44 protein-coding genes are annotated in these 50,755 nt (G+C 37.2%); 42 read left to right on the top strand and 2 right to left on the bottom strand.

Annotation, left to right across the window (positions count from 1 at the left end):
• Positions 1-240: 240 nt before the first annotated feature.
• From RWP19_RS08190 to ade, 26 genes are all read left to right on the top strand, one after another.
• A complete protein-coding gene (locus RWP19_RS08190; protein WP_314357263.1) occupies positions 241-1,641 on the top strand; it encodes an anion permease in 1,401 nt (466 codons plus the stop codon).
• Between the two features lie 233 nt (positions 1,642-1,874).
• Positions 1,875-3,221 (top strand): M18 family aminopeptidase, encoded by a 1,347-nt coding sequence (locus RWP19_RS08185; RefSeq protein ID WP_314357262.1) that lies wholly within the window; start codon positions 1,875-1,877, stop codon positions 3,219-3,221.
• Between the two features lie 283 nt (positions 3,222-3,504).
• The gene (locus tag RWP19_RS08180) at positions 3,505-6,951 is read left to right on the top strand and encodes a pyruvate carboxylase (RefSeq protein WP_314357261.1); all 3,447 of its coding nucleotides are present in this window, start codon (positions 3,505-3,507) and stop codon (positions 6,949-6,951) included.
• Positions 6,952-7,150: 199 nt separating this feature from the next.
• Positions 7,151-7,627, top strand: coding sequence for a transcriptional regulator NrdR (gene nrdR / locus RWP19_RS08175; RefSeq protein ID WP_295208396.1), 477 nt, complete (start codon positions 7,151-7,153; stop codon positions 7,625-7,627).
• 25 nt (positions 7,628-7,652) lie between these two features.
• A complete protein-coding gene (locus tag RWP19_RS08170) occupies positions 7,653-8,579 on the top strand; it encodes a membrane dipeptidase (RefSeq protein ID WP_314357260.1) in 927 nt (308 codons plus the stop codon).
• Positions 8,579-9,148, top strand: a complete 570-nt coding sequence (gene gmhA / locus RWP19_RS08165; protein ID WP_314357259.1) for a D-sedoheptulose 7-phosphate isomerase — start codon at positions 8,579-8,581, stop codon at positions 9,146-9,148. Before RWP19_RS08170 ends, gmhA begins: the two co-directional genes overlap by 1 nt.
• Before the next feature lie 95 nt (positions 9,149-9,243).
• Positions 9,244-10,722 carry a D-glycero-beta-D-manno-heptose-7-phosphate kinase gene (rfaE1, locus tag RWP19_RS08160; protein WP_314357258.1) on the top strand — a complete coding sequence of 493 codons (1,479 nt, stop codon included), beginning with the start codon at positions 9,244-9,246 and terminating at the stop codon, positions 10,720-10,722.
• Positions 10,719-11,684, top strand: coding sequence for an ADP-glyceromanno-heptose 6-epimerase (rfaD, locus tag RWP19_RS08155; RefSeq protein WP_314357257.1), 966 nt, complete (start codon positions 10,719-10,721; stop codon positions 11,682-11,684). The genes rfaE1 and rfaD overlap by 4 nt, the downstream gene beginning before the upstream one ends.
• A complete protein-coding gene (locus RWP19_RS08150) occupies positions 11,684-12,178 on the top strand; it encodes an HAD family hydrolase (RefSeq protein WP_314357256.1) in 495 nt (164 codons plus the stop codon). Before rfaD ends, RWP19_RS08150 begins: the two co-directional genes overlap by 1 nt.
• Before the next feature lie 92 nt (positions 12,179-12,270).
• On the top strand, positions 12,271-13,290 hold the full coding sequence (locus RWP19_RS08145; protein ID WP_314357255.1) for a glycosyltransferase family 9 protein: 1,020 nt from the start codon (positions 12,271-12,273) through the stop codon (positions 13,288-13,290).
• Positions 13,290-14,330, top strand: coding sequence for a glycosyltransferase family 9 protein (locus RWP19_RS08140; RefSeq protein WP_314357254.1), 1,041 nt, complete (start codon positions 13,290-13,292; stop codon positions 14,328-14,330). The genes RWP19_RS08145 and RWP19_RS08140 overlap by 1 nt, the downstream gene beginning before the upstream one ends.
• Positions 14,331-14,334: 4 nt before the next feature.
• On the top strand, positions 14,335-15,318 hold the full coding sequence (locus RWP19_RS08135) for a 3'-5' exonuclease (protein WP_314357253.1): 984 nt from the start codon (positions 14,335-14,337) through the stop codon (positions 15,316-15,318).
• A 69-nt stretch (positions 15,319-15,387) separates the two neighbouring features.
• The gene (locus RWP19_RS08130; protein ID WP_314357252.1) at positions 15,388-16,779 is read left to right on the top strand and encodes an aminopeptidase; all 1,392 of its coding nucleotides are present in this window, start codon (positions 15,388-15,390) and stop codon (positions 16,777-16,779) included.
• Between the two features lie 50 nt (positions 16,780-16,829).
• Positions 16,830-17,207 carry a hypothetical protein gene (locus RWP19_RS08125; protein WP_314357251.1) on the top strand — a complete coding sequence of 126 codons (378 nt, stop codon included), beginning with the start codon at positions 16,830-16,832 and terminating at the stop codon, positions 17,205-17,207.
• 130 nt (positions 17,208-17,337) lie between these two features.
• Complete coding sequence (locus RWP19_RS08120) at positions 17,338-18,315, top strand: ABC transporter substrate-binding protein (protein ID WP_314357250.1); 978 nt, start codon at positions 17,338-17,340, stop codon at positions 18,313-18,315.
• A gap of 24 nt (positions 18,316-18,339) precedes the next feature.
• Entirely contained in the window at positions 18,340-19,317 is a 978-nt protein-coding gene (locus RWP19_RS08115; protein WP_314357248.1) for an ABC transporter substrate-binding protein, read from the top strand.
• 14 nt (positions 19,318-19,331) lie between these two features.
• Positions 19,332-20,204, top strand: a complete 873-nt coding sequence (locus RWP19_RS08110; RefSeq protein WP_314357247.1) for an ABC transporter permease subunit — start codon at positions 19,332-19,334, stop codon at positions 20,202-20,204.
• A gap of 10 nt (positions 20,205-20,214) precedes the next feature.
• On the top strand, positions 20,215-21,012 hold the full coding sequence (locus RWP19_RS08105; protein WP_295990560.1) for an ABC transporter ATP-binding protein: 798 nt from the start codon (positions 20,215-20,217) through the stop codon (positions 21,010-21,012).
• A 165-nt stretch (positions 21,013-21,177) separates the two neighbouring features.
• A complete protein-coding gene (gene rpsO, locus RWP19_RS08100) occupies positions 21,178-21,444 on the top strand; it encodes a 30S ribosomal protein S15 (protein WP_005386879.1) in 267 nt (88 codons plus the stop codon).
• Positions 21,445-21,569: 125 nt separating this feature from the next.
• The gene (locus RWP19_RS08095) at positions 21,570-23,639 is read left to right on the top strand and encodes a polyribonucleotide nucleotidyltransferase (protein WP_314357246.1); all 2,070 of its coding nucleotides are present in this window, start codon (positions 21,570-21,572) and stop codon (positions 23,637-23,639) included.
• Positions 23,640-23,649: 10 nt separating this feature from the next.
• Positions 23,650-24,099 (top strand): dUTP diphosphatase, encoded by a 450-nt coding sequence (dut, locus tag RWP19_RS08090; RefSeq protein WP_314357245.1) that lies wholly within the window; start codon positions 23,650-23,652, stop codon positions 24,097-24,099.
• 480 nt (positions 24,100-24,579) lie between these two features.
• A complete protein-coding gene (locus tag RWP19_RS08085) occupies positions 24,580-26,193 on the top strand; it encodes a DUF2828 family protein (RefSeq protein ID WP_314357244.1) in 1,614 nt (537 codons plus the stop codon).
• A gap of 142 nt (positions 26,194-26,335) precedes the next feature.
• Entirely contained in the window at positions 26,336-26,869 is a 534-nt protein-coding gene (locus tag RWP19_RS08080; protein WP_314357243.1) for an NUDIX hydrolase, read from the top strand.
• Positions 26,870-26,890: 21 nt separating this feature from the next.
• Positions 26,891-28,063, top strand: a complete 1,173-nt coding sequence (locus RWP19_RS08075; protein ID WP_314357242.1) for a phosphopentomutase — start codon at positions 26,891-26,893, stop codon at positions 28,061-28,063.
• A gap of 241 nt (positions 28,064-28,304) precedes the next feature.
• The gene (locus RWP19_RS08070; protein ID WP_314357241.1) at positions 28,305-29,618 is read left to right on the top strand and encodes an NCS2 family permease; all 1,314 of its coding nucleotides are present in this window, start codon (positions 28,305-28,307) and stop codon (positions 29,616-29,618) included.
• Between the two features lie 12 nt (positions 29,619-29,630).
• Positions 29,631-31,304 (top strand): adenine deaminase, encoded by a 1,674-nt coding sequence (gene ade / locus RWP19_RS08065; RefSeq protein WP_314357240.1) that lies wholly within the window; start codon positions 29,631-29,633, stop codon positions 31,302-31,304.
• A gap of 124 nt (positions 31,305-31,428) precedes the next feature.
• Here ade and RWP19_RS08060 read toward each other — a convergent pair whose 3' ends face one another.
• A complete protein-coding gene (locus RWP19_RS08060; protein ID WP_314357239.1) occupies positions 31,429-33,633 on the bottom strand; it encodes an RNA ligase in 2,205 nt (734 codons plus the stop codon).
• A 144-nt stretch (positions 33,634-33,777) separates the two neighbouring features.
• Positions 33,778-34,038, bottom strand: coding sequence for a 30S ribosomal protein S20 (rpsT, locus tag RWP19_RS08055; protein WP_009351773.1), 261 nt, complete (start codon positions 34,036-34,038; stop codon positions 33,778-33,780).
• A 273-nt stretch (positions 34,039-34,311) separates the two neighbouring features.
• On the opposite strand from rpsT, the gene polA reads away from it, so the two are divergent.
• The 16 genes from polA to RWP19_RS07975 all read left to right on the top strand — a co-directional run bounded on the left by polA (position 34,312) and on the right by RWP19_RS07975 (position 50,675).
• On the top strand, positions 34,312-36,933 hold the full coding sequence (gene polA, locus RWP19_RS08050) for a DNA polymerase I (protein ID WP_314357238.1): 2,622 nt from the start codon (positions 34,312-34,314) through the stop codon (positions 36,931-36,933).
• A 34-nt stretch (positions 36,934-36,967) separates the two neighbouring features.
• Positions 36,968-37,582: a dephospho-CoA kinase gene (gene coaE / locus RWP19_RS08045; RefSeq protein WP_314357237.1), complete on the top strand. Its 615-nt coding sequence runs from the start codon at positions 36,968-36,970 to the stop codon at positions 37,580-37,582.
• A 156-nt stretch (positions 37,583-37,738) separates the two neighbouring features.
• A complete protein-coding gene (locus tag RWP19_RS08040; protein WP_105094289.1) occupies positions 37,739-38,293 on the top strand; it encodes a lytic transglycosylase domain-containing protein in 555 nt (184 codons plus the stop codon).
• On the top strand, positions 38,277-38,972 hold the full coding sequence (locus tag RWP19_RS08035) for a hypothetical protein (RefSeq protein ID WP_314357236.1): 696 nt from the start codon (positions 38,277-38,279) through the stop codon (positions 38,970-38,972). Before RWP19_RS08040 ends, RWP19_RS08035 begins: the two co-directional genes overlap by 17 nt.
• A gap of 264 nt (positions 38,973-39,236) precedes the next feature.
• Positions 39,237-39,695 (top strand): ribosome maturation factor RimP, encoded by a 459-nt coding sequence (gene rimP, locus RWP19_RS08030; protein WP_257846587.1) that lies wholly within the window; start codon positions 39,237-39,239, stop codon positions 39,693-39,695.
• Between the two features lie 17 nt (positions 39,696-39,712).
• Positions 39,713-40,789 (top strand): transcription termination factor NusA, encoded by a 1,077-nt coding sequence (gene nusA, locus RWP19_RS08025; RefSeq protein WP_314357235.1) that lies wholly within the window; start codon positions 39,713-39,715, stop codon positions 40,787-40,789.
• A 2-nt stretch (positions 40,790-40,791) separates the two neighbouring features.
• Entirely contained in the window at positions 40,792-41,061 is a 270-nt protein-coding gene (gene rnpM / locus RWP19_RS08020; protein ID WP_105085510.1) for an RNase P modulator RnpM, read from the top strand.
• A gap of 12 nt (positions 41,062-41,073) precedes the next feature.
• Positions 41,074-41,382, top strand: coding sequence for a ribosomal L7Ae/L30e/S12e/Gadd45 family protein (locus RWP19_RS08015; protein WP_314357234.1), 309 nt, complete (start codon positions 41,074-41,076; stop codon positions 41,380-41,382).
• Between the two features lie 12 nt (positions 41,383-41,394).
• Positions 41,395-43,845 (top strand): translation initiation factor IF-2, encoded by a 2,451-nt coding sequence (gene infB / locus RWP19_RS08010; RefSeq protein WP_314357233.1) that lies wholly within the window; start codon positions 41,395-41,397, stop codon positions 43,843-43,845.
• Positions 43,846-43,854: 9 nt separating this feature from the next.
• Positions 43,855-44,211 (top strand): 30S ribosome-binding factor RbfA, encoded by a 357-nt coding sequence (gene rbfA / locus RWP19_RS08005; RefSeq protein ID WP_314357232.1) that lies wholly within the window; start codon positions 43,855-43,857, stop codon positions 44,209-44,211.
• Between the two features lie 17 nt (positions 44,212-44,228).
• Positions 44,229-45,173, top strand: a complete 945-nt coding sequence (locus RWP19_RS08000) for a bifunctional oligoribonuclease/PAP phosphatase NrnA (protein WP_314357230.1) — start codon at positions 44,229-44,231, stop codon at positions 45,171-45,173.
• Positions 45,173-46,114, top strand: coding sequence for a tRNA pseudouridine(55) synthase TruB (gene truB / locus RWP19_RS07995; protein ID WP_314357229.1), 942 nt, complete (start codon positions 45,173-45,175; stop codon positions 46,112-46,114). Before RWP19_RS08000 ends, truB begins: the two co-directional genes overlap by 1 nt.
• Before the next feature lie 2 nt (positions 46,115-46,116).
• A complete protein-coding gene (ribF, locus tag RWP19_RS07990) occupies positions 46,117-47,049 on the top strand; it encodes a riboflavin biosynthesis protein RibF (protein WP_314357228.1) in 933 nt (310 codons plus the stop codon).
• 13 nt (positions 47,050-47,062) lie between these two features.
• Complete coding sequence (locus RWP19_RS07985; protein WP_314357227.1) at positions 47,063-47,827, top strand: shikimate kinase; 765 nt, start codon at positions 47,063-47,065, stop codon at positions 47,825-47,827.
• The gene (locus RWP19_RS07980) at positions 47,827-49,980 is read left to right on the top strand and encodes an ATP-dependent RecD-like DNA helicase (RefSeq protein WP_314357226.1); all 2,154 of its coding nucleotides are present in this window, start codon (positions 47,827-47,829) and stop codon (positions 49,978-49,980) included. The genes RWP19_RS07985 and RWP19_RS07980 overlap by 1 nt, the downstream gene beginning before the upstream one ends.
• A complete protein-coding gene (locus RWP19_RS07975; RefSeq protein ID WP_314357224.1) occupies positions 49,980-50,675 on the top strand; it encodes a phosphoribosyltransferase family protein in 696 nt (231 codons plus the stop codon). Before RWP19_RS07980 ends, RWP19_RS07975 begins: the two co-directional genes overlap by 1 nt.
• Positions 50,676-50,755: the final 80 nt, after the last annotated feature.

Raw genomic sequence — 50,755 nt, 5'->3', positions numbered from 1 at the left:
GACCCTTATAGGGTCAGAGCAAACCACCCGTTCTACGGGTGGTTATGATTTTCTTTTGTATTGTAATATATTATATTTATCATAAAATGATATAAATATATTTCAAATTTTACATACTACTGATTATACTGAAGACACCGTATGAAAGAGGGTATATAGTGCGTTTTATAGTCACTCTACGATGCCTTGGTATTTCAGCAGTTATATATTTTAGTTTTTTCCTATGTAGGAGGTATGTGTATGAAAAAACTGTTAAATTGGATTATTCCGGCAGTCTTTGGTATAGTTCTATGGTTTATTCCAACGCCAGAGGGATTAACACCTCAATCTTGGCATTTATTTGCTATTTTTGTTGCTACTATCGTAGGCTTTATTACTCAGCCATTGCCGATTGGTGGCGTATCCATCGTTGTTATTACTGTGGCTGCATTAACAGGTACATTAAAGATTGGTGAAGCTATCTCTGGATTTGCTAACTCTGCTATTTGGTTGATTGTAGGTGCATTCTTATTTTCTCGTGGATTTATAAAAACTGGTTTAGGGAAACGTATTGCGTATAATTTGATTTCTGCTTTTGGTAGTAGTTCCTTACGTTTGGCTTATGCATTAGCTTTATCTGACTTAATCTTGGCACCAGCAACTCCATCTAATACAGCCCGTGTAGGTGGTGTTATCATGCCGATTACTACAAGTTTGGCAAAAGCTTTCGGTTCCGAACCGCAAGATGGTCCTCGTAAAATTGGTTCCTTCTTGATGCAATCCATTTATCAAGTTAATACTATTACATCTGCTATGTTCCAAACATCCATGGCTGGTAACACATTGGTTGCAGCATTGGCGCTTCAATCTTTTGGTATTGGTATCACATGGGGTGATTGGGCTATGGCTGCCATCGTGCCAGGTATTATTGCATTGATCATTATGCCGTACTTTATTTACAAAGTATATCCACCTGAAATTAAAGATGCTCGTGAAGCGCAACAAATGATTAAAGAAGAGTTAAAAGAACTTGGTAAAATGTCCTTCCAAGAATGGGTTATGCTAGGCGTATTTGTTTTAGCTTTAGTGTTATGGGCTACTTCTCAGTTCACAAAAATAGATGCTACAACTGTCGCATTTTTAGGCATTTCCATTTTGCTTGCTACAAGTGTTCTTGTTTGGGATGATGTTAAAAGTGAAAAAGGTGCTTGGGATACATTAGTTTGGATGGGGACTTTAATGGGCTTTGCGGGTTTCTTATCCAAATTAGGTTTTATCAAATGGGCTACAGTACTTGTAGGCGGTTATATTCCAGAAGGATCTTGGATTATTGCCTTTGTTATAGCTGTACTTATTAATACATATTCCCACTATGTATTTGCTTCTTTGACTGCACATATTTCTGCAATGTTCGTAGCATTCTCTGCAATTGCTATCTCTGCAGGTGCACCACCAATGTTGACTTTGTTGATGATTGCATTCACATCTAACTTGTGTATGTCTTTAACTCACTATGCAGCAGGTCCTTCTCCAGTAATCTTCAATACTGGTTATGTTCCTCAAAATACATGGTGGAAACTTGGTTTCTTTGCATCCGTAATTAACTTGATTATCTTTATGGGACTTGGTTCTGTATGGATGAAAGCTATCGGTATGTGGTAAGGACTGATAAGTATAAGTTAATATACTTGTAATATACTAAGAACTATATATTTTATAGGTTCTTAATATGTAGTTACAATATATACTGAAAACCGTCCCGTTCGGGGCGGTTTTTTTATGATAAAATAAGAGTAGTTAATAAATTATTAATGTATATGTTGTAACATTATACATAAATAAACTATTTATAGTGAGTATAAGAATAGCATCATTATTTTACATAGGAGGAATCTATGAAATTTGATAATGAACAGTTATTAAAATATATCGGTGCTTGTACGTCTCCGTATCATACTGTAGACACAAGTTTACAAATGTTATTGGACTCTGGATTTACCGAATTGAATTTAGATGATGAGTGGCAATTAGACTCTGGTTCTTATGTAGTTAATGTGTTTGGTACTACACTGTTTGCCTTTCATATAGGAAAGAAGCCAGAACACACATTACGTATTGCTTCAGCGCATACGGACTTTCCTGCAATTCGCGTTAAACCAAATCCTATTACATCAGTAAAAGGTTATACCAAGTTAAATGTGGAAATGTACGGTGGCCTCATTGAAAATACATGGCTTGATCGTCCTTTAGGGGCTGCGGGTACTGTGGTATTAAAAGGTGATAATGCTTTTGACGTTGATTCTGTATTGGTTGATACAAAACGTCCTATCGCCATCGTTCCAAACTTAGCTATACATATGAATCGTTCCGTTAATGATGGTGTTAAATTAAATCGACAAAAGGAATTGCTTCCTATATTGATGATGGATCGTAAGGATAAGGAGAATTCTAGTAAAACTTTACGTGATAGCAACAATCCAAGCCTATTTCCTGAGTCTGATATTCAATACGATGAGTGGACTACGTTCTTGGCTGATGAAGTCAACTGTGATCCATCTGAAATTTTGTCTTATGAAATAACATTATACCCAACAGAACAAGGCTGTGTGCTTGGTACAGAAGGCGATTTTATTAGTGCTCCTCGTCTAGATAATTTAACATCTTGCTTTGGTGTACTATCTGGAATTATTCAGTCTCGTAAGGTTAACGCTAATGGTGTACGCTGTGCTATTCTATTTGATAATGAAGAGGTAGGTAGTCGTACAAAACAAGGTGGGGCAGGTATGCTTTTACCGAACCTTATTAAACGAGTATATGATGCATTAGGATATTCTAATCAAGAGATGGAAAGTTTTATATCAAAAGGATTTATGATTTCCTCTGATGTAGCACATGGTTTACATCCAAACTATCCTGAAAAAAACGATATTACTAATATTCCTACACTTAATAAAGGGGTAGCCTTAAAAATAGCATGTAGTCAGTCTTATGCTGGCGATGCACGGGCCATTGCAATAGTTAAGGGTTTGTGTGATGAAGCTGAGGCAAATTATCAAATTTATGTAAATCGTTCTGATATACCGGGGGGATCAACGGTTGGGTCTATTTCATCTGCTATGTTACCGATGAGAACAATGGATGTTGGTTTACCATTATTAGCAATGCATTCTGCACGCGAGTTAATGGGGGCAAAGGATCAAGAACAACTTAATCGGTTAATGAATTATTTTCTAGGTGAATAAATATATAATATAGAATTAGTTCGATGTGCATCGATAAAAGACATATGAGTTTTTATCATGCACCGCAATTAATGTATTTTATAATTTCGTAATTAACATAATCCTTTAAATATGTGGAAAATATTGTATAATAGTAATATGTAATTATGAATATAATGCTTATCATAAAAATTGATGAGTTTTCCGAATATATTGTTTTGACTATAGGTATAGGAAATATTCATATATTAATAAAATTGAAAGCTGATAGTTCACATTAGTGGAAGCTAGTAGGAGGCAATACATGAGAAAAATTAAATCCGTATTGGTTGCCAACCGTGGTGAAATTGCAATCCGCGTGTTCCGTGCATGTAATGAAATGGGTATTAAAACTGTAGCCATTTACTCCAAAGAGGATACATTATCTTTGCACCGTAACCAAGCTGACGAAGCCTATCTCGTAGGGGAAGGTAAAAAACCAGTTGAAGCATATCTTGATATTGAAGATATTATTCGTATTGCAAAAGAACATGATATTGATGCTATCCATCCAGGTTATGGCTTCTTATCTGAAAATGAAGACTTCGCTCGTCGCTGTGGTGAAGAGGGAATCATCTTTATCGGACCTCATGTTGAACATTTAAATATGTTCGGTGATAAGGTTAATGCTCGTACACAAGCTAAATTGGCAGATATCCCTATGATTCCTGGCTCTGATGGGGCATTAAGAGACTTTGAACAATTAGAAGAATTTGCAAATACGCATGGGTATCCATTGATGATTAAAGCCGTAAATGGCGGTGGTGGCCGTGGTATGCGTGAAGTTCATCGTAAAGAAGATCTTCGTGATGCTTATGATCGTGCTAAATCTGAAGCTAAAGCTGCCTTTGGTGATGATGATGTATATGTAGAAAAACTCATTGTTGAACCTAAACATATTGAAGTACAAATTCTTGGTGATGAACATGGTAATGTAGTTCATTTACATGAACGTGACTGCTCTGTACAACGTCGTCACCAAAAAGTAGTTGAAATGGCACCAGCTTTTGCGTTGCCTTTAGAAACTCGTAAAGCAGTATGTGATGCAGCCGTTAAAATTATGAAAAATGTAGGCTATGTTAATGCTGGTACTGTAGAGTTTTTGGTAACTTCTGATGGCTCTTTCTATTTCATCGAAGTTAACCCTCGTATCCAAGTAGAACATACTGTAACAGAAATGATTACAGATATTGATATCGTTCATTCTCAAATTCGTATTGCTGAAGGTTATGACTTACATAGCCCAGAAGTTGGTATTCCTACACAAGATGAAGTTCCTTGTAAAGGTACTGCTATTCAATGTCGTATCACTACTGAAGATCCTAAAAATAACTTCATGCCTGATACAGGTAAAATCTTGGCGTATCGTAGCTCTGGTGGCTTTGGTATCCGTTTAGACTCTGGTAATGCTTTCACAGGTGCTGTAGTAACACCTTACTATGATTCTTTACTCGTAAAAGCGACTGCATTCGGTCCTAACAATGAAGAAACCATTCGTAAAATGCTTCGTTGTTTAAAAGAATTCCGTATTCGTGGCGTTAAAACAAATATTCATTTCTTGATTAACGTTCTTGAAAATCCTGAATTCCAAAGCGGAAATTACACTGTTAACTTCATTGAAGACCATCCAGAATTATTTGAATTGAAACCTGATCGTGATCGTGGTACTAAATTATTACGCTATATTGCTGACGTAACAATCAATGGTTACTCCGGTGCAGGTCCTCAAGAAGTGCCTGACTTTGAACCAATTCAAATGCCATCTAATTTAGATGTACCTCCTGCAGCTGGTACAAAACAAAAATTTGATGAATTAGGTCCAGAAGGATTTAGTAAATGGTTATCTGACCAAAAACATGTATTCTTTACTGATACAACGTGGCGTGATGCTCATCAATCCTTATTTGCTACACGTTTGCGTACAATTGATATGGCACGCGTAGCTGGTCATGCTGCAAAAGGTATTCCTAACTTATTCTCCTTAGAATGTTGGGGCGGTGCAACATTTGACGTATCCTATCGTTTCTTACATGAAGATCCATGGGAACGCTTACGTATGTTCCGTCGCGAAGTGCCAAATACATTACTTCAAATGCTTATTCGTGGTGCTAATGCTGTAGGCTACACATCTTATCCAGATAATGTAGTTCGTCAATTTATTCAACGCGCTGCTGCTAATGGTATTGATGTATTCCGTGTATTTGATAGCTTAAACAGCCTTGATAATATGCATGTAGCTATTGATGAAGTTCGAGCACAAAACAAAATTGCTGAAGTAGCATTATGTTATACAGGTGATATTCTTGATAGTAGCCGCCCTAAATACAATTTGGACTACTATGTAAATATGGCTAAAGAGCTTGAAAAAGCGGGTGCTAATATCATTGCTATTAAAGATATGGCTGGTCTTTTAAAACCTCAAGCAGCTTATAATCTTGTATCTGCATTAAAAGATGCTGTTACAGTGCCAATTCATTTGCATACACATGAAGGATCTGGTAATGCTATCTATTCCTATGGTCGTGCTGTAGATGCTGGTGTAGACGTTATTGACTTAGCATACTCTGCATTTGCTAATGGTACTTCTCAACCTAGTATGAACTCTATGTACTATGCATTGAGTGGACATGACCGTCAACCTGAAATGAACATTGACTATATGGAAGAAATGTCTCATTACTTTGGTAGCATTCGTCCATACTATAAAGGTGTAGATAAAGCTGAAGCATATCCTAACACTGAAGTATATCAACATGAAATGCCAGGTGGCCAATACTCTAACTTGCAACAACAAGCTAAGATGGTAGGCCTTGGTGATCGTTGGAATGATATCAAAAAAGTATATCATGAAGTAAATATGATGTTTGGCGATATCATTAAAGTAACACCTTCTTCTAAAGTTGTAGGCGACATGACATTGTACATGGTACAAAACAACTTGACTGAAAAAGATATTTACGAAAAAGGCGATGTATTAGACTTCCCTCAATCTGTAGTAGAATTCTTTGAAGGTCGTCTTGGTACTCCATACCAAGGTTTCCCTGAAGAGTTACAAAAAATCATCTTAAAAGGTGCAAAACCAATTACAGTTCGTCCTGGTGCAGTATTACCTCCAACAGATTTTGAACATGTTCGTCATGAGTTAAATGAAATGGGTGCTAATACAACTGATGAAGATATTAGCGCATACTGCTTATACCCTAAGGTATACCAAGATTACAATAAATTTGTAAAAGACTTTGGTAATGTATCTGTACTTGATACTCCTACATTCTTCTTCGGCATGAAACGCGGTGAAGAAATTCAAGTAACTATCGAAAAAGGTAAAACATTGATTATCAAAATGAATGGTGTATCTGATCCTGATGAAGACGGTAACCGCATCGTATTGTTCGAGTTCAATGGTCAACCTCGTAGTATTAAGGTTCATGATAAACATGCTAAGACTACAGGTGTTGTTCGTCGTAAAGCAGATGAATCTAATCCTGGTGAAATCGGTGCTACATTATCTGGATCTGTTGTTAAAATCCTCGTTAAAAATGGTCAATCTGTTGCTAAAGGCGAACCTTTGATTGTTACAGAAGCGATGAAGATGGAAACAACAATTACAGCTCCTTTCGATGGTATCGTAGAAGAAATTTTAGTTCGTGAAGGTAGTCGCATCGAATCTGGCGACTGCTTACTTCGCGTTCAAGATGCTCCTAAACGTTAGTTATAATAGTTGGTAAAATTAAAAATATTATTTCTAAAGTTTTTCATAAAATAAAATACTTTAGAATAATGGAAGAATCCCTAGGAAATCCTAGGGATTCTTTGTATTTTAAAGGGTTTCATGGTACTATATATAGTATAGAAAATGGGCGTATTATGCACTATTTTAGAGTTATTATTAGAAGAAGGAGTAGTAACAGATGAGATGTCCTTATTGCCAACACACAGACACGAAGGTAACAGACTCTAGAACGACTGATGAAGGTAATAGTATTCGCCGTCGCCGCGAATGTATCAATTGTGGCCGTCGCTTTACTACCTATGAAATTATAGAAGAAGTACCTCTTATGGTATTAAAGAAAAACGGGCGTCGTGAATTATTTGATCGAGGTAAATTATTAAATGGTTTATTGCGCTCTTGTGATAAGCGAACCGTACCAATGTCCGTAATGGAACAAGTAGTTAATGATGTAGAGCGAGATATTCGAAATGAAATTAATCAAGAGGTAACTACTGATCGTATTGGTGAACTTGTATTGCAACAGTTAAAAGATATAGATCAAGTTGCATATGTTCGTTTTGCAAGCGTATATCGTAAGTTTGATAATATTGATAGCTTTATGGAAGAACTAAAAGCATTAAAGAAATTGGATGCTAAAAAAACGAAACGTAATTAATTGCTAATACTATTTGTGAGGCCTTATGATAGATTTACACTGCGATACGATAATGAAATTGATAGATCATCCTAGTAGTGGAGATTTGTATCGCAATATTTGGAAAATCGATATAGAAAAATTACAAAAGGCTCATAGCAAGGTGCAAGATTTTGCACTGTTTATCAATCTTGGTGAGACAAATGACCCTTATGGTCGTTATGAAGCGATGCGTAATTTATGTACATCACAAATTCATCACTATGGAGAGCACATACAACATGTGCTCTCTTATCAAGATATAGAGTCTATGTATGAGTCTGGTAAGATTGGAGCCCTTATGTCTATTGAAGAGGGTGGCGTACTCGATGGTGATTTAGATAAACTTAAACAAGCTTATCAAGATGGCATTAGACTTATTACGCTTACTTGGAATTATCCAAATGGACTTGGTGAGCCACATTGTGGTGACCAACATAAAAAATTAACATCGAAAGGTGTTGAATTTGTAGAGGCTATGCAAGACTTAGGAATTATTGTTGACTGTTCTCATCTGAATGATGGTGGTACAGAACAGCTAGGAGATATTTTAGACGTACCATTTATAGCGTCTCATTCAAATGCCCGTGAAGTTACCGCACATACAAGAAACTTACCAGATAAGTTAATTAAGCTAATTGCCAATAAGGGTGGCGTTATAGGTCTTAATTTTGCTCAATCTTTCTTAGGTACATCACCAATAAGTCGCGTTGAAGATATCGTAAAGCATGGATTATATCTCATCAATAAAGGCGGAGAAGATGTGGTTGCATTAGGAACCGATTTTGATGGTATCAAACCTGATACAGAAATTAAAGATACTTCTCAAATGTATCGTTTGTATGATGCATTTAAGGAAGCCGGTTTATCTGTAGAACAATGTGAAAAATTATTCTGGAAAAATGCAGATAGACTGTTAAAGGAGATTTTATAATGACTGATTTAAATCCAATCATTGCAGATCGTTTTACAGAACATCTTGAGGTTTTCGGTAAGACTATGGAGCACATGGATACGATTCAAGAGATTGCGTACCGTTGTAAGTCTGCTCTTGAAAATGGTAATAAAATTTTATTCTGTGGTAATGGTGGATCTGCTGCAGATTCTCAACATTTAGCAGCTGAATTGATTTGTCGCTTTAAAAAAGAACGTCGTTCTCTTGCAGGTATTGCATTAACTACTGATACATCTGCTTTGACAGCCATTGCTAATGACTATGATTTTGAATCTGTATTTGCACGTCAAGTAGAGGGTCTAGGTCGTACAGGTGATGTTCTTATTGGAATTTCCACGTCTGGAAATTCTAAGAATGTTGTCAAAGCTGCAGAAATGGCCCGATCTATTGGTATGCATACCATTGCTTTCACAGGTGAAGGCGGCGGTAAACTAGCCGAATTATGTGATATTACACTAGCTATTCCTAGTAATGTGACAGCTCGTATTCAAGAAATGCATATTCTGGCTGGGCATATCATGTGTGAAATTATTGAAGAAGATTATTAATTATTAGCTTTTATTTGTTAATAGATACATGTATGGTACTAAGTATTTTAGTTAACTCTTTAGGCATGTATATTGTGGTAAGGAATAGGTGGACTATGATAAATACTACCATTAATCAATTTTTAACAAAACAACTGCCAAATTTGAAGATTGCCGTTGTTGGCGATGTTATGGTAGATCGTTATGTTTTTGGTGATGTAAGTCGTATTTCTCCGGAAGCACCGGTTCCTGTAAATCGCGTGGCAAAGATGAAAGAAGTACTTGGTGGAGCTGGTAATGTTGCGTCAAACTTATCAAATTTAGATTGTACAGTATATCTTGGTGCTATTTCCGGCAATGATGACCATGGTCGTTTACTACAACAATTGCTAAAGGCTGATAAGATTGATACAACAGGTTTATTAACGAGTGATGATCGTTCTACCATTACCAAGATGCGTATCTTAGGTGATCGCCAACAGATGATGCGCCTTGATTTTGAAACGATTACAGATTTGACAAGTGAGGAAGAGGAACGTCTGTCTGTTTGGCTTGGAAATCTGTGTAAAACTGGTATCGATGGTATTGTTGTATCTGACTATGGCAAAGGTGTTTGTACACCGACATTGCTAAAAAAAATCTTTAGTTTAGCTAAGACATATGGTGTACAAACTATTGTAGATCCTAAAGGTTCAAACTGGTCTAAATATAATGGTGCAACCTGCATTACACCGAATGTAAAAGAACTAGGAGAATGTGTAGGTCATAAGTTAGCTAACGATGATGCCACTATCGTAGAGGCAGCTAAGTCAGTACTGGCTAATGTTGATTTAGAATATATTGTGGCTACACGCTCTGCAAAAGGGATTACTGTTATTGCAAAGGATGGACGCACATGGCATAATCCGGCTACACAACAAGAGGTATTCGATGTAAGTGGTGCAGGCGATACGGTTGTATCTATGATGATGACATGTCTTGCTAGCGGTTTATCTATGCGTTTGGCATTACATATCGCAAATGGTGCTGCTGGTATTGTCGTATCTAAGGTGGGCACATATCCAATCCATCGCTCAGAACTATTGGACTTGTGGCATTCTTATAAGCATAGTGTTCAATCTAAACCTTTATACACAAAAGAAGAGATGAAGCAGCTCATTACACAATGGCAAAACAAAGGTGAAACTGTTGTGTTTACTAATGGTTGCTTTGATATTCTTCATCGTGGACATATTACGTATTTACAAGAGGCGGCTCAGTTAGGCGATCATTTAATTATTGGATTAAATTCCGATACTTCTGTTAGACGCCTAAAAGGGGAAACGCGTCCCATCGTACGTGAAGAGGATAGAGCAGCATTATTAAGCGCATTGCGTTGTATCGATGGTGTTGTGTTATTCGAAGAAGATACACCAGCTGAACTATTAGCTTATTTGCGTCCTAATACGCTTGTTAAGGGCGGCGATTATAAGATAGAAGACATTATTGGCCGTGAGTCCGTAGAACATGTAGAGGTGCTTTCATTTAAAGAAGGTTATTCTACATCAGATATTGTAGAGAAAATAGCTACTATGGCTAAGGAGGGTAAATTATGATTATCGTAACAGGCGGCGCTGGTTTTATTGGCAGTAATATTGTGAAAGCGTTAAATGACCGTGGTCGTACAGATATTCTTATTATTGATGACCTTACAGATGGTCGTAAAATCCGAAATATTCAAAATCTAGAATTCTTGGATTATATTGATTGTGATGATTTCGACTGTGCTATTGCTGATGGTACATTTGATGTAGGTCCTATTGAAGTCGTGTTCCATGAAGGTGCTTGTGCTGACACAATGGAATATAACGGCAAATATATGATGAAGAACAACTATGAAGGTTCTAAAAATTTATTCCATTATTGCCAAGACCGTCGTATTCCATTTATCTATGCATCCTCTGCATCTACTTATGGCAATGGTACTAATGGGTTCGTGGAAAAACCAGAAGCTGAAGAAGCCCTCAATCCATATGCGTACTCTAAATTGTTATTCGATCGTTATGTGCGTAAATACGAAGGTGAATATACGGCTCAAGTTGTAGGCTTACGTTACTTTAATGTATATGGCCCTAATGAAGCTCATAAAGATAAAATGGCATCCTTAGTTCGCCAAATGTTCTACAAAAATAAAGAAACTGGTATTATCAATCTATTTGAAGGTACTGACGGCTATGAAGATGGTGGTCAAACACGTGACTTTATCTATGTTAAAGACGTAGTTAATGTAAACTTCTATTTTTGGGAACACCCTGAAATTTCTGGTACTTTTAACTGTGGTACAGGTAATGCTCATAGCTTTAACCAATTTATGCAAGCTATTATCGACTATAATGGCAAGGGCAAGATTGAATATATTCCATTCCCTGAGGTATTAAAAGGTAAATACCAAAGCTTTACAGAAGCTGATACAACAAAATTGTTGGCTGCTGGCTATGATAAAGGGTTCCATAAAATGGAAGATGCTGTTAAAGAGTATTGTGAACTATTAGATAATAACGAAGGGTATTTACGTTAATGCGCAAGGTATTATTTTTAGATCGCGATGGTGTTATCAACAAAGATGTTAGCTACCTATACAAAATCAGCGACTTAGAATGGGTAGAGGGTGCTAAAGAGGCTCTAGCCTATGCATATAGCAAGGGATATGACCTCATTGTAGTAACCAATCAAAGTGGTGTAGCTAGAGGTTATTATAAGGAGTCTGATATTCAGATTCTGCATGATCATATGGCTCATGAACTAGATCGTAGTGGGGCACCTGTTTTACATTTCTATTACTGTCCTCATCATAAAGAAGGAATTGTTTCTCGTTATGCTGTAGATTGCGAGTGTAGAAAGCCAAAACCAGGCATGATTAATCAAGCTATTAAGGACTATGATGTTAATCCAAAGGAGAGTTTCCTTATTGGGGATAGTCAGCGTGACGTTGATGCAGCTGAAGCGGCTGGTGTAAAAGGCTATCTATTTACAGGCACAAACTTATTAGATTTTATTAGGACTATTATTTAGTCTATTATTTACTTTATGTTTGATTTAGATTAAATCAGATTCAACGGTGTTATGAGGCTTTTTAGTTGTTGTATTGTATTTTGGGAGGCTATATGAAAGATTACAAGAATATACTCATCATCAAGATGAGTTCTTTAGGTGATGTGATTCATGCATTACCTACCTTGTATGCAGTGCGTAAAAATTGGCCTGATGCGCATATTACATGGGCTATTCATGAGCAGTTTGCTAGCCTCTTACCTGGTAAACCATGGGTAGATGATGTAATCATTATCGACAAAAAACAACTTAAAAAGCCTGCGTATTTATGGCAGTTACGTAAGGATTTACATAGCCGTCATTTTGATATGACTTTAGACCTTCAATGTATTGTAAAGAGCGCCATTGTATCTTTATTATCTGGTGCGCCTGAAAAATATGGGTACTGGGAGCTTCGTGAAGGCAGTAATTTTGTTAATAAAGCACTTGTTGGTGAACATAAATACGATCATGTTATCGAACGATACCTCGATACCGTACGTGTTCTTGGAGGCGACGTAGAAGGCGTAGAGTTTCCTATGCCTGCTTATGTGGAGGCAGAGAAGTCCGTTAAGCATAAGTTACAATCTCATGGTGTAGAAGATGAATATGTAGTAGTTGTACCAGGTGCTCGTTGGATTGTTAAGGAGTGGCCACTTCTTAACTTTGGCGAGCTATGTATCCGCTTATGTGAATCTGGAAAAAAAGTAGTTATTGCTGGTGCTCCTGATGATGCAGAAAAAGGAGCTTTCATAGAAAACTATGTAAAAAATAAGAATCTCATTAATTTAGTAGGTTCTACATCCATGCCGGAATTGATTGAGTTGATTCGACATTGTGAAATTTTTATCAGTGCTGATACGGGACCTTTGCACATAGCCAATGCACTTAAGCGTCCTTTGATTGCTCTATTTGGAACCACATCTCCTAAACGAACTGGCCCATATGGAGGTAGTCACGTACATCTTATAATTTCACCTACTTCAAAGGCTACGCCAGAACAGCCATTAGTAGATGATCCAGATTGTATGGCTCAAATTCCAGTGGATGCAGTGTGGTCTGTATATGAACAAGTACTTGGAAAGGAACTGTAATGGAACTTGATTATAAACGCATTGTGGTCACCTTTCTTATGCATTTAGGCGACGTTATATTAACGACTCCATTTTTAGAAGTGCTTCGTAAAGCAGCACCACATAGTCATATTACGTATGTAATAGATGAAAAGTTACAACAAGTGATGCAATATAATCCCAATATTGATGAACTGATTGTAGTAGATAAAAAAGGGCGTCATAATAGTATTTCTGGCCTTAATGAGATTGCTCGTGAGATTAATAAAAAGGGGAAACCTGATATCGTTATTAATTTACATCCTAATGAACGCACATCTTATTTAGCTTGGAAAATACATGCCCCTATTACAACAGGGATGAGCCATTTTCTATTTAGACCATTTATGATAAAGTATATCCGTCTAGACCGTAAAACTCGCCACGCTGCAGATATGTACATCAATGTACTAGAGCAATTAGGTGTAACGGATATTTCTAACTCTGGCTTACACATTGAAACTTGTGAAGCATGGCGCCGTGAGGCTCAAGATTTCTATGCTAGTCATGGCTTAACGGATAGTGATAAGCTCATCGGTTTTAATATTGGTAGTGCTGTTCCTGAGAAACGTTGGCCTGCTGAACGATTTGCCCATGTAGCCGATCATTTCGGTTGTTTAGGGTATAAGACGGTATTCTTTGGCGGCCCTATGGATCTCGAAATGGTGCAACCTGTAGTAGAACAAATGGAAACGAAACCGATTGTGGCTACTGGAAAATTCCAGTTAGGACCATTAGCGGCGGCTATGAGTCGCTGTAATCTATTGATTACAAATGACTCTGGTCCTATGCATGTGGCCATTAGTCAAAAGGTGCCCATTGTGGCACTTTACGGTCCATCAAATCCATTCTTTTATGGTCCATATCAAGCTCATGCTATCGTTCTGGAAACGATGGATTCATACGAGATTGGTAAAAGCATGAAGAAGATTATTAAAGAAGGAAATTACAAAGGGTTATTTGTAATTTCTGAAGAACAGGTTATTAAAGCAGCGGAAACGTTGCTTTCAGAATCGAAATAAACATATGAACTATATTGTATTTGATTTAGAGTGGAATCAACCCTATAGCAATGACATTAGCTTTATGAAGCGCACAAAAATGCCACTAACAGGGGAAATCATTCAAATCGGAGCGGTAAAACTGAATGAAAAGATGGACATTGTAGATCATTTTACAATGTTCATCAAACCACAATACCTGCCACGGATGCATAAACATGTCCGTGAATTGACAGGTATTACATCACGAGAACTCGATCATGGTGTGCCCTTTAAGACAGCTATGCAGTACTTTCAAAATTGGTGTGGTGATGAGTATATGTTGTTATCTTGGGGATCTGATGACATTCTCATATTGCGTGAAAATCTAATGCTTTATAGGATGAAAGCTTTATCCTATGATCAATGGGTTGATGCACAGATGATTTATTCCTATCAGAGATATGGTACGAGTCAACAGTACTCTGTGGCACATGCTATGGAAGATCTTAATATATCTACCGAGCATTTGTCTGCTCATAATGCGTTACATGATGCTGTATTTACGGCACATATATGTCAAAAGTTAGATATTCCACAAGGAATTTTGCATTATGACCAAATTCGAAAGGAAAGTAATAATCCTTTTCTTTATCCACCGATTCTGACATTTTTTATGTATGAAAACTTCCCTGAGAAAAAGCGTATTGTTCATGATAGACGTGTACGTTTATCTTTCTGCCCATATTGTCAAACGCGTTTGGAAATGACACGTCCAGAACGCTTGCAAGGGGATAAGCATCTCGCTATCGGTGTTTGTCCGAAACATGGCGATTTTGCGGTGCAACTTAAAGTTGGAAAATATACGATTAAGTCCGGTAGTACAAAATTTTACGTTACTAAGGTATTAACGCATTGTACGGACGAAATTCGTTCTCTATATACTCAGAAGTCTGAAATAAATCGAGAAAAAGAGCGAAAATATTTAGAATTTTGCAAGGCGGAACTTGAAAAGGACCGCCAAAAATAAATTTGTTAATATGAGTTCGCATCTATTGAGTAAAATTTTTAGTATGTGAGCTTTTAGAAAGGATAGATTATGGAACGTAAATATGCTTGGCATAATTATGATGATGCCACAATGGAAAAGGTATATACTTTAAGCGATACATATCGTCAATTTTTAGATAATGGTAAAACAGAACGTGAATGCGTTGTGCAAGCTGTTAAATTTGCAGAAGCAAAAGGCTATGTAAATTTAAAAGATATTATTAAATCCAATACACCAATCAAAGTGGGGGATAAGATTTATTATACCCATATGGATAAATCTATTGCTTTATTTAATATTGGTACTGATGATATTGAACTAGGCATGAATATTTTAGGTGCTCATATTGATTCTCCTCGTATTGATGTAAAACAAAATCCTCAGTATGAAGATAGCAATTTAGTATTCTGGGATACTCACTACTATGGGGGAATAAAAAAATATCATTGGGTTGCTATGCCACTTGCTATTCATGGCGTGGTAGTAAAAACAGATGGTACTCGTATCAATATTAATATTGGTGATAAGGAAAATGATCCAGTATTCTGTATTACTGACTTGTTACCTCATTTGGGACAAGAACAAATGCAAAAGAATGCGGCTAAGGTCATTGAAGGGGAGGCCCTTGATTTACTCATCGGTAGCCGTCCTGTAAAAGATGAGGAAAAAGAAGGAGTTACTAAATTTATTAATAGCCTTCTTGAAAAAGAATACGGTTTTGTAGAACGTGATTTGTTATCTGCAGAGCTAGAAATTGTACCAGCCGGAAAAGCTCGTGATATGGGCTTTGATCGCTCTATGGTTATGGCCTATGGTCAAGACGACCGCGTATGTGCCTACACATCCTTAGTGGCTATGCTTGAAGTGGACAATGTAAAACGCACAACTTGTTGCTTGCTTGTAGATAAGGAGGAAATTGGGTCTGTAGGTGCTACGGGCATGCAATCTCGTTTCTTTGAAAATGCAGTAGCTGAAATTCTAACACTCATGGGCAAACCTAATTCTGTAAGTGTACGACGCACATTGGAAAATTCTCGTATGTTATCTTCTGATGTAAGTGCTGGCTATGATCCGCTATATGCATCTGCTTTTGAAAAGAAAAATGCATCCTATCTAGGTATGGGGGTAGTATTTAACAAGTTTACTGGTTCTCGTGGTAAATCTGGTTCTAATGATGCCAATGCTGAATATATGGGCTTTATCCGCCGTGTTATGGAATCCAATAATGTAACATACCAAACTGCTGAACTTGGTAAAGTTGACCTCGGTGGTGGTGGTACCATTGCATATATCATGGCCTTATATGGTATGAATGTTATCGATTGTGGCGTAGCTGTGCTTAGTATGCATGCTCCTTGGGAGGTTACATCTAAGGCGGATATTTACGAGGCTAAACAATGCTATGTTGCGTTCTTGAATGCAGCTGATGAAACAATCTAGTATAATAGGGCTTTCACCAATGGTGAAAGTCCATTCTATATGAGGTATATATGAATCAGACAGAATTGGGTGCAGCTATAGAAGCTGCAAAAGAAGAGGCCACAGAGGTTAAGACGGTAAAGGTTGATATTTTTGATATTCCTGAAACAAAGGTAGAAGAATATATTGCTAATCGTGAAGAAGTAGCAGAAGCTGCAGCACAGGTCATGAAACCATACTGTGTAACGGTAAAGCGTGAAACTTTAGATCCTGATGAAGGAGAAGCCGTAGTTGGTTATTATGTAACAGGTGAAATATTAATGTGTGTCATTCTCGATCCATTTGAAGTACCTGTTATGAAGGTCGCTCTTGATAAAGGAACGCTTAAAGATTATATCTTAGCCGCTAATGATTTAACGATAGATATGTTAGCATCTTTAGATACATAATAGGATTTCTAATCTTACAGTGGTATAAATACAGTAAATTGTAAAATACTTTACTCTGCTACATTGATGTAGTGGATAAATTTGTTTATAATAAAAGTATTATTATTTTGCATATAGGAAGGAAATCCCCATGAATTTGAAAAAAGGTATTGCCCTAGCGCTAACGGCGGCAGTTCTAATGGCTTTTGCGGGTTGTGGCACAAACGGAACAACATCAAATGGTGAATACAAGGTTGGCGTAGTACAACTTGTAGAACATCCTGCACTAGATGCGGCAAATAAAGGTTTTGTTGACGCTCTTAAAGAAAAAGGTTTAGCTGATAAAATCACTTTTGATCAACAAAATGCGCAAGCTGATCAATCTAATTTGAATAGTATTGCTCAGCGCTTTGTATCTGATCGTAAAACTTTAATTCTTGCAATTGCAACGCCGGCGGCTCAATCTATGGCGAATGCAACGCATGATATTCCAATCTTGGGTACTGCAATCACCGACTATGAAGCAGCTAAACTTGTTAAATCTAATGAACATCCGGGCGGTAATATATCTGGTACGTCTGATATGAATCCTGTTGAACAACAAGTGGATTTAATTTTACAAGTATTACCAAATGCAAAAACTATCGGCACTATTTATAGTTCTAGCGAAGTAAATTCTCAAATTCAGGTTGAGAAAATGAAAGCTTACGCAGCATCAAAAGGTGTTAAAGTTGAAGAGGTTACTGTTTCTAACGTAAATGATATTCAACAAGCAGCACAAAATCTTGTTTCTCAACGTGTAGATGCAATTTATGTGCCAACAGATAATGTAGTGGCTTCTGCTATGAGTAATCTTGTAGCAATTACCGACCCAGCAAAAATTCCTGTATTTGGCGGTGAAGATAACCACGTAAAAGGTGGTGCTGTCATGTCCTTGTCCGTAGATTACTACAAACTTGGATACCAAACCGGTTTAATGGCAGCTAAAATTTTAACTGGTGAAGCTAAAGTTGAAGATATGCCTATCGAAATGCAAAAAGAATTTAAATTGGTTGTAAGTAAAGATAAATTACAAAAATTGGGCATCACATTACCAGAAGAATTGATGAACAAAGCAACTATGATTTAATAAACAATTGGTAAGGAGTTACACATGAACTGGAAAAAAGGTATTGCAGTAGCACTTAGTGCTATTTCTATTATGGCAATGGTTGCAGGTTGTGGTTCTAATACAGCAACTAATGAGCAAAAGAAAATTGGCGTTATTCAATTGGTAGAACATCCATCTCTTGATGCTGCGAATAAAGGTTTTGTTGATGGCCTTGCATCTAAAGGTTATAAAGATGGTGAAAATATCAAATTAGACCAACAAAATGCACAAGCGGATCAATCTAATTTGAATAGTATTGCTCAACGTTTTGTATCTGATAAAAAGGATTTAGTATTAGCGATTGCTACACCAGCAGCACAAACTATGGCAAATGCATCTCATGATATTCCAATCATGGGTACTGCTATTACAGATTACGTAACAGCAAAACTTGTTCAATCTAATGAAAAACCAGGTGGTAATGTATCTGGTACATCTGATATGACACCTGTAGAAAAAGAGGTTGATCTTATTATTGCGTTAGTACCAAATGTAAAACGTATTGGTGCAATTTACACATCTTCTGAAATCAACTCCCAACTTCAAGTTGAAAAAATGAAAGCTTATGCTGCCACAAAAGGTATTACGGTTGTAGAAGCTACTGTTTCCAATGTAAACGATATCCAACAAGCGGCTACAAATCTTGTAAATCAAGATGTACAAGCTATTTATACACCTACTGATAATGTATTAGCGTCTGCTATGGCTAATTTAGCTCAAATTACAGATGCAGCTAAAATTCCAGTATTTGCTGCCGATGAAGGTATGACAATGACTGGTGGTGTGGCAACATATTCTGTTGACTACTATAAATTAGGCTATCAAACAGGTTTAATGGCTGCTAAGATTCTTTCTGGTGAAGCTAAAATTTCTGACTTAGCTATTGAAACACAAAAAGATATTAAGTTAACTGTTAATGAAGAACGTGCAAAAAAACTTGGTATCACAATTCCTGAAGCACTTCGTAAAGATATGAAATAATAGAGGAGATTTTAATGTTAGATTTAGTGGTAGGCACCATAACAACAGGCCTTTTATGGTCTTTGTTAGCGGTAGGTGTATTCATCACCTTCCGCGTATTAGATGTGGCTGACTTAACCGTAGAAGGTACGTTCCCAATGGGGGCAGCCATTTCTGCAATTTTAATTACTAGTGGTATGAACCCAATCCTTTCTATCTTGATTGCTGGCGTAGGCGGTATGGCCGCAGGTGCTGTAACAGGTTGGATTCATACAAAATTAAAGATTCCTGCATTGCTTGCTGGTATCTTAACAATGATTGCTTTATATTCCATTAATCTTCACATTATGGGTAAAGCTAACGTATCCTTACTTCGGATGGATACAATTTATACGATTCTCGGTAGCGTATTTCACACACCAAACATGTGGTCTGCTGCTATCGTAGGTGTTATTGTTGCTATTGTAGTATGCTTATTGTTGTTCTGGTTCTTCGGTACTGAAATCGGTACAGCATTACGTGCAACAGGTGTTAACCCTCAAATGATTCGCGCCCAAGGCGTAAACACTGATAATATGATCGTTCTTGGTCTTTTGATCTCCAATGGTTTTGTTGGTATGTCTGGTGCTTTGATTGGTCAATTCCAAGGCTTTGCCGACGTAGGTATGGGTATTGGTACCATTGTTATTGGTTTGGCTTCTGTAATCATTGGTGAGGTAGTATTTGGTACAAAATCCTTTGTACAAAGCCTTATTGCTGTAGTACTTGGTTCCATCGTATATCGTATCGTTATCGCCGCTGTGCTCTATATGGGTATGCCACCAAACGATTTGAAATTATTTACTGCTATTCTTGTTGCCATTGCGCTTTCCTTGCCTACATTGAAAGCAAAATGGTTGGCTCGTTAAGGAGGTCACTATGTTAGAAGTAAAAAATATGGTAAAAACCTTCTTTAAAGGCACAATCAATGAAAAAACCGCTCTTCAAGGGATTGATCTTCATTTAGAAGAAGGTGATTTTTGTACTGTAATCGGTGGTAATGGTGCTGGTAAAAGTACATTATTAAATTCTATTGCTGGCGTGTTCCCAGTTGATGAAGGGTCCATCACTATCAATAATATTGATGTTACAAAAATGCCAGAATATAAACGAGCTAAATATATAGGTCGTGTATTCCAAGACCCTATGGTTGGTACGGCAGGTAACATGCAAATTGAGGAAAATTTGATTCTTGCCATGCGCCGTGGTAAAAACTTAGGCCTTAAATGGGCTTTTAAAGATAGCGAACAAGCATTCTTTAAAGAACGACTTGCATTATTAGGTTTAGGCCTTGAAGACCGCTTATCTGCTCGTATGGGTTTATTATCTGGTGGTCAACGTCAATCTATCACACTATTGATGGCTACTATGCTTCGTCCAGACCTTTTATTACTGGACGAACATACAGCGGCTCTTGACCCTAAGACGGCAGAAAATGTTTTGCAATTGACTGATAAACTCGTTTCTGAACATAACTTAACGACTCTTATGATTACCCATAATATGCGTGATGCATTGCGCTTTGGTAATCGCCTCATCATGATGGATGCTGGCCGCATTATTTATGATGTAAAAGGGGAAGAAAAGAAAAAATTAACAGTTGCCGATTTATTACAAAAATTTGAAGTAGCTGGGGAAAATGCATTGAGCGACCGTATGGTGCTAGGTGCGAAATAATAGAAGAGGGCATAAGCCCTCTTTTATTTATGACATACCTTTACAAGTTAAGGAACATACTGTATACTAAATAAGGTCGTAAGACATATCGTAAGCGAAGTATTCGAATCTCCAACGGTTACTTAAGCTTATCGGGATTATTTATTTTTTTAGGAGGTAACATTAATGTTAACTACAGAAGCTAAATTAGCAGTAATTAAAGAATACGCTACTCATGAAGGTGACACTGGTTCTCCAGAAGTACAAGTTGCGATTTTAACAAGCCGCATCCAATACTTAACAGATCACTTGAAAGAACACAAAAAAGACCATCATTCCCGTCGTGGTTTGTTGAAATTAGTTGGTCAACGCCGTAACATGCTTGACTACCTTCGTCGTAAAGATATCGAACGTTACCGTTCTCTTATCGAACGTCTTGGTCTTCGTAAATAATAAAATTAGCCGTCCTATAGGACGGCTTTTTTGTTGCATTAGTTGCTATAATAATTCGCTTATTTTTTTCTGATGATATATAATAAAAAGGTATACATATAAGAAGATTTTTAGGAGGAATAGGAATGGAACAATTCCAAATGGACCTAGCTGGTCGTATGCTTACGATCGAGACTGGGGAACTTGCAAAACAAGCTGGCGGTGCCGTAATGGTTGGTTACGGTGATACTCGTGTACTCGTTACCGCTACAGGTTCTAAAGAGGCGAAGGATATCGATTTCTTCCCACTTACAGTTGATTATGAAGAAAAAATGTATGCTATTGGTCGTTTGCCAGGTGGCTTTATTAAACGTGAAGCACGTCCACCTGAATCTGCTATCTTGAATAGCCGTTTGATTGACCGTCCTATTCGTCCATTATTTGATAAAGGTGTACGTAATGAAGTACACGTAGTAGCAACAGTCATGTCCGTTGATCAAGATTGTGATCCAGCAATCTGTGGTATGATTGGCGCTTCCGCTGCTTTATCTATTTCTGATATTCCTTGGAATGGTCCTATTGCAGGCGTTCGCATGGGTCGTATCAACGGTGAATTTGTTGTAAATCCTACAAAAGAACAATTAGAAGAAACAGACCTTAATATTGTTGTAGCTGGTACAAAAGATGCTATCCTCATGGTTGAAGGTGGTGCTCAAGAGGTTCCAGAAGAAATTATTCTTGAAGTCATCATGGCAGCTCATGAAGAAATCAAAAAAATCGTAGCTTTCCAAGAAGACATGAAAGCTAAAGTAGGCAAAGAAAAACGCGTATTTGAAAGTAAAGACGTGCCAGCTGAAATTGCTGATGCAGTTCGTGCGTATGGTCATGATAAACTTGATGCAGCAGTACGTTGTGCTGATAAACAACAACGTGATGCACAAGAAAGTGAAGTGCGTGCAGATGTATTAGCACACTTTGAAGAAATCTATCCAGATAACTTGAGTGATGTAAATAAAGCATTTGATGTAATGACAAAAGAAATTGTACGTCATATGATTACTGTTGAAAAAATTCGTCCAGATGGCCGTAAACTTGACGAAGTGCGTCCTATCTCTTGTCGTACAGGTGTATTACCTCGTACACATGGTTCTGGCTTATTTACTCGTGGTCAAACACAAGTATTGAACGTTGCCACTGTAGCACCATTATCTGAAAAACAAACTATCGATGGCATTGGTTTAGAAACAGAAAAACGCTATATTCACCACTACAATTTCCCATCCTTCTCTGTAGGCGAAACTCGTTCATCCCGTGGCCCTGGCCGTCGTGAAATTGGTCATGGTGCTTTGGCTGAACGCGCTTTGGTACCTGTAATTCCTAGCGAAGAAGAATTCCCATATGCATTGCGTCTAGTATCCGAAGTATTAGAATCTAATGGTTCAAGCTCTATGGCATCTGTATGTGGTTCCACATTATCATTGATGGATGCTGGTGTACCTATTAAAGCTCCTGTAGCTGGTATTGCAATGGGTCTTGTAACTCAAGGCGAACACTACACAATCTTAACAGATATCCAAGGTATGGAAGATGCTCTTGGTGATATGGACTTCAAGGTTGCTGGTACAGCTAAGGGTGTAACAGCTATTCAAATGGATATCAAAATTTCCGGCTTATCTCGTGAAATCCTTCATGAAGCATTAGAACAAGCTCATAAAGGACGTATGCATATCATGGGCATCATGCTTGATACAATTGCTGAACCACGTCAACAAATGTCTCAATATGCTCCACGTATTATTACAATGAAAATTGATCCAGATAAGATTCGCGATGTAATCGGTTCTGGCGGTAAAGTAATTCGTGGTATCATTGACGAAACAGGTGCAAAAATCGACATCGAAGATGATGGCACAGTATTTATCGCTTCTGTAGATCAAGATGGTGCTGTTAAAGCACAACAAATCATTGAAAACCTTACTAAAGAAGTTGAAGTAGGTGAAGTATACCTTGGTAAAGTAACTCGTTTGATGGCATTTGGTGCTTTCGTAGAAGTATTACCAGGTAAAGAAGGTCTTGTACATATTTCCAAACTTGCGAAAGAACGCGTTGAAAATGTAGAAGACGTAGTAAATGTAGGCGATGAGATTATGGTAAAAGTTATCGAAATCGATAAACAAGGCCGTATCAACTTGTCACGTAAAGATTGTTTAAAATAAGAGGTGTTCCATGGATATTCGTGGCTTTGAAGTAGTTTCTGCTTTTGAAGAACAAGATATCAATTTACCGACACGTAAAACAACAGAAAGCGCAGGCTATGATATTGAATGCGCTGAAGCTGTTACTTTAGAACCAGGTCAAGTAGTATTAGTGCCAACAGGCATTAAAGCTTTCATGGCATACGATGAATACCTTGCCATTCACATTCGTTCTAGCATGGCCATTAAACGCCATCTAGCACTTGTAAATAGCACAGGCATTATCGACAGCGATTACTATAATAATGAGGACAACGAAGGTCATATTATGATTGCTTTACTCAATTATGGTAAAGAAGTAGTTTCCCTTGAAAAAGGTGAACGCGTAGCGCAAGGCATCTTCTCAAAATACCTTATCACTAACGATGACGATGCTACAGGCATTCGTACAGGTGGTATTGGTAGCACTGGGACTATGTAAACTAAATACGATTCTGAATAGAATAGTGAAAGCCGCTCAACTTATGTTGGGCGGCTTTTTTATAAAAAGTTTTAAAATTAATATTGACACACACGGATGCGTGTATTATAATCGAATCATCAGGTGAAAGATATCACCAACATGTAGAACAGATAGACTTAGATTCTAACAGCAATCCTGTCATATAAAGCTTTAGATTAATATGAGTATAGAATCTAGTATAATTTCATAGTTATCGTTCATAAACGATTCATAAGGTTAGACACTATCAGCAATCCTTTGATTAAATAACCAAAAAGTAGTATATTAGGAGACCCGTTGGCCTAGAGTTCCGTGTCTAGTTAACCTTAGCCTTGTTGAGGTTAGTAATTGTCTTGAACTTTGTATTGTAACCGCTTATGGTTGTCGTGTTTATTTTGCTTTCAAAATTTACGTTGTGATAATCAGCAGCGGTTTTTTTATGCTAAGGAGATATGAGCTATGAATACATTTATGGACGCATTAACAAAAAATGAAAAATCTTATACTAAAAATGATGCAACTGCGTATCGCACGAGTGGCAGTACGTTGGTAGATCTTAATTTCTCAGTACCTTCATTGCGTCAGGCTGCTGTTGATTTCTATGGTAAAAGTAAATACAACCGATACTTCTATAGTGCTAATGGTACTATGGATGCAGTAGAAGCATTACGTTTATTTATTACATCTTATGAGGAAGATCCTCTTTATACCATGAAATGGCTTATGTATGCGCGTCATATTAAGATTGGACTTGGTGAACGCGATGTATTTCGTATGATGCTCACTAAAATTGGTGATTTGCATCCAGAAATGGCATTGCAATTCATCATCGGTACTGAGTTATGGAACTATGGTCGTTGGGATGATGTGCTGCGCATTTTCTTTGATACGACTAGTACTATCCTACACGATGGACTTGGAGAGCTAATTTTCAATCAGTTCAGACGTGATGTAATGGGGTGTGGACTTGGCGATTCTATTAGTTTATTAGCTAAATGGATGCCGTCCAATAATACTTCCTCTAAGCAAAAACGTTCTGAGGCAGTTATTTTGCAATCCTTATTACATCTAAGTGCACGAGAGTATCGTAAAATTTTATCTAGGCTGCGCGAACATTTATCGGTAGTAGATAGACAGGCATCTCTTAACCAATGGAATGATATTAATTATAATCATGTACCATCTAAGGCGAATCTTAAATATCGTAATGCTTTCCTAAAACATGATGAAGAACGTCGCAAGGCATATCTTACATCATTACAAAAGGGCGACGATGCTGTTAAGATTAATGCTAACTCTATGTTCTTGTACGATATTGTGCAAGCCTATGTAGAAAAACGTGGTTATTGGGGTGAGATTCTAAAACCCTATGACGAAACGCTAGAGCAATTATGGAATGCCCAAGAACCACCTAAGGATTATGACGATATTCTAGTCATACGAGATGGGTCTGCTTCTATGTGTCAACACCTGACAGGTAATAGTTCTGTTACAGCCTTAAGCGTGGCAGATTCTATTGCACTGTATTGTTCACAACATAATAATAAGTCCTTTAAAAATCGATTTATCACCTTTAGCAATCGTCCACAAATGGTAGATATTTCGATGTGTCAAACATTGCGAGATAAGCTAAGACGCTTACATCGCTTTGACGATTATAGCAATACGGATATAGAGGCAACCTTTGACTTGATTCTTGATACAGCTGTTAAAAATCATCTGCATCAAGAGGAACTACCTTCATCGTGCTTTATTATTTCTGATATGCAGTTTGACCAAGCTACACAGCATGAAGATAACACCATGGTTATTGAATCGTGTCGCCGGAAATTTGAAGCCCTTGGGTATACTATGCCACGGCTTATCTTCTGGAATGTATCTGTGTACGCACATAATACAATTCCTGTACAAATGCATCCGAGCGGTGTTATCCTCGTATCTGGTTTCTCGAAATCTATCGTTGATATGGTAGTATCTAGAAAACTCAATCCTGAAACGGTACTTAAAGCGGAGCTAGATGTAAAGTGTAGTATTGTAGATACAGTGTTGCAAGACTATGTAAAGGTAGCGTAATATTTATATAATCTTGTTCCATAAGGTTCTTATTAGTCTAGTTATGACTAGTAGGACCTTATTTTTGTGCATTTAATTTGTGATATAATGAAGAGTAGGTTTTATATGGTAACAATCATTTTATATATACGAGGAATTATATATGGCAATTAGCAAAGAAATACAAAAATCTAGCGAGATGAAGTTTGATGGTAAACTAATTAAAGTCACTTATGATATAGCTGATGTTAATGGTAATGAAGCGTGGCGTGAGGTTGTTCATCATCCAGGGGCAACTGCAATTGTCGTTGTTACGGAAGATAATAAAATTGTAATGGAGCGCCAGTTCCGTTATGCCTTGCAACAGCCTTTACTTGAAATCCCAGCGGGTAAACTAGATTCTAATGAAGAGCCTCTTAACTGTGCGAAACGTGAGTTAGCAGAGGAAACAGGGTATCGTGCCAATCAATGGATTCCATTGGGCACAATTGCTACAAGTCCTGGTTTCTGTAACGAAGTATTACATTTATACTTAGCAAAAGATCTTACTATGGGTGAAACCAATTGGGATCCAGATGAATATGTTGAGCTTGAGTATTTTACTTTACCTGAATTATTAGAGGCTATCAAGGCTGAGCAAATTAAGGATAGCAAATCTTTGGCAGCGCTTATGCTTGCAATGCCGTACCTCAAATAATAGTATGTAATAGGAGGATATATGTTTAAACGAATTATCCTATTAGTTATGGACTCTGTTGGTATCGGTCACGCTGCTGATGCTGGGAAGTTTGGTGATGAAGGTTCTAATACTTTGGGCCATATTGAATCAACGGCTGGTCAGATTCATTGTCCTAATTTAAAATCTATTGGCTTAGGTCGCATTGCTGATATTTCTGATACTGGTGAAAGCATCAAAGGTGCTTTTGGCCGCATGGCTGAGCTCAGTACTGGTAAAGATACGACTAGTGGTCACTGGGAGATGATGGGGCATCCCGTTACCGTTCCATTCCCAACCTTTTACGAAGGTTTTCCAAAAGAATTGATGGATACTTTCACAAAAGAAACGGGATATGGTTATTTAGGTAACGAAGTTGCATCTGGTACAGAGATTATTGAACGTCTTGGGGCAGAGCATATCAAAACAGGGAAGCCTATTGTATATACCTCGGCTGATTCTGTATTCCAAATTGCGGCCCATGAAGATGTGATTCCTATCGATGAATTATACCGTATTTGCCAAATTACCCGTGATAAAGTATGCATTGGTGATTACTATGTAGGTCGTATTATTGCACGTCCGTTCATCGGTGAACTTGGTAATTTTGTACGTACATCTAATCGTCATGATTATAGTCGCATGCCTGAGAAAAAGATGGTACCTCAAGAGCTGCAGGATGCCAATATTCCAACCGTTGCAGTCGGTAAAATTGGAGATATTTATGCTCATGTAGGATGGGATGAAAGCTATCCAACAAAGACTAATTCCCATGGTATGAATATGGTTCCATACTTACTTGGTTCCTCCTTTGATCGTGGTTTAATGATGGTTAACCTCGTTGAATTTGATAGCTTATATGGCCATCGCCGGAATGTAGAGGGATACAAACGTGCTATTGAAGACTTTGACTACCAATTAGGTGGTTTATTGCCAATGCTCACCGAAGATGATTTATTACTTATTACCGCAGACCATGGTAATGATCCAACTTGGAAGGGAACTGATCATACTCGTGAATTAGTACCTATTCTTGGCTATAGTCCACGCTTTAATGGCGCTATTGACCTTGGCTATAGAAAAAGCTTTGCTGATATTGGGGAAACTATATTAGAAAACTTTGATTTAAAACAATGGGGCATTGGAACATCGTTCTTAGAGAAACTTAGTAAATAATTTTTTTAATCTAAATCATAATGAAGGACCAATTTATGTATATCATAAGTTGGTCTTTTTTTTGTGCTAACATTTTAATCTATACATACAATCTATATTCACATCCATATCTAAATCTATATTTATATCTATATTCTATTTTATGTCTAATAGTTGGTACATTAACAGGACATTTATATATTTATGTGGAAATATATTAATAAAGAGAGATTATTCACATAAGTCTGAGAGGAGGATTTTTATGTCAGCACAAGTGCAACGTAGTACACTAGACAAGTTATTTAAAATTACTGAACGTGGATCATCTGTATCGAGAGAATTATTTGCTGGGGCTACTACATTTTTATGTGTATCCTATGTATTAGCTGTAAATCCCGCCATTTTAGGTGCTGCTGGAATGGACGTAGGTGCTGTATTTACGGCAACTGCTGTGAGCGCCATTATCATGACATTATTATTAGCGCTCTATAGTAATATGCCTTTTGCTGGTTTATCTGGGATGGGGATTAATGCATTCTTTGCGTACACTATTGTAGTTCAAATGGGGCATAGTTTTGCTTTTGCTTTGACGGCGCAGCTTGTAGCGGGGTTAGTATTTTTACTCATTGCAGTGACTCCACTAAAAGAATATTTATTTAATGCTATACCGCATACCATTAAACTAGCCGTAACAGCTGGTATTGGTCTATTTATTGCTCTTATCGGCTTAAGTAGTGCAGGGCTAGTAGTCAGTAATCCTGCAACGCTTATAAGCATAGGGGATTTACAATCACCATCTAGCTTAGTAGCTATTTTAGGAGTGATTTTAATAGCTGTATTTACAGGTCGAAATGTTAAAGGTGGCATCTTCCTCGCCGTTATTATAGCTGCTGTAGTAGGCTTCTTCTGTGGTATCACTAAATTACCAGCTACAGTATTTTCCATGCCACCATCTTTAGAGCCAATTTGGTTCCACTATGATATGAGTGAAATACTATCGGTGGACATGTTGTTCGTTGTATTTACATTTTTATTTGTAAATCTGTTTAACGTAGTAGGTGTATTGATTGGTTTAACAAATCAAGCGGAGGTACCACAAGATCAACAAATGGCTGTTCAAAGTTCTTGTATGAAAGTTGCTGCTATAGGCACGATTGTAGGCAGTGCAGTAGGTACATCTCCACATATTGTGGCTGTTGAGTCTGCAGCAGGCATAGCAGAAGGTGGTCGTACAGGTTTAACGGCACTTACTATTGCTGGTTTATTTCTTGCATCTCTATTCTTGGCATCATTGCTTATGGTCATTCCCGTGGCGGCTACTGCTCCCGTATTGATTGTAGTGGGCTTATTTATGATGTCCTCAGTGAGGGATATTAACTTTGGCGACATTTCGGAGGGATTGCCAGCATTTTTGACAATCATTATGATGCCATTTGCTTACTCTATTGGTGTTGGTATTGAATGGGGACTTGTTAGTTACGTATTAATTAAAGTCCTTGTTGGTAAATATCGTGATATTTCTGTTGTTATGTATTTCTTAGCACTTATTTTCATTTTGAAAGAGATCTTTATGTAGGAGGTTCCTTATATGATAACGTTCAATACAAAAGTATCTAGAGAGGCCCAAGGCCTTGAGAAGGCTCCTGTTGTATTAAAAGGGGCCTCTGTTTTAAATGTCTTTACCGAAGAGTGGGATGTGGCCGATATTGCCATTCATGATGATACGATTATCGGTGTAGGTACTTATAGTGGTGAAACTGAATATGACTATAGCGGTAAATATATTGTGCCCGGTTTTATCGACAGTCATCTCCATTTAGAGTCTACTTTGGTGAATCCAAAAGAGTTGGTGTTTGAAGCATCTCAAGTAGGCACATTAGGCTTTGTGGTCGACCCTCATGAAGCCGGTAATGTAGCAGGTATTGCAGGCATTGAATACATGATTAATGAAACGGCTTCTGCTCAAGGTGATGTGTATGTTATGGCTCCATCCTGTGTGCCTGCTGTACCAGGTGAGGACAACGGCGCTATTTTAGATGGTGATATGTTACATAAACTGCAAAGTAATCCTCACATTTTAGGCTTAGGGGAGGTTATGGACTCTTTTAGTGTTATTGATAGAGATCCATATATGGTAAAAAAATTAGATTACTTTAAAGATATGATTATGGATGGTCATATTATTGGGCTTTCACCAAAGCAATTGGCAAGCTATCGTCTAGCCGGTATTACTACAAACCACGAATGTATTTCCTACGAAGAGGCTAAAGAGCAAGTTAGAAGTGGTATCTATGTATGGATTCGCGAGGGGAGTGCGGCTCATAATTTAGAGGCTATTGTACAAGGTATTGTTCATAACAAAGCTAATACAGAATACTATGGTTTCTGTACAGATGATAAACACATTGAGGATATCCGTACTGAAGGACATATCAGTTATAATATTCGCAGATCTATTGAACTTGGCTTAGATCCTGTGAAAGCTTATAAAATGGCTTCTACCAATACGGCGCTTTGCTATCATTTGAAAGACTTAGGTGCTATTGCCCCAAGCTATAAGGCAAATCTTGTAGTTCTCGATGATCCTAATAGCGTAGCAATACATGAAGTGTTCTATAAGGGAAAACCTATTGAACGAGTTCTTGTTAGGGAAGAGAAAGAAGTTCCTAAGGAATTATTACACACTATTAATATAGGGCCTTTCACAAAAGAGAAACTGGACATTAATGTAGACGGTCCTCAAGCTATTATTAATATTGTGCCAGGCCAAATCGTTACACAAAAAACGGTTGAGGACGTTCCTATAGAAAACGGTCTATTTAAACCAAATGCAGAGTATAATAAAATTACTTGTATTGAGCGTTATAAAGCATCAGGCAGAAATGGTGTAGGTATTCTAAAAGGTTTTAATCTTAAAAACGGTGCCATTGCAACATCCTTTGCACATGATTCCCATAATTTAATCGTTGTAGGCGATAATGATGAAGATATGATGGTAGCCATTGAACGGATTCGTGAAATTGGTGGAGGCTATGTTATTACAAGTGAAGGTAAAGTAGTAGAAGAATTAGCCCTTGAAGTAATGGGGTTAATTACAAATCGACCACACGAGGAAGTAGATGCTAAAGTAGCTAAAATGAAAGACATTGCCTACGGCATGGGTGTACCTAAGGGACTAGATCCATTTATCAATCTGAGCTTTCTTGCATTAACAGTAATTCCAGAAATTAGAATTACCACCACTGGTGTAATGGAGTTTTAGTATTTAGTGTAAGAAAAATATAATAGAAAAAGAGGTTGTAACTAGAATGCGATTAAATCACATTCTGTTGTAACCTCTTTTGGCTTTATTACAGGATATTTCTAGAAAAGATATGATTATTTTATTATAGTAAACCCTTATTTTCCATCATTTCTTTTATATTTAGTAAGGTGGATTTACAAACTACATCATATTCTAGTGTATTCAAGAAATCTGCAAATTTTCTATCATCTTCGTTTTTACAGTTTTCATAAAGAATTTTACCATTTTGTTGATATGGTTCTAGAATCCGATTTCGACGGTGCTTCCAAGTATTGTAATAAGGACCTTTAAATTTTGTCATAAAGCCATTGCTATCGACTAATACAAATCCTTCAGACTCATGATCTGCATTAAGTTCCTTATTTATGATGCTATTCAGTTCGTCCATTGTATTAACTTGTTGAATTGTTTTTACAATAGATATTAACTGAGTGTCATATTTCATAAGGATGGATTCTAGTTCTGCTAACCTCTCCCTAGAGAACGATACATCAATATGCTTGCCATTTACATCTAACGAATTTTGAATCATATCAAGTACATAAAGATGATCTTGGTCATATTTTATAATATGTGTATCTTCTTGGCTGATGACTTCAAACATCATAGAACAGCTATTACGTTTTAATAACTCTTTGATTTCTTCTTGTAAGCTTGTAGGTAGTTTTTGGAATAAATTTTTAAACAAATCTACGTGCATACCTTCTGTAGTAGATTTAGAAGCAAAGACTAATTCATCATTAATGACACCAAGAATAGCGAGGTATCCATTTTCTTTAGTTCGAATTTCTACAGGAAATGCGAGTGTATTAGCTAAATTATTTAGCTCGGTTTCAGGTCGTTCGTTGAGATTAAAGAATTTATTATAACTACGTAATTTTACATCTCCTGTCATACGATCTACAAATAATCCTCGAGCTTGTACTGTATTTTCATTCCATAATCGTTTGTGGAATACACGTGAGGTAAAGTTCAAGGAATATAGGTTAGGGGAGCATTTTTTTACTTTTACTAATTTAGAATTACCTAAAATATTAATATCCTCATTTTGTGTGAAGATGACATGTTGTGTCATGTTTTGGTATTCATGGCGCATGTACTCTTTATCGTACACATCATTTTTAATACCATTTTTAGTAAAAGCATCTGCAGTAATATCAATGTATTTGAGTTCTCCACCAAACTCTACTTCTCCTTCTAAGCAGAAGGAATATTTACCATCTGGAACACCACGATGACCATGAATTTGAATAAAGTTCTGACACATACCTTTTTCGTAATTATTATCATATATTTTAGCAATATCTGTTTCGTAAGCTCCAAAACCATTTATAAAGGTAGAGGTAGCTATAAAGGTCATGTTAGGTACATAGGAAAGACCAGCATGGGATACTAAATATTTTTTGCCATGAAAGCTAAATGGATAGCATTGACGAAGTGATTTATAGAAGAGACGTAATTCTCGCTGAAGAGAATCAATTTCTTTTTTGGTCATATCTTTTACGATAGGTGCTATTACTTCTTTCATAAATCGCTTAGAACGATCTAAATTTGTATTGAATGCAAAGTTTGCAATATGTCGTTCGTGATTACCTTCTAACATAATCGTATTAGGCAATGTGCTGAGGCGCATCATTTCATATATCATTTCTTTATTTTCAATACCGCGCTCCAAATAGTCGCCACAAAAGATATAAAGTGTTTTTTCATCCCATGGAGTGATAGCTTGTTGTAATGCCGTGTAACAACCGTGAATATCACCTATGATACGTACTCGTTCATATCGATTCGTTAAATTTACAGTAAAGTAATTGTTGATTTCATCGATAGAATTTATTTTCCTACAAAACTTTGGTAATGTAGTTGTTTTAATCATCTTGTGCATGCGGTGTATAACTTGCTCAGGCACTCGTTTGTAATCTGTTCTTGTAGCATTACGAGCTAAACATTCTCCTAATGGTGTATCTGGTTCGTAGTAATATACAGTATATTTATATTTGTTAAGCAATTCTTTATATGCATTAACAGCTTTAGATGTAGTGTGGGTAGCATCTAAAACGATAAAGTCGCCATTGCTCATTCGTTTCTCTAAGCAATCTAATAGGAGTTCCCAGGCCGGACCATTATCCTCTTGTGAAATATACCAGCCGCTTTCACCAAGGGAAGGGCTGCGTAATAGCATACGGAAATGATCGGCTTCTAAGGTGTAAGCCTCAAGATTGTTGTCACGAATCCACTGAGACTTACCACTAGCAGGAGCACCACGCATTAATAATAGTGTTCTCATAGTAATAGTCCTCTAATCTGCCCATAGGGCGTAATAAAATATAACTGTATAAAAAACGAAACAATCATTATATATAAAATGAAAAAGGGCATAAAAAAACAGTCTCAACGGAAATCCGAGAGACTGTCTTACTTGCTTTTAAAATTATAAAGCGTTTACTTTAGCTGCAAGGTTGGATTTTTTGCGAGCTGCAGTGTTTTTATGAAGTACACCTTTGGAGGCTGCTTTATCAATTACGCTAGTAGCATGAACAAGTGCTTGTTTTGCTTCTTCTACTGCGCCTGCTTGAACAGCTTCTACGGTTTTACGACTTGCTGTACGGATTTGAGATTTTACAGCGGCGTTTTTCGCACGACGTTCAGCATCCGTTTTTACGCTTCTAATACTGGATTTAATGTTTGGCAATTGAGTCACCTCCTTAAAAATCGTTTCTTATACCTGAATGATTATATCATACCACATATTGATACGCAAGGACTTTTCAGCTCAATATTTTCCTTGTTAGCATGAAGTATAAAACACTTTCTACTGTTCTTTAACTATAGTATATAAGTCTGTTTTATGAAATCAAGATTATTAATATATTTGCTAGCGTTGTAATTAGTTAATTATTTTGATTTTAAAAGTTAGTTAGCTCCATTATGTTATAATAAGGAATAGTATTAAACGAGGTGTATTATGAAAAAATTAATGATTATAGATGGCAGTAGTTTGTTATTCCGTGCATTTTTTGCGTTACCACCGTTGAAGTCTGCTTTGGGGACTCCAACGAATGCGGTGTATGGTTTTTTAACAATGCTCATCAAATTGTACGAAGAAATTAATCCTGATTATATTGCAGTAGCTTTTGATAAAGGTCGTCAGACATTCCGTACTGAAATGTACAGCGAATATAAAGGCAATCGTCCTGATGCACCAGAGGATTTACGTCCTCAATTTAGCCTGATTCAAGATGTATTAAAAGCCTTAGGTATTTGTGTTATTGAAGAAGAAGGCTTTGAAGGGGACGATATCCTAGGATCGTTAAGTAAGAAATTTGGTACACCAGAAATGGCTGTTCAAATCATTACTGGTGACCGCGATAATCTCCAGCTCGTTACAGAGCATAGTCACGTGTTCTTAACTAAAAAAGGTATTTCTGATATGTTAGAGGTTACTCTTGATAACATGGAAGAACTTTATGGCTATGGTCCTGATAAGGTTATCGAAATGAAAGCCCTTATGGGTGACTCTTCAGATAATATTCCTGGTGTTCCAGGTGTAGGCGAAAAAACGGCTCTTAAATTGATTACAGAATATGGTAATCTTGAGTCTGTATATGACCATATTGAGGATATTTCTGGTAAGAAATTAAAAGAGCGACTCGTAGAAAATAAAGACTTAGCCTTCTTATCTCGTGAATTGGCAACCATTAAGACAGATATGAATTTATCTTACAAGGTTGAAGATTTTGTACAGAATTTCCATACCTCTGAGGTACAGCCTTTATTTGAAACCTTAGGATTTACTAAATTAACGCCTCGTATTGTACAAGTAATGGGCGGAGAGGAAGCCGATTTTGGTGATCCTGGTTCTTTATTTGCTCCACAAGAGGAAATTTCTCTAGATGATTTGGCAGATGCTAAGGCTTTAACTTCTGAGTTCTATACAGATAAAACGGTGGCAGTACATATTGTGTTAGATGGTAAAACTCCATTTAGAACAGTGACGAATGCATATGTATCTAATGGTGATACTGTTGTAAAAACAGATGATATAAAAGCTGTATTAGCCGTTTTGCAAGGTGCAAAGGCTATCGTTACTACTCAAACAAAAGAGATTATTGAAGCCTTTGGTGAAGATGCACCAGCTGAGATTCCTTTGTTTAACGATGATAAAATAGCTCGTGTCCATGATATGTCTCTTCTTGCGTACTTGTTAGATCCTACGCGTACTAACTATGGTTATTTATATTTAGCGGAACGTTTCTCCGTGCCAAGCATTGCTAGCGGTAGTATAGATGTAGAATGCGTGTCTATGGTGAAAGCTTTACTCTCTATGAACGAAATAGCTTGTGAATCTGCACGCCGTGAAGAGCTTTGGTCTTTATATGAAACCATTGAATTGCCATTGATTCATACCTTAGTGGTAATGGAGAAAAATGGTATTTACATTGATACAAATAAGCTGGCTGAAACGACAGCTCGTTTTAAAGATGAATTAGCCCAAGTACAACAAGAGATTTATGATTTGGCAGGTGAAACTTTCAATATTAACTCTCCTAAACAGCTAGGTGTTATTTTATTCGAAAAGATGAACTTACCAGTTATTAAGAAAACCAAGACTGGCTATTCTACAGATGCAGAAGTACTTGATATGCTTCGTCATGAAAGTCCGATTGTAGAGAAAATCTTGGCGTACCGTTCAGTAGCAAAATTAGTATCTACCTATTGTGAAGGCTTGGCGGTTCTTATTAATGATAAGACTAAGCGTATTCATACGACCTTTAATCAAATGGTTACGGCTACAGGACGTCTCAGCTCTTCTGACCCTAACTTACAAAATATTCCGGTTCGTACTGAAAAAGGCCGTGAAATTCGTGCCTTATTCTATCCAGGTGCAGGGTACGATACATTAGTTAGTGCCGATTATTCTCAAATTGAGTTACGTATTTTAGCGCATCTTTCCGGTGATGAAGCTTTAATCAAAGCCTTTGTTGACGGCAAGGATATTCACCGTTTTACTGCGGCGGAGGTACTAGGAAAATCTCAAGAGGACGTTACGAGTGAAGAGCGTTCCCATGCGAAGGCGATTAATTTTGGTATCATTTACGGTATTTCTGATTTTGGCTTGTCTCGTGACCTCGGTATTACACGGGGTGAAGCTAAAAACTATATTGATCTATACTTTAGTCGTTATCCTAAGGTTAAAGAATATATGGATCGTATGGTGCAAGAGGCTCATGAAACGGGTAAGGTTCGTACTATGTTCGGCCGTCAACGTGAATTGCCTGATATTAACAGCCGTAACTTTAACCGTCGCTCCTTTGCAGAACGTACGGCCATGAATACACCAATTCAAGGCACTGCTGCTGATATTATCAAGTTGGCTATGAACCAAGTAGAGAAAAAGCTAGAAGAAGGAAACTTTAAATCTAGACTTTTATTACAAGTACATGACGAACTTGTATTAGAGGTAGTGAATGATGAATTAGAGGCTATCGAAGCATTATTACGTTCTACCATGCAATCCGTTGTGGAATTACATGTTCCTCTAATTGTAGATGTGCACCATGCTGAGAACTGGGCATTGGTAAAATAGTTTACATATTAATATTAAATGTTGGAAGGTATGTATGTTTAAGATAGGATTAACTGGTGGTATTGCATCGGGCAAGAGTACAGTTCTTAACTATTTTAAGGACAAAGGATTACCTTATATCGATGCAGATATCGTCGCTCGTGAAGTAGTAGAGCGCGGTACTGAAGGTTTACAAGCCATTGTGGATACCTTTGGTTCTAACGTCCTTCATGATGATGGCACACTAAACCGTGAAGCACTTGGTGCAATAGTTTTTCACAATGAAGAAAAACGACAATTATTAAATGGATGTTTGAAAACACATATTCGCAATCGTATTTTGGAACTAACATCTCAATATGAAAAGGCTAATACGCCAGTTTTAATCTATGATATTCCATTACTCATAGAGGGGGAATGGTATACCATGATGGATGAGGTGTGGCTTGTTTATGTAAACGAGCCTACTCAGATAGATCGCTTAATGAGTCGTAATGGATATACAAAAAAGGATGCTTTAGCTCGCATCAATAGTCAAATGCGACTAGACGATAAACGCTTTTATGCAGATATAATTATTGATAATAATGGTACACCTTGTGATTTATTAGCACGCTTGAATAATATTTGGGAAGAACATATTAAGCCAATTTTACGAGAATCAAAATAATAGTCTGTTATGTACTAATTTTGGTATATAAAATTTAAGATTAAATGGTATAATAACCCCATAAAATTTTGTATAATAGTAATCTATTATTTGGTGTATCACTATACTGTAGCAAATAGTAAAATTTATAAGAATTATGTAAGGAAAGGGGGATTTATGAAACGTGCAACGGCAACGGCGTTATCGTGCGTCGTACTTGGGTGGTTTTATTTTACTCATTTAGATGATCCTTTAGCGCGTCAAGTGGCGTACCCCTTTAACTATAGAGATGTAGTGATGGCTGCAGCTGAGAAGGAACAGGTTCCACCATCCTTGGTGGCTAGTGTTATCTTAGCTGAAAGCAAATATAAGAATACTGCTGAGTCAGAAACAGGTGCTCTTGGATTGATGCAACTCATGCCAGATACAGCACGTTGGGTTGCTCAACAAGTTGGTCATGGTAATTATACAGATCGTCAGCTAAAAGAGCCTGAAACAAATATTGAGTTAGGAACATGGTATCTAGGCCATTTGTTAAAAGAATTTAATGGCGATGAGGTGCAGGCATTAGCTGCGTATAATGCGGGACGTGGACATGTTGAATCCTGGCTCAATGAGAATAAATGGAATGGCATGGTTGATACTATACCATTTCCAGAAACACGTAGTTATGTAAAAGCTGTTTTACAGTATCAACAGAAATATGAGGCGTTATATGGAAACGATTATTGAAGCTTGTAAAGCATTAGATTATTCATGGTTGCCTCAGCAGATTGGGGGATTTACCTTAGCAGTATCCAATGAATCTGATTACACTGCGCTACTTGAACGCTTTGCAGCAGGTGAAGAGGTATTAAAGGTACCTATTTTCCATTATCAAAATGATCTAGGATGGCGATGGTCTGCCTTATATGATAAAGAGGTAGAGGACTATACGGTTCATATTGAAATGCCACTCTTTTCCTTTGTGGATATTTCGTTTGTACGGGCTGATTTAGAGTCGTTCTGGAAGGGATTACAAGATCGATGTGTTAAAGGTTTAACTAATATGTTAATCGAGCCAGCGAATAACTTTACCTTTACCTATCGTCGCCGAGGAATACCTGAATGGGATTTTTCCGAGGTCATGCCTAAAGAACTGGAAGGTTTTATATGTGATGTTGATCCAGCTCACGGAATTCGGATGATTAATGGTTCTTTTATTATCGGTGAATATCGTAAGATGGATGAATGTACTGGATTATTGCTATATTATAACGAATTACGTGATGAGTATTTTGCAGAGCTTCGTTATAAAAATTATCCTGAAATAGACCATCATCTAGATGCTAAAAATTTAGATGATTTAACCGTTGTTCTACGTGAACATTTAGGGCCTATATTAAAAGGGTTAAATGAACGTGTTGATTAAGGATAATCATTAAATTTAACTATGCTATTATTTTAGTTATTTTATTTTCATATGAAATAATTTAAGTGGGAATATTTAGTTAAGGCCCATAAGAAAGCGTAGAATTTGTATATACACAGCAAATGTGATATACTATATATGACTTTTATATAAATCTTTTAAAAGAGTGGGCTCATGTCCACTCTTTCATTTATGATTAGCCTTATTTTGAGGTAATACATCAAGAGATATATACAAGATGTAGTAATAAAGGAGGCGATGGCTATGAAGAGAGAAGCAGTAGAGGAATTTGTATCCTCTGTAGTTGAAGGTATTATAGCCGGCACCGAAATGGAACTAGTCGATGTAGATTACGTTCGTGAACGCGATTGGTATTTACGTGTCTATCTCGACAAACCAGGTGGTGTAGATTTGGATGACTGTCAGTTGGTTAGCGAAAAACTAAGTGCTGTGCTCGACGAAAAAGATCCAATTACGGAAAACTATTTATTGGAAGTATCTTCTCCAGGCCTAGATCGAGTTCTTAAGAAGGATAAGGATTTGGTTCGCTATAATGGTCGTGATGTTGATATTCAGCTATTTAAACCGATTAATGGCAGTAAGCAATTTACTGGTGTATTAGAAGGTTTTACAGACACAACTATCGATTTTACTATCAATGGTGAAAGCATGACATTCGAACGGACTGCCATTGCACAAATTCGATTACATCTTGATTTTTAATATATGGAGGCATACGAGTGAGTCAAGAATTAATTCAAGCGGTAATGGTGCTTACAAAGCAAAAAGGTTTTGCTCCTGAGGTTATTTTTGAATCCTTAGAGGCTGCATTGTTGCAAGCATATCGCAAAGAACCAACATCTAATCCAGATGCGTACGTTGTGATTGACCGTGAAACAGGCGTTTACAAAGTAATGGCTAAAAAACAAGTAGTAGAAACTGTTGAATTGCCAGAAACAGAAATTAGCTTGTTAGAAGCGCGCAAAATTGACAAACGTTTTGAAATTAGCGACGTAGTAGAAGTAGATGTTACTCCAGCTAACTTTGGCCGTAGTGCTGCCCATACTGCAAAACAAATGCTTATTCAACGTTTGAAAGAGGCTGAACGCAGCGTAGTATACGAAGAATACTATAGCCGTGAAGGCGATATCATTACTGGCGTTATTACACGTGTTGAAGGTAAAAATGTATTTATCGATTTAGGTAAAACAGAAGCAATCTTGCCTCCTACTGAGCAAATTGCTACAGAAACATATCGCGAAGGAGATCGTATTAAATGCTATATCGTAGAGGTTAAGAAAACTACGAAAGGGCCTCAAATCATGATTTCCCGCACACATCCTGGTTTATTAAAACGCCTCTTTGAGTTAGAGGTACCAGAAATTTATGAAGGTGTGGTAGAGCTTAAATCCGTAGCTCGTGAGCCAGGTATGCGTTCTAAGATTGCTGTTTATAGCCGCGATGAAAATGTTGACCCAGTAGGTGCTTGCGTAGGTCCTAAAGGTCAACGTGTACAACATATCGTTGATGAGTTACATGATGAAAAGATTGATATCGTTAAATGGGATGAAGATCCAGCAATTTATATCGCAAACTCTTTGAGTCCAGCAAAGGTTGTATCTGTTGATGTAAGTGAAGAAGAAAAATCCTCTTACGTTGTAGTTCCTGATTATCAATTATCCTTAGCAATTGGTAAAGCTGGTCAAAATGCTCGATTAGCAGCCAAATTAACTAACTGGAAAATCGATATTAAGAGTGAAACTCAAGCAGCTGAAGAACCTTTTGCAGGTTTTGGTAATGCTGAGGATGGAGAATAGTCATGAAACCGAAATCCCAACCTATGCGCACCTGTGTAGGATGTGGTGAGCCAAAGGTAAAACGTGAATTGATTCGTGTAGCCTTGAGCCCAGACGGTAACATCAGTATTGATCGCACTGGTAAAGCACCAGGACGTGGAGCCTATCTATGTGAATCCATGTCGTGCTTTGAACAAGCCTATAAGGCAAAACGATTAGAACGGTCATTAAAGCATAGTGTATCGAAAGAGATATACGAAGCGTTACAACGTGATTTACAAGAGCATGAGTAATCACTGATATACATGAATGAAGATAAAATTTTGAATCTCTTAGGTTTAGCACAACGAGCAGGTAAGGTTATTTCCGGTGATTTTATCGTAGAAAAGGCTATAAAGAGAAAGGAACCAAAATTGGTACTTCTCGCTTGTGACTGTGCAGCCAACAATGAAAAGAAATATACTCAATTAGCAGAAACACATCAGATTCCACTTCATAGTATTGCCAATAAAGAGGTGTTAGGAACAGCTATTGGTAAAGAAGTTAGGGTAGTAGTCGCCGTACTAGATGATGGGTTTGCAAAGGCAATAGTAAAAGAGATTGATCGACAATAAGGGGGTATGTAGATGTCCAAAAAGCGCGTCCATGAAATCGCCAAAGAGTTCGGCGTAGAAAGTAAGCAGGTCATTTCTATCTTGCAACAACATAATATTAATGTTACGAAAGCAGTGAATTCTGTAGATGATTCAGGTTATGATATTGTAAAAAAACAATTAGGTAAGAAATCTGAAGCATCTAAATCTACACAAAAGGTAGAACAAAAATCTGCTCCAACAGCAGCACATAAACAAGAAGCTGCACCACATAAACAACAAAATCCAAATCGTTCTAACGAACACAAAAAGGATAATTACAAACAAGGTGGTCAAAAACAAGACGATCAATCTAAACAAAATGACCATAAAAAGGGCAATGTACGTCATGTACAAATCTCTGAACCTACACGTAAATCCGAAGGTAACCAACAATCTGGTGACCGCGCTAACAACCGCCCTAACAATAATAACCGCAATAATGACAACCGCAATAATAATGGTCGTCCTAATGATGCGCGTAATAATGATAATCGCAATAACGACAATCGAAACAATGATAATCGCAATTCTAATAACAATGATCGTCGTAACAAGAAAAATAAAAAAGGTGGTAACAACCGTCCTCAATCCTTGTTATCTACATCTATGCAAAAGAAAAAGAATCGCGTAAAACATCGTAATGAACAGTACTTACAACAAAAAGCTGAGGCTGAACGTAAGGCTGAAGCAGCGATTGCTACGGAAATCGAATTATCCGGTCCTTTAACAGTTAAAGAATTAGCCGAAAAAATGGGCCGCGAAGTATCTGAAATCATCAAAAAGTTGATGCTTTTAGGTGTTATGGCTAGCATTAACCAAGAGGTTGACGTTGATACTGCTACAATCGTAGCTGAAGAATTTGGTGTAACTGTAACAGAAGTAGAACCTGAAGAAGATCCTACTGATATCATCGAAATTGAAGATGCACCAGAAACATTAAAACCTCGTCCTCCAGTTGTTACTATCATGGGTCACGTTGACCATGGTAAAACATCCTTGTTGGACGTAATTCGTCAAACTAATGTAACAGCTGGCGAAGCAGGTGGTATTACTCAACATATCGGTGCTTACCAAGTTCGTTATAACGACAATAAAATTACATTCCTTGATACTCCTGGCCATGAAGCGTTTACAGCTATGCGTCTTCGCGGTGCTAAATCTACAGATATCGCAGTTCTTGTTGTAGCTGCTGATGATGGTGTAATGCCTCAAACTATTGAAGCCATAAACCATGCCAAATCTGCAGATGTACCAATTATTGTTGCTATCAACAAAATGGATAAACCAGGTGCTAACCCAGACCATGTTAAACAACAATTATCTGAACATGGACTTTTACCAGAAGAATGGGGCGGCGATGTAATCATGGTTCCAGTATCTGCTAAACAAAAACAAGGTATCGACGACTTGCTCGAAAATATCTTGCTCGTAGCAGAAGTTATGGAATTGAAAGCGAACCCTAATCGTAAAGCTTACGGCGTAGTTATCGAGGCTCAACTTGATAAAGGGCGTGGTGCTGTATGTACCGTATTAGTACAAAAAGGTTCTCTTCGTGTAGGTGATACTGTACTTGCTGGTACTGCATATGGTAAAGTACGTGCCATGACAAATGAACGCGGCGAAAAGGTAAAAGTAGCTCGTCCTTCTATGCCAGTAGAAATCTTGGGCTTCTCAGAAGTTCCACAAGCTGGTGAAATCATCAATGGTATGGATGATAACGAAGCACGTGCAATCGCAGAAAAACGTATTGCTAAACAACGCGTTCAAGAATTGCAAGCTACTCACAAAGTTACATTGGATGATATCTTTAACCAAATTCAACAAGGTGAGTTAAAAGATCTTAATATCATCATTAAAGCAGACGTTCAAGGCTCTGTAGAAGCATTACGTCAATCCTTGGAAGGTATTAAGAATCCTGAAGTACGTATCGTTATCGTTCATGCTGCAGTAGGCGCTATCAACGAATCCGATATCATGTTGGCTTCTGCATCTAATGCCATCGTAATGGGCTTCAATGTACGTCCTGATGCTAATGTACGTCGCGCTGCTGAGAATGAAAAAGTTGACCTTCGTACATATCGCGTAATCTACGATGCTATTAATGACGTTGAGTCTGCGATGCGTGGTATGTTGGCTCCTCAATTTAAAGAGGTTGTTGTTGGTCGTGCAGAGGTACGTCAAGTTATTTCTACACCTAAAGCTATCGTTGCCGGTTCTTATGTAACAGAAGGTCGTATTACTAACGATTCTGAAGTACGTTTGATCCGTGATGGTATTGTTGTATTTGAAGGTAAGGTTGACTCTTTACGTCGATTCAAAGACGAAGTAAAAGAAGTTAAAACATCCTTCGAATGTGGTATCTCCTTAGAAGGTTACCGTGACATCAAGGAAGGCGACGTAATTGAAGCGTACTTGATGGAAGAAATTGCACCTCAAATATAGGAGGTTTATATGAGTGACGTTCGTGTCAGAAAATTACAAGAATTCATCAAACAAGAGGTAAGTCAAATGTTGATGCGTGGATTGAAAGATCCTCGCATCGGCTTCACTACTATTACCGATGTTCATGTAACCGGTGATTTACGAGAGGCTACGATTTATGTTTCATTGTTTGGTTCCGATAAGGAAAAAGAAGATACTCTTATCGCTTTAAAGCATGCAACAGGTCATATTCGTACTGAGCTTGGCAAAGTACTTAAGTTGCGCCATATTCCTTCTATCACATTTGATAAGGATACGTCTTTAGACTATAGCATGCATATTGAATCCCTTTTGAATGAAATCAAAAAGGACGAAGAAAAAAATTAACACAAAGGATAGAGAACATGAGTAAGATTACTATTAATCAATTACATGTGGCTCTGTGTGAAGCTAATTCTATTATGCTAACCGTCCATGTTAGACCTGATGGTGATGCTATCGGGTCCATGGTGGCCTTTTACGAAGCCCTTGTAGGGCAAGGTAAAACTGTATATATGGTAGTGGATGATGTAGTTCCTGAAAAGTACTCATTCTTACGATATACGGACCACATCCATGATGTAGCGTATTTTGAAACAAATCCTGTTGATATTGATATGCTAATGGTATTGGATGCTAGCACGTATGAGCGAATTGGCAAAGTAGGTGCACTATGGAGTGCACCTATTTTTAATATAGACCACCATATTTCTAATACTGAGTTTGCGAATCATCTATATTTAAAGCCTAATTTTGCTGCCACTGGTGAAATTATTACCGATTTATGTACAAAATGGAATTGGCCTATCACTGAGTCTATGGGCACTGCATTATATACGGCTATTGCTACAGACTGTGGCTTCTTTAAGTTCAGTAATACCACAGCCAATACTTTAGAAATGGCTGCAAAATGTGTAGCAGCTGGTGCTAGACCTAATGTTATTTCTGAAACGATTGAAGCTGTGTCTGCCAGTCGTCTTGAATTAACAAAACAAGTTATGCAAACTATTGAATTTTACAAGAATAATACAGTGGCTACAATTGAGTTGAATCGTAAAGCCATGACAATTCTTGGGGATGATACGGATGGTTTTGTAGATATTATTAGAAACGTCGATACTGTTGATATAGCTATTTTATTAAAAGCTGAAGCTGATGATAGAACGCGGGTAAGCTTGCGTTCTAAAGGAACCGACGTGAATGCTATAGCTAGCCATTTTGGCGGTGGCGGACATATTCGAGCTTCCGGTTGTACCATTAATTTACCATTACAGGAAGCAAAACAAGCTCTTATTGAGGTGATTAAATAATGGATGGCGTTATACCATTTTTAAAACCTCCTGGAATAACAAGCCATGATGCTGTTGCCATTTGTCGCCGTATTTTAAAAGAGAAACGCATAGGTCATAGTGGTACGTTAGATCCTATGGCTTATGGCGTATTGCCAGTATTTCTAGGTAAGGCTACGCGACTTATTGAATATACTGATAGTTTTGATAAAAACTATGTGGCAGAATGTAAATTGGGGACTTTTACAGATACGGAAGATAGTTCTGGTCAATCTGTACTGCCTGATGCAGACATGGTATTACGAGATGGCGTTCTATTAAATGAATCGACTCAATGTTCAGAACTTTCTGATGCTATTATTAAACCAACTTTTGATGAATTAGTTAATACATTGAATTCCTTTACTGGTGTACAAGACCAAAGACCATCAAAATATTCCGCTATTAAGATAAATGGTATTCGCGCTTATGAATATGCCCGTAAAGGGATTCCTGTAGAATTGCCATTGCGGCAAATTCATATAAAAAATATTGAGCTTGTAGCATATGGCTTTCCATATTTTACAATTCGTGTAACATGCTCTGGAGGCACTTATATTCGTTCATTATTACGTGATATATGTGTTTCATTAGGTATACCAGGAACAATGACATCTTTGGCGCGTACTCAAGTAGGGCCCTTTGATATTGGTTCTGCGAAAATGGCTGAGGAACTGATGATTCATGGTGAAAGCCTATTGTTACCAACGGATACAGCAGTTTCACATCTTTCAAAAGTAACGGTAAATAGTGTACAATTAAAGATGATGGTTCAAGGTAAACAATTACCTATAGATAGTGAATTTTCCTTTACCGAACCAGATCATTATTATAGAGCCTATGGTCCTCATGGATTCATTGGTATTATGAAACGAACAAACCACACATTGAAGGTGGAAAAAAATATTTTTATTGAAGGATAAGTATGAAGCAATTACATTCGTTTGATGAACTACGTCAAATCAAAGATACAAAAGTATATGCCTTAGGTACCTTTGATGGCATTCATCGAGGTCATCAACGAGTTATACGAAAGGCTGTCGAAGAAGCTGCATCAGTTAATGGTGTTAGCATTATTATTACCTTTGAACATCATCCGTTGACAATTCTACATCCAGAACGTGTTCCTAAGCGGGTTATTCAAGAAGAGGTTATGGATACTGTTCTTGATGATTTGAATGTAGATTATATTTTGAGATTACCTATGAATGAAGAACTACTTCAAATGAGTGCTGATGAATTTTTAGATGCTCTTTGTACAGATATGAATGTTCAAGCCATCGTAATAGGTGAGAATTTTACATTCGGTGCAAAAGGATTAGGTAATCCTACATATATGAAACAAGCATTGGCTGATAAGCATATACAAGTCCTAGTACAGCCTTTATTGCCTTGTGATGGTCTTAGTACACCTATTTCAAGTACTGAAATCAGAAAAGCGATTCGAGAAGGGCGTTTAGAAGATGCTACTCATTGGCTAGGAAGACCATTTCAGTTTAAAGGGACTGTTATTAAAGGTGATCAACGAGGACGTACATTAGGATTTCCTACATTAAATTTATTACTTCCTAATGAAATGGCTACACCTCCAGATGGAGTGTATGCTAATCGCGTGTGGATCGATGGCATTTGGTATGATGGGGTAGGTAATATTGGGGATAATCCTACATTTAAAAATCAGTACCATAGATGCGAAGTACATCTGTTTAACTTTGACCAAGATATATATGGAAAAACAGTTCTTGTACAATTTATTTCCTATATTAGAGGAGAAGTTAAATTTAATAACTTACAAGATCTTATTGATCAAATGAAGGTGGATGAAGAACAGGCTTTAGCTATTTTGGCTAATGCATAATAAGGGGGTTCTCATGGATATTAAAGAAGCTCGTAAACAAATAGATAGCATTGATGCTGTATTAGTCGCTGAATTTGAAAAAAGACTATCTTTAATCAAAGAAATTGGTAAATATAAAGATGAACATCATTTACCCTTAGTAGATGAAGCGCGTGATGAAAGTATTGTTGCATTGCATACTGCAAATTGCAAAGATAAAACGTTATCATCGTATGTTGAAAATTATATAAAGACTGTTGTTTCTATGAGCAATGAGTTTTTAAAAGAGCATATGCATAAGCATATTTTTCTCATCGGTATGCCAGGAGCTGGTAAGACTACAGTTGGTAAAATGTTAGCCAAAGAATTGGGCCGAGACTTTTACGACTTAGATCAAACAATTCAAGATAAAGTAGGAAAATCTGTACAAAATATTTATATTTATGACGGTAAAGATGCTTTCAGCAAGTATGAATACAGTACAATTAAAGAATTAATTCATAATAAGCCATCTGTTATTGCTACCGGTGGTGGTACTGTTACCTATGACAAAACAGTAAAGTTAATGCGCAATAATGGTCTTGTTGTATTTGTTAACCGCGATGTAAATCATATCCTAGATGATTTGGATCTTGAAATTCGTCCACTTGTTAAAGAAAGCATTGAGTATATCTTTAATGTATATGAAGAACGATACCCTTTATATGAAAAAGTGGCACATATTAAAATCGGTAATGAAGGCAGTATTACCGATGCGGTACAAGAAATTATTGAAGCCTTACCTAATACGGAGAAATAATGGACGCTATACGAGGATTTGTATACCGAACTATATATGAGAATACACAACGTACGTATTGCGTGTTTGTCCTTAAGGATTATAATGAGGAATACATTACTTGTACTGGTAAATTTGAGTCTCCTAAAGAGGGGGAAGATATCGAAGTTCGCGGCCGTTATGTAGAACATGAAAAATATGGTCGACAATTTGATGCTACTAGTGTAGAGAAGTTAAAGCCTGATAATATGGGTGCTGCAAAGACCTACTTATTGAACTTAGGGATTAAAGGCTTTGGTGAAAAGTCCGTAGAAAAGGTACTCGATTATTTTGGTATTCGTATATTAGAGATTTTACGAGAGGAACGTCCTGAAGAAATCAAGGATGTACCAGGGCTTCGTAAAAGTGTTAAAGACGAATTATTTAACACCTTGTTAGGTGAAGGGATTTTATCCGATTTAAATCATTTTTTTGAAAGATATCACATTTCATCTAAATGGAGTCGCACGGTATACACTTATTACGGTGTTCAGTCTGTGGCTGTTATTGAAGATAATCCTTATACTTTGTTACGTGTAGCACCAGACATGCTCTTTGGTACGGCTGATACTCTAGCAGAACATCTTGGTATTACTGGCAGTGATTCACGTCGTTTAGAGGCTGGCTTAGAATGGATTTTACGCAGTCTAGATAATCAAGGTCATACTTGTTTGCCCGTAGATCAACTTATTGGCCGTTTAGATGATCTGTTACAAACTGATGTAGATGATATTGCTAACTTTATTGAAAGTCTTTTGGAGCAAGGTGCTTTATATAGTACTTATTATGAAGATATCTTATATATTTACCCTCCAGAAATGTACGTGTCTGAAGTAGAAAGCGTTCATTATACAAAGGATTTCTTATTAGAAGCAGATCCAATTTCTCTAGATATTCCAAGTTTTATAGAGAAATTTGAAGAGGATAATCATATTATTTTTGGTGATGCCCAAAAAGAGGCTATCCAGTTATCTTTCTTTGAAAAGTTTTCTCTTATCACTGGTGGACCTGGTACAGGTAAAACGACGATTATTAAGGCTTTAGTAAAAGGATTTCAACTTGGTGGCTTGGGTCGTATTATTCTATGTGCACCTACGGGACGTGCTGCAAAACGACTTACTGAGGCCACAGAGTTTGAAGCTACTACAATACATCGCTTATTAGTACCTGTTCAAGGTAGTGATTCTTATGATTTTACTAAGAATGAAGATGATCCTTTAGACATTGATGTTATTATCATTGATGAAGCATCAATGCTTAATGTACGGTTATTCTATTCGTTAATGGCGGCCATTCCAAAGGAAGCACATGTTATTATCGTAGGTGACGTAGATCAATTACCACCTATTGGAGCAGGCTTTGTATTAAAAGATTTACTCGATAGTGACTGTGTGCCTTATACGCGACTTAACCAGATTTATCGTCAAAGCTCTGGTAATACCATTGTTGAAAGCGCTTATGCCATCAATCGTGGTGAAATGCCAAATCTTGAAAGTGTAAGTGAAGAGTTTTCTTTCATACCCGTTAAATCTTATGACATGATGATGAAAGCTATCATCAATGTGTATAAACGAGAGCAAGAAAATGTAGAGGATGAATTAGATATTCAAATCATTTCTCCTATGCGTCGTGGGGAAGCTGGTAGTACATTGATTTCACAATATGTACAGCAAGCGATAAATCCACCAGATAGCTATAAAGGAGAAGCTCGGGTAAATGGTATTACTTATCGGGTAGGGGATAAGATTATACAAATCCTCAATGATTATGAGTTAGAAGTCTTTAATGGTGAGATTGGAATTATATATGCCATTACACGGACCGATATTTGTATCCGATTTATCCATAAAGAGGTTCGTCTACCTATCGACGAAGCACATATGATTATGCCAGCTTATGCTATTACGGTTCATAAAAGTCAAGGTAGCGAGTATGGTGTAGTTATCATCCCATTTGTTCCACGTTATGGTGGTATGTTGCAACGTAATTTGTTGTACACTGCTGTTACACGAGCTAAACGGAAGGTTATTATCGTTGGTACAACGAGCGCTATAGAACGTGCTGTACGTACTGTAAACGGTGATGAAAGATATACATTGTTTAAAGAACGACTACAAGGGAGATGTGATTCATAATGAGTTTTTGGGATTTCCTATTTCCACCTGTATGTCCTAATTGTGGGACTTTCGTAGCAACACAAGGGAATTGGTGTGAAACTTGTTTTACAGATCTATTACATATTCGTCATGTGCCACATAAATTTTTACATTATGTAGATGATGTATGTGTGTTAGCTGAATATCGTGGTGGTCTAAAGTCTATGATTTACGATGTAAAATTTAATGAAAAAAAGGAGCAGTCCAAAGGGGCTGCTCCTTTTTTAGCATCGTACAACTTTTACATGAAATATAATGAGTTTAATATTGTAAATGGTAATTGTAAAACTGTATATGATTATATAGTTCCTGTACCTTCAAGTGAAACAAAGAAGAAAAAAAGAGGATACAACCAGGTTGATTTATTTTTTAAGAAATGGGCATATTCATTAGGTAAAATAAATAAGCGATATTTCGAATGGCTTGATTGTATATATAAGTTTGATACTTCTAATGATATGTGGGCTTTAACTAATAAGGAACGACATCAAAATATTGATGATGCTTTTGTAATTAAAGCAAAATTTAAAGATATTGATGTATCTCAAAAGCGTATTTTAATTGTAGATGACATTTACACTACCGGAGCGACTATTGAAGCTGTAGCAAAGGTTCTTAAATCATATAATCCTAGTAGAGTCGATGGCCTGACACTGGCTAGCGGTAGCTTTTAAAATAGAAAAAGCGTCCACTTTATTGTGATATGTACCCCCTTTACTGGACAACCAGTAAAGGGGGTATTTTCATGAGATAT

Origin of the sequence: uncultured Veillonella sp., from assembly GCF_963522475.1 — a bacterium.
In the GTDB taxonomy this organism is placed as follows: domain Bacteria; phylum Bacillota; class Negativicutes; order Veillonellales; family Veillonellaceae; genus Veillonella.
This window is presented reverse-complemented; position numbering and strand designations above follow the sequence as displayed.

Bases quoted from the DNA above. Each gene is read 5' to 3' on its own strand.
- gmhA (WP_314357259.1), top strand. From the start codon at position 8,579: ATGACTGATTTAAATCCAATCATTGCAGATCGTTTTACAGAACATCTT.
- RWP19_RS08150 (WP_314357256.1), top strand. From the start codon at position 11,684: ATGCGCAAGGTATTATTTTTAGATCGCGATGGTGTTATCAACAAAGAT.
- RWP19_RS08015 (WP_314357234.1), top strand. From the start codon at position 41,074: ATGAATGAAGATAAAATTTTGAATCTCTTAGGTTTAGCACAACGAGCA.
- rbfA (WP_314357232.1), top strand. From the start codon at position 43,855: ATGAGTGACGTTCGTGTCAGAAAATTACAAGAATTCATCAAACAAGAG.
- RWP19_RS08115 (WP_314357248.1), top strand. From the start codon at position 18,340: ATGAACTGGAAAAAAGGTATTGCAGTAGCACTTAGTGCTATTTCTATT.
- RWP19_RS08070 (WP_314357241.1), top strand. From the start codon at position 28,305: ATGTCAGCACAAGTGCAACGTAGTACACTAGACAAGTTATTTAAAATT.
- RWP19_RS08145 (WP_314357255.1), top strand. From the start codon at position 12,271: ATGAAAGATTACAAGAATATACTCATCATCAAGATGAGTTCTTTAGGT.
- RWP19_RS08130 (WP_314357252.1), top strand. From the start codon at position 15,388: ATGGAACGTAAATATGCTTGGCATAATTATGATGATGCCACAATGGAA.
- truB (WP_314357229.1), top strand. From the start codon at position 45,173: ATGGATGGCGTTATACCATTTTTAAAACCTCCTGGAATAACAAGCCAT.
- RWP19_RS08075 (WP_314357242.1), top strand. From the start codon at position 26,891: ATGTTTAAACGAATTATCCTATTAGTTATGGACTCTGTTGGTATCGGT.
- RWP19_RS08085 (WP_314357244.1), top strand. From the start codon at position 24,580: ATGAATACATTTATGGACGCATTAACAAAAAATGAAAAATCTTATACT.
- RWP19_RS08040 (WP_105094289.1), top strand. From the start codon at position 37,739: ATGAAACGTGCAACGGCAACGGCGTTATCGTGCGTCGTACTTGGGTGG.
- coaE (WP_314357237.1), top strand. From the start codon at position 36,968: ATGTTTAAGATAGGATTAACTGGTGGTATTGCATCGGGCAAGAGTACA.
- rnpM (WP_105085510.1), top strand. From the start codon at position 40,792: ATGAAACCGAAATCCCAACCTATGCGCACCTGTGTAGGATGTGGTGAG.
- RWP19_RS08060 (WP_314357239.1), bottom strand. From the start codon at position 33,633: ATGAGAACACTATTATTAATGCGTGGTGCTCCTGCTAGTGGTAAGTCT.
- RWP19_RS08000 (WP_314357230.1), top strand. From the start codon at position 44,229: ATGAGTAAGATTACTATTAATCAATTACATGTGGCTCTGTGTGAAGCT.
- ribF (WP_314357228.1), top strand. From the start codon at position 46,117: ATGAAGCAATTACATTCGTTTGATGAACTACGTCAAATCAAAGATACA.
- RWP19_RS08135 (WP_314357253.1), top strand. From the start codon at position 14,335: ATGAACTATATTGTATTTGATTTAGAGTGGAATCAACCCTATAGCAAT.
- infB (WP_314357233.1), top strand. From the start codon at position 41,395: ATGTCCAAAAAGCGCGTCCATGAAATCGCCAAAGAGTTCGGCGTAGAA.
- RWP19_RS08110 (WP_314357247.1), top strand. From the start codon at position 19,332: ATGTTAGATTTAGTGGTAGGCACCATAACAACAGGCCTTTTATGGTCT.
- rimP (WP_257846587.1), top strand. From the start codon at position 39,237: ATGAAGAGAGAAGCAGTAGAGGAATTTGTATCCTCTGTAGTTGAAGGT.
- polA (WP_314357238.1), top strand. From the start codon at position 34,312: ATGAAAAAATTAATGATTATAGATGGCAGTAGTTTGTTATTCCGTGCA.
- rfaD (WP_314357257.1), top strand. From the start codon at position 10,719: ATGATTATCGTAACAGGCGGCGCTGGTTTTATTGGCAGTAATATTGTG.
- RWP19_RS07985 (WP_314357227.1), top strand. From the start codon at position 47,063: ATGGATATTAAAGAAGCTCGTAAACAAATAGATAGCATTGATGCTGTA.
- RWP19_RS08080 (WP_314357243.1), top strand. From the start codon at position 26,336: ATGGCAATTAGCAAAGAAATACAAAAATCTAGCGAGATGAAGTTTGAT.
- RWP19_RS08120 (WP_314357250.1), top strand. From the start codon at position 17,338: ATGAATTTGAAAAAAGGTATTGCCCTAGCGCTAACGGCGGCAGTTCTA.
- RWP19_RS08035 (WP_314357236.1), top strand. From the start codon at position 38,277: ATGGAAACGATTATTGAAGCTTGTAAAGCATTAGATTATTCATGGTTG.
- RWP19_RS08095 (WP_314357246.1), top strand. From the start codon at position 21,570: ATGGAACAATTCCAAATGGACCTAGCTGGTCGTATGCTTACGATCGAG.
- rpsO (WP_005386879.1), top strand. From the start codon at position 21,178: ATGTTAACTACAGAAGCTAAATTAGCAGTAATTAAAGAATACGCTACT.
- RWP19_RS08185 (WP_314357262.1), top strand. From the start codon at position 1,875: ATGAAATTTGATAATGAACAGTTATTAAAATATATCGGTGCTTGTACG.
- RWP19_RS07975 (WP_314357224.1), top strand. From the start codon at position 49,980: ATGAGTTTTTGGGATTTCCTATTTCCACCTGTATGTCCTAATTGTGGG.
- dut (WP_314357245.1), top strand. From the start codon at position 23,650: ATGGATATTCGTGGCTTTGAAGTAGTTTCTGCTTTTGAAGAACAAGAT.
- RWP19_RS08190 (WP_314357263.1), top strand. From the start codon at position 241: ATGAAAAAACTGTTAAATTGGATTATTCCGGCAGTCTTTGGTATAGTT.
- ade (WP_314357240.1), top strand. From the start codon at position 29,631: ATGATAACGTTCAATACAAAAGTATCTAGAGAGGCCCAAGGCCTTGAG.
- RWP19_RS07980 (WP_314357226.1), top strand. From the start codon at position 47,827: ATGGACGCTATACGAGGATTTGTATACCGAACTATATATGAGAATACA.
- RWP19_RS08125 (WP_314357251.1), top strand. From the start codon at position 16,830: ATGAATCAGACAGAATTGGGTGCAGCTATAGAAGCTGCAAAAGAAGAG.
- RWP19_RS08170 (WP_314357260.1), top strand. From the start codon at position 7,653: ATGATAGATTTACACTGCGATACGATAATGAAATTGATAGATCATCCT.
- RWP19_RS08140 (WP_314357254.1), top strand. From the start codon at position 13,290: ATGGAACTTGATTATAAACGCATTGTGGTCACCTTTCTTATGCATTTA.
- nrdR (WP_295208396.1), top strand. From the start codon at position 7,151: ATGAGATGTCCTTATTGCCAACACACAGACACGAAGGTAACAGACTCT.
- RWP19_RS08180 (WP_314357261.1), top strand. From the start codon at position 3,505: ATGAGAAAAATTAAATCCGTATTGGTTGCCAACCGTGGTGAAATTGCA.
- RWP19_RS08105 (WP_295990560.1), top strand. From the start codon at position 20,215: ATGTTAGAAGTAAAAAATATGGTAAAAACCTTCTTTAAAGGCACAATC.
- rfaE1 (WP_314357258.1), top strand. From the start codon at position 9,244: ATGATAAATACTACCATTAATCAATTTTTAACAAAACAACTGCCAAAT.